At 34.5% G+C, this 40,905-nt stretch carries 34 protein-coding genes and 1 pseudogene; 17 read left to right on the forward strand and 18 right to left on the reverse strand.

What is annotated here, in order from left to right:
• Nucleotides 1-122 precede the first annotated feature (122 nt).
• The 3 genes from IRZ80_RS19345 to IRZ80_RS19355 all read left to right on the forward strand — a co-directional run bounded on the left by IRZ80_RS19345 (nt 123) and on the right by IRZ80_RS19355 (nt 3,480).
• Nucleotides 123-725 carry an outer membrane beta-barrel protein gene (locus IRZ80_RS19345; protein WP_194643754.1) on the forward strand — a complete coding sequence of 201 codons (603 nt, stop codon included), beginning with the start codon at nt 123-125 and terminating at the stop codon, nt 723-725.
• 269 nt (nt 726-994) lie between these two features.
• Nucleotides 995-1,891, forward strand: a complete 897-nt coding sequence (gene xerD / locus IRZ80_RS19350; RefSeq protein WP_194643756.1) for a site-specific tyrosine recombinase XerD — start codon at nt 995-997, stop codon at nt 1,889-1,891.
• Nucleotides 1,892-2,100: 209 nt separating this feature from the next.
• Nucleotides 2,101-3,480: a PAS domain-containing protein gene (locus IRZ80_RS19355; protein ID WP_194643758.1), complete on the forward strand. Its 1,380-nt coding sequence runs from the start codon at nt 2,101-2,103 to the stop codon at nt 3,478-3,480.
• Nucleotides 3,481-3,598: 118 nt separating this feature from the next.
• Here the strand turns inward: IRZ80_RS19355 and rny are convergent, their stop codons facing one another.
• The 4 genes from rny to IRZ80_RS19370 form a co-directional block, all read right to left on the reverse strand.
• Nucleotides 3,599-5,161 carry a ribonuclease Y gene (rny, locus tag IRZ80_RS19360; RefSeq protein WP_194643760.1) on the reverse strand — a complete coding sequence of 521 codons (1,563 nt, stop codon included), beginning with the start codon at nt 5,159-5,161 and terminating at the stop codon, nt 3,599-3,601.
• Nucleotides 5,070-5,297: an Rpn family recombination-promoting nuclease/putative transposase gene (locus IRZ80_RS21280; protein WP_410504286.1), complete on the reverse strand. Its 228-nt coding sequence runs from the start codon at nt 5,295-5,297 to the stop codon at nt 5,070-5,072. Before IRZ80_RS21280 ends, rny begins: the two co-directional genes overlap by 92 nt.
• Nucleotides 5,298-5,368: 71 nt before the next feature.
• Nucleotides 5,369-5,662: a cell division protein ZapA gene (locus tag IRZ80_RS19365; RefSeq protein WP_194643762.1), complete on the reverse strand. Its 294-nt coding sequence runs from the start codon at nt 5,660-5,662 to the stop codon at nt 5,369-5,371.
• Nucleotides 5,663-5,670: 8 nt separating this feature from the next.
• Nucleotides 5,671-5,961 carry a hypothetical protein gene (locus tag IRZ80_RS19370; protein WP_194643764.1) on the reverse strand — a complete coding sequence of 97 codons (291 nt, stop codon included), beginning with the start codon at nt 5,959-5,961 and terminating at the stop codon, nt 5,671-5,673.
• 483 nt (nt 5,962-6,444) lie between these two features.
• Between IRZ80_RS19370 and IRZ80_RS19375 the strand changes: the two genes are divergently transcribed.
• From IRZ80_RS19375 to IRZ80_RS19385, 3 genes are all read left to right on the forward strand, one after another.
• Nucleotides 6,445-8,139 (forward strand): M23 family metallopeptidase, encoded by a 1,695-nt coding sequence (locus IRZ80_RS19375; RefSeq protein ID WP_194643766.1) that lies wholly within the window; start codon nt 6,445-6,447, stop codon nt 8,137-8,139.
• A 54-nt stretch (nt 8,140-8,193) separates the two neighbouring features.
• Nucleotides 8,194-10,614, forward strand: coding sequence for a TonB-dependent receptor (locus tag IRZ80_RS19380; RefSeq protein ID WP_194643814.1), 2,421 nt, complete (start codon nt 8,194-8,196; stop codon nt 10,612-10,614).
• A 98-nt stretch (nt 10,615-10,712) separates the two neighbouring features.
• The gene (locus IRZ80_RS19385) at nt 10,713-11,438 is read left to right on the forward strand and encodes a hypothetical protein (protein WP_194643768.1); all 726 of its coding nucleotides are present in this window, start codon (nt 10,713-10,715) and stop codon (nt 11,436-11,438) included.
• A gap of 98 nt (nt 11,439-11,536) precedes the next feature.
• Here the strand turns inward: IRZ80_RS19385 and IRZ80_RS19390 are convergent, their stop codons facing one another.
• The 5 genes from IRZ80_RS19390 to IRZ80_RS19410 all read right to left on the reverse strand — a co-directional run bounded on the left by IRZ80_RS19390 (nt 11,537) and on the right by IRZ80_RS19410 (nt 17,567).
• Entirely contained in the window at nt 11,537-12,238 is a 702-nt protein-coding gene (locus IRZ80_RS19390) for a DUF2971 domain-containing protein (RefSeq protein ID WP_194643770.1), read from the reverse strand.
• A gap of 117 nt (nt 12,239-12,355) precedes the next feature.
• Entirely contained in the window at nt 12,356-14,182 is a 1,827-nt protein-coding gene (locus IRZ80_RS19395) for an ABC transporter ATP-binding protein (RefSeq protein ID WP_194643772.1), read from the reverse strand.
• A gap of 80 nt (nt 14,183-14,262) precedes the next feature.
• The gene (locus IRZ80_RS19400; RefSeq protein ID WP_194643774.1) at nt 14,263-15,990 is read right to left on the reverse strand and encodes a phospho-sugar mutase; all 1,728 of its coding nucleotides are present in this window, start codon (nt 15,988-15,990) and stop codon (nt 14,263-14,265) included.
• Nucleotides 15,991-16,063: 73 nt separating this feature from the next.
• Entirely contained in the window at nt 16,064-17,020 is a 957-nt protein-coding gene (locus tag IRZ80_RS19405) for a glycosyltransferase family 2 protein (RefSeq protein ID WP_194643776.1), read from the reverse strand.
• Nucleotides 17,021-17,024: 4 nt separating this feature from the next.
• Entirely contained in the window at nt 17,025-17,567 is a 543-nt protein-coding gene (locus IRZ80_RS19410; RefSeq protein ID WP_194643778.1) for a DUF4199 domain-containing protein, read from the reverse strand.
• Between the two features lie 241 nt (nt 17,568-17,808).
• On the opposite strand from IRZ80_RS19410, the gene IRZ80_RS19415 reads away from it, so the two are divergent.
• The 3 genes from IRZ80_RS19415 (at nt 17,809) to IRZ80_RS19425 (ending at nt 21,252) form a co-directional block, all read left to right on the forward strand.
• A complete protein-coding gene (locus IRZ80_RS19415; RefSeq protein WP_194643780.1) occupies nt 17,809-18,060 on the forward strand; it encodes a type B 50S ribosomal protein L31 in 252 nt (83 codons plus the stop codon).
• A gap of 169 nt (nt 18,061-18,229) precedes the next feature.
• Nucleotides 18,230-19,402: a GlmU family protein gene (locus tag IRZ80_RS19420; RefSeq protein ID WP_194643782.1), complete on the forward strand. Its 1,173-nt coding sequence runs from the start codon at nt 18,230-18,232 to the stop codon at nt 19,400-19,402.
• Between the two features lie 215 nt (nt 19,403-19,617).
• Nucleotides 19,618-21,252, forward strand: coding sequence for an ABC-F family ATP-binding cassette domain-containing protein (locus IRZ80_RS19425; RefSeq protein ID WP_194643784.1), 1,635 nt, complete (start codon nt 19,618-19,620; stop codon nt 21,250-21,252).
• A 51-nt stretch (nt 21,253-21,303) separates the two neighbouring features.
• On the opposite strand, the gene IRZ80_RS19430 is transcribed toward IRZ80_RS19425, so the two are convergent.
• Nucleotides 21,304-21,606, reverse strand: coding sequence for a GNAT family N-acetyltransferase (locus tag IRZ80_RS19430; protein WP_228520963.1), 303 nt, complete (start codon nt 21,604-21,606; stop codon nt 21,304-21,306).
• Nucleotides 21,607-21,878: 272 nt separating this feature from the next.
• Between IRZ80_RS19430 and IRZ80_RS19435 the strand changes: the two genes are divergently transcribed.
• Nucleotides 21,879-22,538 (forward strand): alpha/beta hydrolase, encoded by a 660-nt coding sequence (locus tag IRZ80_RS19435; RefSeq protein WP_194643786.1) that lies wholly within the window; start codon nt 21,879-21,881, stop codon nt 22,536-22,538.
• Between the two features lie 29 nt (nt 22,539-22,567).
• On the opposite strand, the gene IRZ80_RS19440 is transcribed toward IRZ80_RS19435, so the two are convergent.
• Together IRZ80_RS19440 and IRZ80_RS19445 are read right to left on the reverse strand one after the other, a co-directional pair.
• Nucleotides 22,568-23,263: a TlpA family protein disulfide reductase gene (locus tag IRZ80_RS19440; RefSeq protein ID WP_194643788.1), complete on the reverse strand. Its 696-nt coding sequence runs from the start codon at nt 23,261-23,263 to the stop codon at nt 22,568-22,570.
• Between the two features lie 161 nt (nt 23,264-23,424).
• Complete coding sequence (locus tag IRZ80_RS19445; RefSeq protein WP_194643790.1) at nt 23,425-23,940, reverse strand: DUF2892 domain-containing protein; 516 nt, start codon at nt 23,938-23,940, stop codon at nt 23,425-23,427.
• A 165-nt stretch (nt 23,941-24,105) separates the two neighbouring features.
• On the opposite strand from IRZ80_RS19445, the gene rpmH reads away from it, so the two are divergent.
• Together rpmH and carB are read left to right on the forward strand one after the other, a co-directional pair.
• Complete coding sequence (rpmH, locus tag IRZ80_RS19450) at nt 24,106-24,267, forward strand: 50S ribosomal protein L34 (protein WP_008464848.1); 162 nt, start codon at nt 24,106-24,108, stop codon at nt 24,265-24,267.
• A 151-nt stretch (nt 24,268-24,418) separates the two neighbouring features.
• Nucleotides 24,419-27,274 carry a carbamoyl-phosphate synthase large subunit gene (gene carB, locus IRZ80_RS19455; RefSeq protein WP_194643792.1) on the forward strand — a complete coding sequence of 952 codons (2,856 nt, stop codon included), beginning with the start codon at nt 24,419-24,421 and terminating at the stop codon, nt 27,272-27,274.
• Between the two features lie 48 nt (nt 27,275-27,322).
• On the opposite strand, the gene IRZ80_RS19460 is transcribed toward carB, so the two are convergent.
• From IRZ80_RS19460 to IRZ80_RS19480, 5 genes and pseudogenes are all read right to left on the reverse strand, one after another.
• A complete protein-coding gene (locus IRZ80_RS19460; protein WP_194643794.1) occupies nt 27,323-27,469 on the reverse strand; it encodes a hypothetical protein in 147 nt (48 codons plus the stop codon).
• Nucleotides 27,456-28,040, reverse strand: a pseudogene (locus tag IRZ80_RS19465) (zeta toxin family protein). Before IRZ80_RS19465 ends, IRZ80_RS19460 begins: the two are co-directional and overlap by 14 nt.
• Nucleotides 28,041-28,300: 260 nt before the next feature.
• Nucleotides 28,301-30,955, reverse strand: coding sequence for a beta-1,3-glucanase family protein (locus IRZ80_RS19470; protein ID WP_194643797.1), 2,655 nt, complete (start codon nt 30,953-30,955; stop codon nt 28,301-28,303).
• Between the two features lie 393 nt (nt 30,956-31,348).
• Nucleotides 31,349-32,242: a dienelactone hydrolase family protein gene (locus IRZ80_RS19475; protein ID WP_194643799.1), complete on the reverse strand. Its 894-nt coding sequence runs from the start codon at nt 32,240-32,242 to the stop codon at nt 31,349-31,351.
• A gap of 125 nt (nt 32,243-32,367) precedes the next feature.
• Nucleotides 32,368-33,852: a glycosyl hydrolase gene (locus tag IRZ80_RS19480; protein WP_194643801.1), complete on the reverse strand. Its 1,485-nt coding sequence runs from the start codon at nt 33,850-33,852 to the stop codon at nt 32,368-32,370.
• 231 nt (nt 33,853-34,083) lie between these two features.
• Between IRZ80_RS19480 and IRZ80_RS19485 the strand changes: the two genes are divergently transcribed.
• The 5 genes from IRZ80_RS19485 (at nt 34,084) to guaB (ending at nt 39,845) form a co-directional block, all read left to right on the forward strand.
• Entirely contained in the window at nt 34,084-35,103 is a 1,020-nt protein-coding gene (locus tag IRZ80_RS19485) for a quinone-dependent dihydroorotate dehydrogenase (RefSeq protein WP_194643803.1), read from the forward strand.
• A gap of 141 nt (nt 35,104-35,244) precedes the next feature.
• Nucleotides 35,245-36,108, forward strand: a complete 864-nt coding sequence (locus IRZ80_RS19490; protein ID WP_194643805.1) for a hydroxymethylglutaryl-CoA lyase — start codon at nt 35,245-35,247, stop codon at nt 36,106-36,108.
• Between the two features lie 110 nt (nt 36,109-36,218).
• Complete coding sequence (locus tag IRZ80_RS19495) at nt 36,219-36,770, forward strand: hypothetical protein (protein ID WP_194643807.1); 552 nt, start codon at nt 36,219-36,221, stop codon at nt 36,768-36,770.
• A complete protein-coding gene (locus IRZ80_RS19500; protein WP_194643809.1) occupies nt 36,767-38,170 on the forward strand; it encodes a DUF5723 family protein in 1,404 nt (467 codons plus the stop codon). The genes IRZ80_RS19495 and IRZ80_RS19500 overlap by 4 nt, the downstream gene beginning before the upstream one ends.
• 202 nt (nt 38,171-38,372) lie before the next feature.
• Nucleotides 38,373-39,845 carry an IMP dehydrogenase gene (gene guaB / locus IRZ80_RS19505; protein ID WP_194643811.1) on the forward strand — a complete coding sequence of 491 codons (1,473 nt, stop codon included), beginning with the start codon at nt 38,373-38,375 and terminating at the stop codon, nt 39,843-39,845.
• A gap of 414 nt (nt 39,846-40,259) precedes the next feature.
• Here guaB and IRZ80_RS19510 read toward each other — a convergent pair whose 3' ends face one another.
• On the reverse strand, nt 40,260-40,751 hold the full coding sequence (locus IRZ80_RS19510) for a RusA family crossover junction endodeoxyribonuclease (RefSeq protein ID WP_194643813.1): 492 nt from the start codon (nt 40,749-40,751) through the stop codon (nt 40,260-40,262).
• Nucleotides 40,752-40,905: the final 154 nt, after the last annotated feature.

Genomic DNA, 40,905 nt, shown 5'->3' on the forward strand with positions numbered 1-40,905 from the left:
TTTTTTGTAGTTTAAAATTAATTTTCAGTGACTAAGTGTTATTGTTAAAGTACATTTTAGTTAATATAATAACAGATGTTTTTTCGTACATTCGGATTTGTATTAACAAATAAAACAAAAAAATGAAAAAGAAATTTTTATTATTAGTAACGGTTTTTGCAATTAATTTTGCGAATGCACAAGAGACAACAATGCCAAAAGCAACTTTTTCTAAAGGAGATATGTGGATTGAAGGCGGAATTAGCGTGACTACTGGAGATTCCAGTAATGATTATTTTGCTGTGACTCCAAAAGTAGGTTTTTTTTTGGATCAAAAGTGGGCTGTAGGAGCAGACATCAATTATTCATCTGTTTCTTATCTGTCAAATGGAAACGGTTATGATAAATCAAATTCATTTGGAATTGGAGGATTTGCAAGATATTATTTCTTGAGTTTAGGAAATTTTAAAGCTTATGGTGAAGCTGGTTTGGGGTATAATCATTCAAAAATGGATTATGTTAGCGGTACCTCAAATGTAAGCAATGGTATCAAGGCGAATATTGATTTAGGGATTAACTATTTTTTTACTCCAAAATGGGCAGCAACTTTTACTTTGGCCGAAGTACTGAGTTATAATAATGTGAGCCCAGAGGATGGTGATAGCACTAGTGATTTAGTTATCAATGTGAACTTGTTTAATAATATTTTTGCACAGCCAAAATTCGGATTATTATACAAATGGTAATGTGAAGATTACAGCATATTTAGCCTCTTTAATCGGGAGCAGGGCATTCGCATTTAAAAAAAGATAAACACGAATTTCACCAATTAACATTAATTCTTATCAAAATTGAAATCAAATTTTACAACTTTTTACAGTTTCGAATGTTTTGTGTAATTAAACAGCAATCTTAATTCGTGCAAATTAGTGTAATTCGTGTCAGAAACTTTTAAAAGCGAATGCCGTGAATCGGGAGGTTTTTTTATGCGTTAAAATAGCTTTACTTTGTCATTATGAATTGGAAATCATATCTAAAAAGCTATCAGTCTTATTTAAAAATCGAAAGAGGTTTGTCAAAAAATACAATTGATAATTACTCATTTGATATTGAGCGTCTTTGCTTGTTTTTAAATCAAAATTCGATTTCAGTTTCACCAATTACAATCAAAGAGGAAACTTTACAGCAGTTTATTTATGCGGTTTCCAAAGAAGTAAATCCGAGATCTCAGGCGAGAATAATTTCGGGACTGAAAAGTTTTTTCTCTTATTTAATATTTGAAGATTATAGAGAAGATAATCCATTGGAATTAATAGAATCTCCAAAAACAGGACGGAAACTGCCTGATACTTTGGCCGTAGAGGAAATTGATGCGCTTATCTCGGCAATTGATTTGAGTTCTAATGAAGGGGAACGCAACAGAGCTTTATTAGAAACTTTATACGGCTGCGGACTTCGGGTTTCCGAATTAGTAGCCCTAAAAATATCCGATTTGTTTTTTGAAGAAGGATTTATTAAGATTACCGGAAAAGGGAATAAACAGCGTTTTGTTCCTATTGGGGATTTAACTCAAAAATATATCGAGATTTATAAAAGTGAAGTAAGGGTTCATCTTACTATTCAAAAAGGGTTTGATGACACTTTGTTCTTAAACCGAAGAGGAAAACAATTGACACGGGCAATGATTTTTACAATCATTAAAGATCTGGCTGTGAAAATCAATCTGCATAAAAAAATCAGCCCACATACTTTCCGACATTCATTTGCTACTCATTTGTTAGAAAACGGAGCCGATCTGCGGTCCATACAATTAATGCTTGGTCATGAATCTATTACCACTACTGAGATTTATGTGCATCTGGATAGAAAATATTTAACCGAAGTTATTAATACCTATCATCCAAGAAAGTAATTTTTATAATAAATATATTCTTTTTGTAATAATATCATTTAAGTTTCAATATTTTTGCAGTTATTTTAAGAAGTTTATAGAATATGATCTTTACAGCCAATAAAACCCCAGAAGATTTAAATAAATTATATGAAAGTTTAATAAAACAGCTTCCTAATATAATCTTTCAGATAAGGGTAAATTCTCTTAAACAAATAACAGTTGATTTTTTGAGCAAACCAATTGAGATTCTTGACGAATTTTCGATACAGGAATTTCTTGAAGACTCTTATAATTTGTCCAACTATAAAATTTATGAGCCAGATTTAAAGATGTTTTTGGATTCATACGAAAAAGCTATTTCAGGTAATGAAAAATGGGATGTCGATTTTAGACTGCTAATGCCTGAAAGTGGTTATAAATGGATTCGTATTGATGCAACACCAAAAAAGAATGATCATAACGAGGTAGTGTTTTATGGATTAATTTCGGATATAACGATTGTGAAGGAGCAGGAAATCAGATTAAAAGTTGCTGATGAAAGATATCATTTTGCGGTGCAGGCTTCTGATCGTGGAGTTTGGGACTGGGATTTAATTACTAATAAAGTATACTACTCTTCGGAATCGATGAAGATACTGGAATTAACAGAGTCAGATTTAGTTGCTTCACCAGAGGAATGGGATGAGAGAGTACATCCTGATGATCGTGAAGAATATTATGGAAATATCAATCTGCATTTTGAAAACAAAATTCCGTTCTACGAAACCTGTCACAGAGTTCTGTGTTCAGGAAAATACAAATGGATTCTGGACAGAGGAAAAGTTATTGAAAGAGACGATGAAGGGAAGCCTTTACGTATTGTAGGTACACACACTGATATTTCTGAACAAAAAGAAAAAGAAATTGAGCTTGCCAAAATGCTCGAAATTGTAAATACTCAAAATAATAAACTGCTAAATTTTGCACATATTGTTTCTCATAATTTAAGAACGCACAGCGGTAATATAAAATCATTACTGGATCTGCATAAAGAAGCACTCTTGTCGGAATCTGATACCTTAAGCAATATTCAGATTGTTTCAGATGAATTGTTTTCGACTATTGAAAACCTGAATGACTTAGTAAGTATTTATACAGAAAGAGAAGATAATATGCAGCTTTTGAAAATGAATAATTTTATTGATAAAGTATTGGATGTACTGTGTGAATCTATTAAGCTGAAAGGAATTCAGGTTTTGAATTATGTTCCAAGTTCGGTAAAAGTACTTTGTATTCCTGCTTATCTAGAGAGTATCATGTTAAACTTAGTTACGAATGCTGTTAAATATTCTGATCCAAATAAGGATGCAAAAATTATATTTACTACAGAGCCTAATAATGATTTTGTTGTTCTGAATGTAAAAGACAACGGATTAGGAATCGATTTAGAAAAACATAAAGACTCTATTTTTGGATTGTATAAAACATTTCATAGAAATAATGATGCAAGAGGAGTAGGTCTGTATTTGACAAAGAATCAAATTGAAAATATGGGCGGTAAAATTGAGGTAGAAAGTACTCTTAATTTTGGAACAACTTTTAAGATTTATTTTAAAAAGGAGGTTTAATCGTTCTAAAATAGTCTTTTAGTTTTATTTCAAAATAAAAAATCCAAATTCCGATTTATTATTGGAATTTGGATTTTTTTGTATTTCAATCTTTTCTAAATCTTAAAAAAGGCAACTGTTATTTTGCAATATTTACCGCTCTGGTTTCTCTGATTACAGTAACTTTTACCTGACCAGGATATGTCATTTCGGTTTGAATTTTTTGTGAAATTTCAAAAGATAAATTAGCGGCATTTTCATCAGAAACTTTTTCGCTTTCTACAATAACACGAAGCTCTCTTCCGGCTTGGATTGCATACGCGTTTTTCACTCCGCTGAATCCGTAAGCAACTTCTTCAAGATCTTTCAGACGCTGGATGTAAGAATCCAAAACTTGTCTTCTTGCACCTGGTCTTGCACCTGAAATTGCATCACAGACCTGAACGATAGGTGATAATAATGATTTCATTTCTATCTCATCGTGGTGGGCACCGATAGCGTTGCATACTTCTTCTTTTTCACCATACTTTTCAGCCCACTGCATACCTAATAAAGCGTGAGGTAAATCACTTTCTGCATCCGGCACTTTACCAATATCGTGAAGCAGTCCTGCTCTTTTAGCAAGTTTAACGTTTAATCCTAATTCAGCAGCCATGATACCGCAGAGTTTTGAAACCTCACGGGAGTGCTGTAGTAAATTTTGTCCGTAAGAAGAACGGTATTTCATTCTTCCTACTACTTTTATCAGTTCAGGGTGTAATCCGTGGATTCCTAAATCGATAACAGTACGTTTTCCTACTTCAATGATTTCGTCATCAATCTGTTTGGTTGTTTTGGCAACAACTTCTTCGATACGCGCAGGGTGGATACGTCCGTCTGTAACCAATTTATGTAAAGCCAAACGGGCAATTTCTCTTCGTACAGGATCAAAACAAGAAAGGATGATCGCTTCCGGTGTGTCATCAACGATAATCTCAACACCAGTTGCTGCTTCAAGTGCACGGATATTTCTTCCTTCACGTCCAATGATTCTACCTTTTACATCATCTGATTCAATGTTGAAAACAGAAACGCAGTTTTCTACTGCTTCTTCAGTACCAACTCTTTGAATAGTGTTAATGATGATTTTTTTGGCTTCCTGCTGTGCGGTTAGTTTAGCTTCTTCAATTGTATCTTGAATATGCGACATTGCTTTGCTTTTTGCTTCAGCTTTTAAACCTTCAACAAGCTGTTCCTTAGCTTCTTCTGCAGATAATCCAGAGATAACTTCAAGCTGCTGTAACTGGCTTTTGTGAAGACGGTCAACTTCCTGCTGTTTTTTCTCTAAATTGTCGATTTTAGAATTGTATTCGGCAGTTTTGTTTTCAAAATCATCATTTACTTTTTTAGCTTTTGATAATTCATTTGAAACCTGTGATTCTTTATCGCGCACTCTTTTTTCTACCTCGGCTACTTTTTTGTCTCTAGCCAGAATTACCTGTTCGTGCTCTGCTTTTAATTCAATAAATTTTTCTTTTGCCTGAAGGATTTTGTCTTTTTTGATATTTTCAGCCTCAAGATTGGCGTCTTTTAGTATCGAAGCAGCTTCTTTTTTAGCACTTTTAATCAAATTAGAGATGTTGCTTTTTTCGATGATTTTGGCGATGCCAAATCCTAGCGCAATACCTGTAATTCCTGAAATAATTATTGTTATGATGTCCATGTTTGTTAAAAATTAATATATAAAAAAAGCCTACATTAGAAGTTGTATAAACTCGAAAAGACAAGTTTTGAGCTAACTCACTGTTCAAGTTTCCTCGCCGAAGCGTGGCATGCTCTAGTAGTGATGATTCGCTCATTCTAAATTGTTAGTGTTGAGTTTACCAATATGAACTAATGTAGGCAGTATCTTAGTCTATGTAAAGAACGTTTAGTTTTCGAGATATTCGTCTAAAAGCAAATTGATTTTATTTAATCTTTCAATGGTTTCCTCTCCATTTATGGTGTTGTCAATCTGTTTTTGTTCAGCTTGAGAAGCAAACTGTAAGGCGCACATGGCCAATACATCCTGTTTGTCTCTCACGGCATAATTTTCTTCAAATTGCTTAATCATCGCATCAATTTTTTTGGAAGCGGTTCTAAGTCCTTCTTCCTGTGCAAAATCTACCGTCAATGGGTAAACTCTGTCTGCAATTGATATTTTAATTTTAAGCTTTTCGTCCATTTTTTTCACTAATCTGACAGCTGTGCTATACAGTAATCAATTTCACGAATTATTGAATTTATTTTAAGCTTTGTATCTCTTTTATTGTCGTCACTGCCTAATAATGTATTGGCTATTTTGAGTGTTTCTAATTGTGCTTTTAAAGCTTCAATCTCTTTGGATTGGTTTTGTATTAACACTGCAGCATTCTTCAACTCTTTATGTAATTCCTGATTGTTTTTTTCTAAACTTTTAATTTTTAAAAAAAGTTTTCCAATCTTATTTTCAAGAGTATCAATTATTTCTGCAATCACACTCATTATAATTCCTATTCATTACTTAATCTTACAAAGTTAGTATTCCTTTTTATTAATGCAATATTTTATTGGTTTTTTTATATTAAAATAATCAATGTACTGGTAATCAGTTGGTTGTGTTTTTGTTAAGTTTTGCCTTTCAATTGGATTTAGATGTAGATGCGGCTGTCTCCAAAAATGCCTGATATTTACTTTTTAGCCCTGATCGAAACGGCATCCTTTGCTTTTTTTCTTTAGAAAAGCAAAGATATAGTGCAGAGCAGGTTCCATACTTCCTAAAATGCCTTATTCTTTTGCTCCTGAAAATTAATAAAGGCAATCTGATTTGTGGGTTTTGCTTGCTTTTTTTATCTTAGCAAAAATGTATTACAGGGTATGAAGAGAAATATAAACGGATTGTAAAACCCTAATACAGTTTTGTGAAAACGGGATTTGGAAATTGGTTTTAATTTCGGATGACCGATTAAAAATGATTTATAACTGCATATGAAACTTTCCTTTTTTTTATTTCTATTTTCTGCTGTTCTTTTTGCTCAGGCTGAGTATCCTAAAGATTACTTTCGTCCGCCTCTTGATATTCCGCTGAAACTGTCGGGGAATTTCGGGGAATTGAGACCTAATCATTTTCATGCTGGTTTTGACATGAAAACCCTTCAAAAAGAGGGTTTAAACGTATATGCGGTGGCTGATGGATATGTTTCCAGAATTAAAATTTCTACTTTCGGTAATGGAAAGACAATTTACATCGATCATCCTAACGGATTTACTTCGGTGTACGGACATTTGCAGAGAGCAACAGATTCTATTGAAGGTTTTATAAAGTATACACATTATAAAGAGAAGTCTTTTGAGATTGAGATGTATTTTATGCCCAATCAGCTGCCTGTTAAAAAAGGACAGCTTATAGCTCTTTCTGGTAATACAGGAGCATCTGAAGGGCCGCATCTGCATTTTGAATTTAGAGATACAAAGTCGGAGAAAATAATCAATCCGATGTTTTTTGGGTTTGATGTTCTGATGCAGGATACTAAGAAACCGATAGTTTCCAATCTGTATGTTTATCCTTTGGATTCAAAAACAACGGTCAATCATGCCCAGCGGCGTATCCCGGTTAATTTATCACTGCAAAAAGACGGAACGTATCTGGCAGATAAAGTGTCGGCTAATGGAAAGATTGGTTTTGGAATTGCAACTTTTGATTATGATGATGTATCGTTTAATAAAAACGGTGTTTTTAATGTGGACTTGTCTAATAATGGAAAATCTATTTTCGGATATCAATTTAATACTTATGCCTTTGATGAAATGCGTTATGTAAATGCGCTTATTGATTATTCATTTTATAAAAAAACTGGTCAGAGGATTCAAAAGCTATTTATGAATCCGCCTTATAATCTGAGTATTATAAAAAGTGATGAGTCTAAAGGTGTTATCATGCCGTCTCCAAATTTATCTAATGTATGCAGTTTAGTTGTTTCTGATTATTATGGCAATAAAACAACAATTTCCATTCCAGTCGAATATGATTCTCTTTCTACAGTAATCGAAAAAGAACCAGCTGCAGCAAATTATGTTGTGAAAGCTTCAAAAGACTGTTTTTTTGAAAAAGACAAATGTTCTGTTTTTTTTCCTGCAGGAACATTCTATAATGATTTTGATTTAAATTTTGATGTAAAAAATAATGTACTGACAGCACATGACGATACTGTTCCAGCGCATACTAATTTTACAATTACGATGGAGAACAGCAGTTATGTAAATAATAAAGACAAAGTTTTTATAGGCAGAATATCTGGTAATGGGGTAAGTTATAATACGACCCGAGAAAAAAATAATGTTTATGAAACGAGAGTAAAGACTTTGGGACAGTACAAATTGGTTTTGGATACTGTTGCACCTGTGATTAGTATTTCAAAATCTATTGAGGGCAAAAGACTGGATGATCAAAAGGTTCTTCAGGTTCGTATTTCGGATGGTTTATCTGGAATACAATCCTATAACGGTTACCTGAATGGGAAATGGATTTTAATGGAATATGATAATAAGACCAATCTTTTGACACATTATTTCAGTGACGGAATTGCTGCTGAAGGCGATAATGAATTAAAAGTAGTTGTAGTTGATAATGTAGGTAATTCTGCTACCTTTGAGACGCATTTTCTACGAAATAAAAAACAGTAAAATTAAAACCAATTGAATATCTTTAAAACCCTGTGTTGTTTTGTTTTTTTGTGGATGGGAATGATTTCATTTGCTCAGACGGCTTTTGTAAAAGGAGTTATTCTGGATAAAAAAAATGTTCCTGTTGAAGGCGTAAATGTTATCTGCGGTGATAATGGCACTCAAACTAATGAAAAGGGATTTTATCAGATTGCTATTCCATCTAATCAAAATGTCACTGTCGAATTTACTCATGTTTCTTTAAAAAAAGCCAGCCTAAAAGTTTCGCTGCAGACCAATGAAGTATATGTCTTTAACATGTATATGAATGATCAGGAGGAACAAATGGGGGAAGTCATTATCAATAATAATAAGAAACTGGTTCAAGGGATTCTTACTTTCGAAGCTAAAGATATTCGGTTTATTCCTGGTGCAAATGCTGGTATTGAAAACGTTCTGAAAACATTACCAGGCGTAAATTCCAATAATGAACTGAGTACGCAGTACAGTGTTCGTGGCGGAAATTATGACGAGAATTTGGTATATGTCAATGAAATCGAAGTGTATCGGCCTTTTTTGATACGCTCAGGACAACAGGAAGGTTTAAGTTTTGTCAATACTGATCTGGTTCAGAATATTGATTTTTCGGCAGGAGGTTTTCAGGCAAAGTATGGTGATAAAATGTCTTCCGTTTTGGATATCACTTATAGAAATCCAGCAAAGTTTGGAGCGTTGCTGGAAATGAGTTTTTTAGGAGGAAGTCTGGCTTTTGATGCTGTTTCCAAAAATAAAAAATGGTCTGCAATTACTGGAATCAGATATAGGAATAACAGCCTTCTTGTAGATAGTCAGGAAACACAGACAAATTATAAGCCGGTTTTTGCAGATATACAAACGAATATAAATTTTCAGGCTTCTGCCAAATGGCAGTGGAGTTTTTTAGGGAATATTTCTCAAAATAAATATTTATATGAACCGCTTACGCGCCAGACTAATTTTGGTACTGTTGATGAGCCTATGGCGCTTTCGGTTTATTATCAGGGTAAGGAGAAAGATTTGTATAATACTTATTTTGGTGCTTTAAAAGCAGCATATCAGGTGAATGATTCCTTTTCGTTGAAATTTATTGGATCTGTTTTTCATACTATTGAACAGGAATATTTTGATATTTATGCTCAGTACAGATTAGGCGAAGTGGATACAAATATCGGTTCTGATACGTATGGTGATATTCAGTTTTCAAGAGGAATAGGCTCTCAGCTGAATCATGCCCGTAATGATCTGGATGCTTTAATCGCTAATTTAGAAGTAAAAGGCTTAAATAACTGGAAAGAAAATCAAATTGAATGGGGAGTTAAATATACCAGAGAATCCATCCGTGACCGGATTTCAGAATGGGAAGTGATTGATTCGGCAGGGTTTTCGATAAGACCGCCAATTGTTCTGCCTAAAAATGATGAACCGTATCAGCCTTATTCAGGACTGTTAATTCCATATCAGTCAGTAAAAGCAGTTAATTTTACTAACATTGACCGTTTTTCGGCTTATGCACAATGGGGTAGAAAGGATAATCTGGGGTCAAACGAGATTTGGTACAATTTAGGTGTGCGGTCGCAAAGCTGGGAAGTTTCGGGAGACAATCTAAACGGTAAGTTTCAGACAGTTTTTAGCCCAAGAACACAATTTGCCATAAAGCCGGATTGGAAAAAAGAAATGCTTTTCAGGCTAACTATAGGCGTTTATAACCAGCCTCCATTTTATAGAGAATTAAGAGATTATGATGGTGTAGTCCAGCCTGATACCAAAGCACAAAAATCACTTAATGTAGTTTTAGGAAATGAATATAGTTTCAAAATAAAGGAACGCCCTTTTAAATTGGTTACTGAAGCCTATTATAAAACGATGACCGATGTAAATCCTTATACGGTTGATAATGTCAGAATAAGATATGCCGCCAATAATAGCGCTGTGGCTTATGTGCAGGGTTTGGATTTAAGGCTCAATGGTGAGTTTGTTCCGGGAACCGATTCTTGGATTAGTTTTGGGTATCTGAAAACTGAAGAGAATATTGATAATAAAGGATATATTGCCAGACCAACTGACCAACGGCTGAAATTTGGACTTTTATTTCAGGATTATATGCCAAAGATTCCAAGCCTGAAACTGTATCTGAATTTGGTTTACAATACAGGACTGCCGGGAGGTTCGCCTTCTTATGCTGATCCGTATTTGTACCAAAACCGACTGAAGGATTACCGCCGTGCTGATATTGGTTTTTCCAAAGTATTTATAGATCAGAAAGGTGGTATGTCCAACAGAAAGTTTTTTAAGAATTTTAAAGAATTGGCACTGGGTTTTGAAATTTTTAATCTTTTCAATAATCAAAATGCGATTACGAATACTTGGGTTCGCGATGTATATACTAAAACAGAATATGCAATTCCGAATTATATGACCACACGGGTCTTTAACTTGAAGCTGAATGTAAGATTGTAATCAGTTTTACGGCGGTTCGTCCGAATAAATCTGCTGTATATTTTTTTCGCTTTTTTAAAAATGATTACATTTGAGTTTATTTTAAATAGTAAAATATTATGAGAGGATCACATTTCGCCTTTATTGGGATTTCACTTTTGCTTTTGGCAAGCTGTAAAAAAGAAGATGTTGAAAAACCGAAAGTGAGTTATGATGCGTCAAAAGTGGCAAAAGGACCTGTGAAGGTTGATTCTGCTCAAATAAAAATTGCCGATCTGCCAATACAAATGGAAGGAACCAATTATTTGATTCATCCCGTGGGAGATTTGAACGTGTATGAAAAAGGGCCAAAAACCAAATATGGTTCTTCGAGTGTGAATGATGTGAGTTTTACGATATCAAATGCTTCGGAGAATGAAATTACAGGTTATCTGCAGAATCTTAAATTTCAAAAAATAGGTTCCGATTCGATAAAAGCGCTGACGGACAAACCTGTTTTAATTCAGACCGCGACTTACCTAAAAGATGTTTCAGCTAAAATCAAGAGACAGATTATGGTATATTCGATGATGGATATGGATACCAATAAAGATGGGAAGTTAGATGTAAGTGATATTACGACTTTGTACCTGAGCGATAGCAGTGGAGAAAATTTCACCAAAGTTTCACCAGATTTTCAAGAACTTATTGACTGGGATTTGATTGAATCCCAAAAACGTCTGTATTTTAGAACTGTTGAGGATACTAATAAAAACGGAAAATTTGACAGTAAAGATGTGGTGCACTACAATTACATCGATTTGACAAATAAAGACTGGAAAGTGGAGAGTTATAATCCGATTTAAATTTTCACCGTTAATTTTTTTTACAATTAAGATATTAAGAAAATTAAGTCTCGTTTTTCTTAATATCTTAATTGTAAAAAAAATTAGTGTCGAAAAATCTAAATCAAAATATCGCTTTCCAAATCTGACTTTTCGATTTGAAAATCAAACCCCAGCTGTTTTACCAGTTGAATCACCAGGTTTTTATACCAATTCTCGGATTTTGGATGAATGTAGATTCGTTCAATCAATTGGCTGATGTCGACATTAATTTTCAAACCGTCATTTAATTTGATGTTACTGTCGGTTACATCAGTAATGATACGGACTTCACGTTCGTACTGAAAACTTTTTCGCTTGAACAGAAAAGGGAAAAACATATCGTCAAACGGAATATATTCTTTTTTGTAATCAATGTAATTGACTTCACCGATATACTGTTTGTAATTGTTTTCGGGATGAAGTGATTCCTGAAGCCTTTTTACTGTAGATTGTATGGCCAGTCCTTCGCTGTTTTGGGTAAAAATCTGCCACATGGCAAAGGATTCGTATTCATTGATATGCCAGCTGCTTACAGCTACTTTCTCCCGATGTGTTTTGTAGTAATTTAGAAAATCAGGATTGTCTATAGAGAGTTTCTTGATTTCCTCAAATGTAGGTTCGCTAAAAGTACCTTCGTACTGATCTTCAAATTTATCCGAACGCGACATAAATAATTTTCGCGAAAGCAATAAATCCAAAAACTTCGACAAGTCCAGATATTTCCATACGATGGTATCTGGATCTTGCGGAAGTTTTATGTTGGGATTGTTGAGGTACATAATTATAAATCTAATATTGTTGAGGTTTAAGAGGTTTAAACGTTTAAAGTTAATTTCCGTTTAAGCTTTAAACGATATTGAATTTTTAAGTCCTTAAACAATTCTAAAACTTCTAGATTATTCCAGCGACTGCATCGTCACTAATTTGTTATATGCGCCATCCATTGCAATGAGTTCTTCGTGAGTTCCCTGCTCTACAATCTTTCCTTTTTTCATTACCACTATTTTATCTGCTTTTTGAATGGTCGAAAGGCGGTGAGCGATCACGATCGAAGTTCTGTTCTGCATCATATTTTCGAGCGCCACCTGTACAAATTTTTCGCTTTCAGTGTCCAAAGCAGATGTAGCTTCATCCAGAATCATAATCGGAGGATTTTTTAGTACAGCACGGGCAATAGAAAGTCTTTGTTTTTGACCGCCGGAAAGTTTATTACCGCTGTCGCCAATATTGGTATAGATTCCAAGAGGTAAATCTTGGACAAATTCATAAGCATTGGCAATTTTCAAAGCTTCTATAATTTCGTCATCGGATGCGTCCAGTTTTCCTAAAGCGATATTTGCTTTGATAGTGTCATTAAATAAAATACTGTCTTGGGTTACCAGTCCCATCAAACCGCGTAGGGACTGCAGATTCAAGTCTTTTATTGCAATTCCGTCAATCGAAATCGTTCCTTCATGAACATCATAAAAACGGGTCAGTAAATTAGCAATAGTACTTTTTCCGCTTCCGGACTGTCCCACAAGAGCAACAGTTTGTCCTTTTTTTACTGTAAGTGAAAAATCTTTTAGAACGTTTTCATCTTCATATTTAAAATTGATATTCTGAATTGCAATTTCCGAATCGAAAGTGTTTTTCTCTATCGCATCATCTTTGCTGGTTATTGTATTTTCCTGATCTAAAATCTCTAAAACACGTTCTGCTGCAGCATTCCCTCTTTTTACTCCGTATGAAGCTTTGGAAATTGCTTTTGCAGGAGTTAGAATGTTGTAAGCTAGTCCCATGTAGACAATAAAGGTAGCGCCTTCTAAAGTTTTATCAATTAGAACTAATTGACCTCCGTACCAAAGTAATATGGCAATTACAGTAATTCCCATAAATTCACTGGCAGGTGATGCTAAGTTCTGGCGATTGCCAATGCCGTTTGATAAAGAAAAAAAGCGTTCTGTTGAATTTTGAAAAACGGTATTGAAATAGTTTTCAGAGTTATACCCTTTTACGACCTTCAATCCGCCGATAGTTTCTTCTATAGTTGACAAAAAAGTACCTTGTTCCTGCTGCGCTTTTGTTGATTGTTTTTTAAGCTGCTTTCCAATCAATGAAATGATATATCCTGAGATTGGAATAAAAATAAAAACGAATATGGTTAGCTGAGGGCTAAGAAACAGCATAGCAATTATAGTAAAAATTATGGTAAGAGGTTCTTTTACAATAAGTTCTAATATGGCTAAAAATGAATTTTGTACCTCATTTACATCGGCAGAAATTCTTGAAATAACATCTCCTTTTCTTTTTTCAGAATAAAAAGCTAATGGCAGTTCTAGTGTTTTTTTATACAAAGCATTTCTCATGTCTCTTAAAACACCATTTCGTAAAAAAGTGATAAAAAACATAGCTAAATAATCGGCTAAGTTTTTTAATAAAAAGATCGAAATAATAATAGCGACCATGATGGACAAAACATAACCAGAATCATGGGTTTCTTTGGTAGTCGTAATATAATAACTTAAATAATTTTCGCCATATTCTTTAATTTCCAGAATGCTGTTAAGTACAGGTTTTACTGTGTTTTTCTTTGTTTTGTCAAACAATACCTGAAGCATTGGGGCTAATGCCACAAAAGAAAGAGTGCTAAAAAGGGCATACAATACATTAAAAAAAATATTTAAGAAGACATATTTTTTATATGGATATATGAAAGGAACTATTTTTTTGAAACTGCTCATTATTTAAGTTGTTATTTAGGCATTAAAACCCGGCAGTTTAATAAAAATGCCGGGTTTGTTTTTATTTAAAGCAATAGTTTTTAGCTTAATTGCATTGCAGTAATTATATTTTTAATTTTTTCGTCCAGCACCTGCTCAACTTTTACAAAATTTTCAACCGAATCCAATTCTGTTTTAACACTGATGTAAAACTTGATTTTAGGCTCTGTTCCGCTTGGTCTTGCACAAATTTTAGAACCATCTTCAGTGTAATAAATCAGCACATCAGCTTTTGGCATATCGATAGTTTCTTCTTCGCCTGTAAACAGATTTTTAGCAACAGATGATTTGTAATCTTCAACCATTACAACTCTTTGTCCGTTGATTTCTTTCAAAGGATTTTCGCGTAAAGAAACCATCATTTTATTGATTTCTGCCAATCCTTCCATTCCTTTTTTAGTAAGCGAAATTAAATGTTCTTTGTAAAAACCGTGTTCTACATATAATTCTAGTAATTTTTTGTAAACGGTGCTTCCGTTACCTTTGGCCTGTGCAGCTAATTCGCAGATTAATAAAGTGGCAGCAACTGCATCTTTATCGCGAACAGCATCGCCTACCATATATCCAAAACTTTCTTCACCTCCGCCAATGAATTCCAATTCTGGGAAATCTTTGATCATTTTGGCAATCCATTTGAAACCTGTCAGACCAACTTTGAATCCAACTTCATAAGCCGAAGCCAATTCCATTATCATTGGTGTAGAAACAATGGTGGAACCAACGAATTGTTTTCCGTTGATTTTTCCAGCTTTTTTCCATTCTTCCAATAAAAATGCGGTCATCAAAATCATAGTTTGATTTCCGTTTAATAAAATCATTTTTCCTTCATTATTTCGAACAGCAACGCCTAGACGGTCACAGTCAGGATCAGTTCCGATAACAATATCCGAATTGGTTTTATCTGCTAATGCTAATGCCAGTGTTAAAGCTTCCGGTTCTTCAGGATTTGGAGATTTTACAGTCGGGAAATCACCATTTGGAACTCTTTGTTCTTCAACAATATTTACATTTTTATATCCCGCTTGTGCAAAAGTTTCAGGAACAGCAGTAATAGAAGTTCCGTGTAGGGAAGTAAATACAATATTCAAATTGTCTTTTGCTTCTTGTGATGTTCCAAAACTCGCATTCTCAATAGTAGATTTGATGAATGCCTGATCAACTTCTGCATCTATATATTGAATCAAATCTTCATTTGCATCAAATTTGATTTGGCTGTAGTTTAATTTTTCAATTGTATTGATAATATCTCCGTCCTGCGGAGGAACAATCTGTCCGCCGTCTTCCCAATAAACTTTGTAACCGTTATATTCTGGAGGATTGTGAGATGCTGTTAATACAATTCCGCATTGACAGCCTAAATATTTAAGAGCAAAAGATAATTCTGGAGTAGGTCTTAAGTCCGAAAATAAATAAACCTGTATACCATTTGCAGAGAAAACATCGGCAACAATTTTTGCCAATGATTTACTGTTATGGCGGCAGTCAAAAGCAATAACCGTTTTTAATGGCTGGTTTGGGAAAACTTTATGGAGATAATCGGAAAGACCCTGAGTGCTTTTTCCAAGCGTATATTTATTGATTCGGTTGTTTCCAACACCCATTACACCGCGCATTCCGCCTGTTCCAAATTCCAGATTTTTATAAAAACTCTCTTCTAAATCTTTTGGGGAAGTCGTCATTAATTCTTTTATGGCAACTTGAGTTTCATTGTCAAACGTTGGGGTTAACCATTCGTTTACTGCGTCTAAAATGTTTTGTGCTATGTGCATTATATATTTAGTTTAAATTATTAATCTGTTTTACTCCTCTTCTTCGAGGGAGAGGGGGCTGGGGGTGAGGTTTTTAAAAATTCACCTCAGTCGATACTTTATAACGCTCTTCATTGTTTTTGGTTCTCAAAATAATCTCTCCAAGAAAACCTGCCAAAAACAATTGAGTTCCCAAAATCATTGTTGTCAATGCGATGTAAAACCAAGGATTATTAGTTACCAGGCTGTAGCGCATTCCCATATACATATGATACAGTTTTGAAACTCCAATATATCCAGCTGAGAAAAAACCAAATATAAACATGAATGATCCTATCGCGCCAAATAAATGCATCGGTCTTTTTCCAAATCTGGAAAGAAACCAAATCGTTATTAAGTCCAAGAAACCATTAATGAAACGCTCCATTCCAAATTTGGTTTCACCATATTTTCTTGCCTGATGCTGTACCACTTTTTCACCGATTTTACCAAAACCTGCATTTTTGGCCAAAACAGGAATATATCGGTGCATTTCGCCTGATACTTCAATGTTTTTTACCACTACATTTTTATAGGCTTTCAGTCCGCAGTTAAAATCATTCAGTTCAACTCCAGATGTTTTTCGTGCAGCCCAGTTAAATAATTTCGAAGGGATATTTTTGGCGACAACTGAATCGTAGCGTTTCTTTTTCCAGCCCGAAACCAGGTCGTATTTTTCTTTGGTAATCATTTCATATAACTCAGGAATCTCGTCTGGGCTGTCCTGCAGATCAGCATCCATAGTGATGATCACATCGCCTTTTGCTTTAGCAAAACCGGCGTGCAGAGCTTGTGATTTTCCAAAATTTTTCATGAATTGAATCCCTTTTACATTAGGATTCTCAGCAGCAAATCCCGAAATAATATTCCAGGATTCATCTGTACTTCCGTCATCCAGAAAAATGATTTCATAACTGTAATTGTTAGATTTCATTACCGAAATAATCCAAGTGTACAATTCTTGTAAGGATTCCTCTTCGTTTAGAAGGGGTATGAGTATGGATAAATTCATTAATTTAGAAGCTTTGTGGTTTTTCGTTTTTTATTACTACACCAACAATTAGAGAATAAAGCAAACCAAAGAAAGAATACATGACTAATGTTACTGGTAAAACAATTAGGGGATTCATGAATTTTTTAACCATTGAAAGTCCCATTTCAAGCTGTTCACTTGACATGTTTGGGTCTTTTGCAAGCATACCTTCTTTTGTGATAGATATCATTTCATCAATAAATTCAGGGAAAATGTAATTAAAAATAATATTAAAAACGGCGTACACAAGTGCAGCAATAAAAGTTATAGATACTCCTGTTTTAAGACTTTCACTAAGTGTTATAAAACCGTTGTTGATGTTTTTTTTATAATTTGTACAGCCTAGGTATACGAACAAAAGAGGCAGTAAAATGTAATTAGATATATTTACAATTGTTCCAACACTAGTGTTAACTAATGATTTCATCCCAACTAAGTACATAATTACGAATTCTAAAACCATTATGACGCCGAATAAAACACCATACAAAACACCAGATTTGGCTGGCGATACATTATTTTCCATAGAGACTGTTTTAATTAATCCACAAATATAACAATTCCCAATATAATGGGCATGTATAAAATGATTTTTACGGTCATATAAAAAAAGTTAGACAAAGGTTTGTATATTAAAAAATAAATGTAAATTTGCAAACTCAAAATAATATTTATAAAACAAAAAGTTATGATGTGTTTATACCTTTTCTGTTAGAAGAAAAGCTTCAAGACAAATTATAGCCAAACAAATAAAAAAAAGATTCAAGATGAAAAAAGGTGTACACCCAGAAAATTACAGATTAGTTGCTTTTAAAGACATGTCAAACGACGATGTTTTTATTACTAAATCTACTGCTGAGACAAGAGAAACTATTATTCATGAAGGTGTTGAATATCCAGTTGTAAAAATGGAGATTTCTAGAACTTCTCACCCTTTTTACACAGGTAAATCTAAACTTATCGATACTGCAGGACGTATTGATAAATTCAAAACTAAATACGCTAAACACGCTAAATAATTTCAGCTGTTTTCAAATAAATCAGAAGCCTCGCAATTTGCGGGGCTTTTTTTATAAAAATCACTCTCCTTTCTTTTACCGCGGGATAGCAGGACTAAGTAAAAATTAAAAATAATTGTAACTTTGTACTGATAACCAAATCACATTTTAACAATTTACAATCTAATTTATGAACTATATACTTTTTGACGGCCCTGCTCGAAATGCTTTGTTGCCCTTTACTTTTACACGCCCTGTCGCCGATATTTTGGTTGGTATTATGACAATCCGTCAAAAATGGGAAGCATATTTAAGAACTACAACTACAACGGTTACAGAGGAATATTTGTCAGAGAAGTTTCCAATGGTTGAAATGGAGGAAAATGTAATGATTAATGCTTCTTTTCTGCCCAATACTATTTTAGCAGAAATGGTTAGTAATCTTGGGCCTAATCAGGCCATTTTCAAAGGGGATGATGTTATTGCTTTTTATGCAGACGACCAGCAGGAAGTAGATTTTGATACTTATGAGATTCTGGAATATAATGAAGACTGCATAACTATTGAGAATACTTGGGAGATTTTTTCTAAAAATGATTTGGCTATCCGTGAAGATTTTGAGTTTTTGACAGAAGACAGGAAATCTCAGCCCATTCCTTCAAGCGTAAACGCTATTGCACCTGAAAATATTTTCATAGAAGAGGGAGCTAAATTGGAATTTGTAACCTTGAATGCTTCGACTGGTCCTATATATATAGGTAAGAATACAGAAATTATGGAAGGTACTATCATTCGCGGGCCATTCGCTTTATGTGAAAACGCTCAGGTAAAAATGGGAGCCAAAGTATACGGAGCTACTACAGTCGGCCCTTATTCCCGAATTGGAGGCGAGGTAAAAAATGCTGTTCTTTTTGCTTATTCTAATAAAGGGCATGATGGTTTTCTTGGGGATTCTGTGCTGGGAGAATGGTGTAATATCGGGGCAGACAGCAATAATTCTAATTTGAAAAACAATTATGAAGAAGTGAAGTTGTGGAGCTATGAAACCGAAAGTTTTGCTAAAACAGGTCTTCAGTTCTGCGGATTGATGATGGGGGATCACAGTAAGTGCGGTATCAATACCATGTTCAACACAGGAACGGTAGTCGGAGTAAGTGCAAATATTTTTGGAAGCGGTTTTCCTAGAAATTTTGTTCCAAGTTTTTCTTGGGGCGGTGCAGCGGGATTTACTACTTATGTTACCAAAAAAGCTTTTGAAACCGCAAGATTGGTAATGAGCCGAAGAAATGTGGATTTTGATGAAAAGGAAGCGGCTATCTTGGAGCATATTTTTGAAGAGTCAAAAAAATGGAGAAAAGAATAATGTGTCAATGAGATAGTCAGTTAATTAGATAATTGAAATATTGCTCTGCAAAGTTAAGCTTTGCGGAGTTTTTTTGTTTAAAAAGCTTTTTGTTCTTAGGGAGAATTATCTAATTATCTAATTGCCAAATTCTCTAATTAAATCTATCTTTGCACCTTCAAAAAAATGGGTAATCAAATAAACGATTAACCGATTAAACGAATTCACAGAAAATAATGATTACAATTAACGATATTTCGGTTCAATTTGGAGGAACGACACTTTTTAGTGATGTTTCTTTTGCAATAAATGAAAATGACAAGATTGCTCTTATGGGTAAGAATGGTGCTGGTAAATCAACACTTTTGAAAATTATTGCTGGGGAAGGAAAACCATCTACGGGAAGCGTTTCTGTTCCGAAAGAAGCTGTTGTTGCTTATCTGCCTCAGCATTTATTGACTAAAGATGGTGCTACAGTGATGGAGGAAGCGTCAAAAGCGTTTGGCGAAATCTTTAAAATGAAAGCTGAAATCGATGAAATCAATGAACAATTGACTGTTCGTACTGATTATGAAAGTGATGCGTACATGAAATTAATCGAAAGAGTTTCGGACTTAAGCGAGAAATTTTATGCAATTGAAGAAGTAAATTATGAAGCTGAAGTAGAGAAAATTTTAATAGGGCTTGGTTTTGAAAGAGAAGATTTTACACGTCAGACTTCTGAGTTTTCAGGAGGCTGGAGAATGAGAATCGAATTGGCTAAAATTCTTTTGAAAAAACCAGATTTAATTTTACTGGATGAGCCTACAAACCACATGGATATCGAGAGTATTCAATGGCTGGAGGATTTCCTGATTAATTCTGCGAAAGCGGTTGTGGTAATTTCACACGACAGGGCTTTTGTCGATAATATTACCAATCGTACTATTGAAGTGACAATGGGACGTATTTATGATTATAAAGCAAAATATACTCATTATTTAGAGTTAAGAAAAGACCGTCGTATTCACCAGCAGAAAGCGTATGATGAGCAGCAGAAAATGATTGCTGATAACAGAGCTTTTATTGACAGATTTAAGGGTACATTTTCTAAAACAGATGCCGTTCAATCACGTGTAAAAATGCTGGAAAAATTAGTTATTGTTCAGGTTGATGAGGTTGATACTTCAGCTTTACGGTTGAAATTCCCGCCCGCAGCACGTTCTGGGCAGTATCCTGTTATTGTAAAAGAAATGTCGAAATCGTATGGCGATCATGTGGTTTTCAAAGATGCTAATATTGTCATTGAAAGAGGTCAAAAGGTTGCATTTGTTGGTAAAAATGGAGAAGGAAAATCAACTATGATCAAAGCTATCATGAAGGAATTTGCTCCTGACAGCGGTTCGGTAGAAATTGGCCATAACTCTCAAATAGGCTATTTTGCACAAAATCAAGCGGCTTTATTGGATGAAAATGCTACTATTTTTGAGACTATAGATGATATTGCTGTTGGTGATGTTAGAACACAGATAAAAAATATTCTTGGAGCTTTTATGTTTCATGGAGATGATATTACCAAGAAAGTTAAGGTGCTTTCCGGAGGAGAGAAAACACGTTTAGCAATGATTAAATTATTGCTTGAGCCAGTGAATCTGCTGATTCTCGATGAGCCTTCGAATCACCTGGATATGAAAACTAAAGATATTATTAAGGATGCCTTGCGTGATTTTGACGGAACTTTGATTTTAGTTTCTCATGATCGTGATTTCCTTGATGGACTGGCTACCAAAGTTTTTGAATTTGGAAACAAACGTGTTGTAGAACATTTCGAAGATATTACTGGTTTCTTGGCGCACAAGAAAATGGACAGCATGAAAGAAATTGAAAAATAAATTTTAGGTTAAAAAATGAAAGAGGCTGTTTTTTGTAAACAGCCTCTTTTTTTATATGCGTATTCCAGGAGGAAGCAGCTCTTTGTAAATTGGATTTTTTTTAAAGAAAGCGACAATTTTTGGATGAATTGGAACAACTTTTAGCTTTTTCTCAATGGCAGATTCCATTATGTTTTTTAGAAAATGAGAAATAAATTCTTCATCATTATGGTTTTCCGGAGTATTAATTTTGGTTAAAAATATTTTTTTCTCCTGAAAAGAATATTCTACGGCTATTATGCCGGTTTTTGTTTTTGTTTCAAATTGTCGGGCAAAAGTATTGTCTTTAATTTCTATTTTTGTAAGAGCTTCCATGTTTTTTTAATTGATGCAAAAGCAGTTCGTATTTTTTGAGATATTTTTTTGTATTTGGTACATCTTTTGAGTTAAATAGTGTCTTCTAAATGATGTTTGCTGCGATGCTGTGCTGATTTATACAGTTGCGAACAAAATTGGTGCAAAGGTAATGATTTGATATACAGTAAAAAAAGGTTTTTGGTGACAACTTGCTAGTGTGCTGTTGGATGTGCTTTGCTTTGTGGGAAAAACAGGAGAAATTTAAAAGTTATTGAATTATTTTTTTAAGTATGAGTAAAGTTCCAGTTTATTTTATGCCGGGTTTAGCAGCCAGTACTGCTATTTTTGAAAGGATAAAGCTTCCTGAGTTAGAATTTGAGATGTTTTTTCTGGAATGGGAAATTCCATTAGAGCGGGAAACTTTGCAGGATTATGCCAAGAGAATGACAGAGAAGATAAAACATGAAAATCCAGTTTTGATAGGAGTTTCTTTTGGAGGTATTTTGGTTCAGGAAATGGCTCGTTTTATTCCGGTGCGGAAAGTTGTAATTATTTCGAGTGTAAAAAGCAATCTTGAATTTCCTAAAAGAATGGTTTTGGCCAAAAGTACAAAGGCTTATAAACTGATTCCTATTAGTTTTGTTCAAAATATAGAAAGTCTTGCTAAGTTTTCTTTTGGAAAAAAAATGAATGAAAGGCTCAAATTATATGAAAAGTTTCTGTCAGTAAGGGATAAGCGGTATCTGGACTGGGCAATCGAGCAGGTGATTTTATGGGAGAGAACAGAATTTAATCCTGATGTGGTTCATATTCATGGAGATGCCGATACTGTTTTTCCGATTAAAAATATTAAAGGCTGTACAGTGGTAAAAGGCGGGACGCATGCTATGATTATTGCTAAATACAGATGGCTTAATGCAAATCTGCCCCGGATTATTTTAGGGCGGTGAGATTTAATATAGGTTTTAAATACAGATTATTAATTTGTCGTAAAGCTTTTGTTTTTAGGTGCTGACTTAACAAGGTTTTCGTTAATGTCTTTGCTGAAGTAATTATAGCTGGTAATAATCGCTTCTTTTATAGGTGTTTTTAATTTAATTTTATTTTCAAAATGTTTAATGTTGACTACGTTTTTATTCTCATCAATAAATATTGAGGTGGGAAAACCTAAAGTATGTTTAACTGTAGAGATTATATGTGAATCTCTGGCGTAATATTCATTTGCATAACATACTTTTATATAGTCATTAAATTTATTGGCAATATTTTTTATGTCATTTTTTTTGTCCCAAAAAACGACAATGAACTGCAGGTCTCTGCGGTGTTCTTTTGCTAGGATGTTTAGGGCTGGAATTTCACCTTTTGGGATTACACACCATGACGCGTATGTAATTATGAATATAGGTTTACTGATTCTATTGATTTTTACGTTTTTTTCTTTGTAAACTTTAAGATTAAAATCATCAAATTTTGTTCCGATTAGTTTTGTTTTTACTAATGAATCAAAAAGTTTTTTGCCTTCCGCTATATCGTTGCTTTCGTATGCTTTGTTTGAAGCCTTTTTATAAGGATTGATGTTCTCTTTTATAGCGTCAGTGAAATACACAATTGTATCTTGACTGTATGAGAAATGCAGGCTGAAAAAAAACAGCAAAGTAAGTAAAATCTTGTACATAAAATATTAGTATATAGGGCTTTGGTAAAAATAAAAATGTTCATAACATTTTGATAACTTAGTCGACTAACGGTAAATAAATCCGTTTATATAGCTTAAAGGTATAAAAAAAAGCGTTCTAATAGATTTTAGAACGCTTTTTTGTAAATAAAATTGCAGAGTTATATTTTTTTCATCTGCTCTTTCATCATTGCAATCTGCTCTTTAAGCATATTTTGTTTGTCCAGCTTTTTTGCTTCATTTAATAGAGCGGTAGCTTCAAGTTTTCTTCTGCGGGACATTGCAACGCCGGCAAGGTTTAATTTAGCAACTGCTAAATCCATATCCATAGATAAACCAAGTTCGATTGCTTTTTTGAAATGTTTTTCAGCTTGATTGATGTTAGTCTGAGAAAGCATAATTCCATGTAAATAGTTGAAATATCCCTGCTGTTTTCTGACTAAGGCAGTTTCTGGATTTTTGATGCAGGCTAACCATTTTTTTGCTCCTTCAAAGTCTTGTTTTCTTAGTTTTAAGAACGCAAGCAGTATAAATTCGTTTTTAAAGTAAAGAAAAATTGGAATTGCAGTCAATAATATAAGGAAGATTCCGTTTCCTACAGAGTCATCGATAATTTCGTAAACACCAGCGGCTACAAGAAGTCCGGCTAGTATAAGTTTTATAATTTTATTAAACATAATTGATGTATATTTGTGTCTGCAAATATAGTAAAAGGATTTAAAAATATTTTTTAAAAACTACTTGCCAGAAAAAAAAGTCTTTGTATATTTGCACTCGGTTTTGAAATAAGCGAAACTGAAAAATAAACTGATACTATAATTAAGATTTAAATATACAAAGCAATGAGCAAAAGAACGTTTCAACCATCGAAAAGAAAAAGAAGAAATAAACACGGATTTATGGATAGAATGGCTTCAGCTAATGGAAGAAAAGTTCTAGCGCGCAGAAGAGCTAAAGGAAGACATAAATTGACTGTTTCTAGCGAACCTAGACACAAAAAATAATGTTTGAATAAACATCTATAAGGCGTTACTTTTTTTAGTATCGCCTTTTTTTATACCCAAGCGGTACTGCTGTATAAAAGTTTGATATTTGATTTTTCCTAACAAATTTCAAGCTGTAAGTGATAAAAATATAACTCCAATAATAAGAAAAATGCCAAAAGACACATCCATTAAGTCCGTTTTAATAATAGGTTCAGGTCCGATTGTAATTGGTCAAGCATGCGAATTCGATTATGCTGGATCCCAATCTGCCCGTTCGATCCGTGAAGAAGGAATTGAAGTAATTTTAATTAACTCCAATCCAGCTACAATTATGACAGATCCTTCAATGGCGGATCATGTTTATTTGAAACCCTTAACAACAAAGTCAATTATTGAAATTCTAAAGGAGCATCCGCAGATTGATGCAGTTTTGCCAACAATGGGTGGGCAGACTGCTTTGAATTTATGCTTGGAGGCTGATGAAAAAGGTATTTGGCAGGATTTTGGAGTGAGAATGATAGGTGTTGATGTTAATGCTATCAATATTACCGAAGATAGAGAGCAGTTCAAACAATTGCTTCAAAAAATAAATGTTCCAACTGCACCTGCAAAAACTGCTACTTCTTTCTTGGAAGGAAAAGAAATAGCGCAGGAATTCGGATTCCCATTAGTAATTCGTCCATCTTTTACTCTTGGAGGAACTGGAGCGGCATTTGTACATACTAAAGAAGAGTTTGACGAAAAACTGACTTACGGATTAGAAATGTCACCTATTCACGAAGTTTTGATTGATAAAGCTTTAATAGGGTGGAAAGAATATGAACTAGAGCTGTTGAGAGATAAAAATGACAACGTTGTAATCATTTGTTCGATCGAAAATATGGACCCGATGGGAATCCATACTGGAGATTCAATCACTGTAGCACCAGCGATGACATTGTCTGATACAACTTTCCAAAAATTACGTGACTACGCCATCTTAATGATGAGAAGTATCGGAAACTTTGCAGGAGGCTGTAACGTACAGTTCGCAGTTTCGCCAGACGAAAAAGAAGATATTGTTGCCATTGAAATCAATCCACGTGTGTCCCGTTCATCAGCTTTGGCTTCAAAAGCAACAGGTTATCCAATTGCAAAAATTGCTTCTAAACTGGCTTTAGGATATAATCTTGATGAATTACAAAACCAGATTACAAAATCAACATCCGCTTTATTCGAGCCGACTTTGGATTATGTAATCGTAAAAATACCACGCTGGAACTTTGATAAATTTGAAGGAGCTGACAGAACCTTGGGACTTCAGATGAAATCTGTAGGTGAGGTGATGGGAATTGGACGTTCGTTCCAAGAAGCTTTGCACAAAGCTACACAATCATTGGAAATCAAAAGAAATGGTCTTGGTGCTGATGGAAAAGGATACACAAACTACGAGCAGATTATCGAGAAACTAACTTTTGCAAGCTGGGATCGTGTTTTTGTAATTTATGATGCCATCGCAATGGGAATTCCATTGAGCCGCATTCACGAAATCACAAAAATTGATATGTGGTTCTTGAAACAATATGAAGAGCTTTATACTTTGGAAAAAGAGATTTCAAACTATAAGGTTTCTAATTTGCCTAAAGAACTTTTGCTTGAAGCAAAACAAAAAGGTTTTGCTGACAGACAGATCGCTCACATGATGAATTGTCTGGAAAGCGAAGTTCATGCTTTGCGTATGTCAATGGATATTAACCGTGTATTTAAATTGGTTGATACCTGTGCGGCAGAGTTTCAGGCAAAAACACCTTATTATTACTCTACTTTTGAGGCTGAAATTGAAAAAGCTAACGGAGAACGTTATGTAGACAATGAAAGTATTGTTACCGATAAAAAGAAAATAATAGTTCTTGGTTCTGGACCAAACAGAATCGGACAGGGAATCGAGTTTGATTACTCTTGCGTACACGGAGTTCTTGCTGCAAAAGAATGCGGCTATGAAACCATCATGATTAACTGTAATCCTGAAACGGTTTCGACAGATTTTGATACAGCTGATAAATTATACTTCGAACCAGTTTTCTGGGAACATATTTATGATATCATACAACACGAAAAACCAGAAGGTGTTATCGTTCAGTTAGGAGGGCAGACAGCTTTGAAACTGGCTGAAAAATTGTCGAAATACGGAGTAAAAATTATAGGAACAAGTTTTGATGCTTTGGATTTAGCCGAAGACAGAGGCCGTTTCTCAGATTTATTAACAGAATTGCATATTCCTTTCCCGAAATTCGGAATTGCTGAAACGGCTGACGAAGCTTCTGCTTTAGCAGATACTTTAGATTTTCCATTATTGATTCGTCCTTCTTATGTACTAGGAGGTCAGGGAATGAAAATCGTAATCAACAAAAAAGAATTAGAAGAGCACGTTATCAACTTACTGAAGCAGATTCCAGGTAACAAATTGCTTTTAGACCATTATTTGGCTGGAGCAATCGAAGCCGAAGCAGATGCAATTTGTGATGCTGACGGTAATGTGTATATCATCGGAATTATGGAGCATATCGAACCTTGTGGTGTGCATTCAGGAGATAGTAATGCTACATTGCCTCCTTTTAACTTAGGTGAATTCGTAATGCAGCAAATAAAAGACCACACCTTTAAAATAGCTAAAGCTTTAAAAACGGTTGGTTTAATCAATATTCAGTTTGCGATAAAAGACGATACAGTTTATATCATCGAAGCAAATCCTAGAGCATCCCGTACGGTTCCGTTTATTGCAAAAGCATACGGAGAGCCTTATGTGAACTATGCTACCAAAGTAATGTTAGGTGAGAAAAAAGTAACCGATTTTGATTTCAATCCTAAATTGAATGGATATGCGATCAAACAGCCGGTTTTCTCTTTCAGTAAGTTCCAAAATGTAAACAAAGCATTAGGACCTGAGATGAAATCAACAGGAGAAAGTATCTTGTTTATCGAAGACCTGAAAGACGACCAATTCTATGAATTGTACTCTAGAAGAAAAATGTACTTGAGTAAATAAGACTCAAATCCTGACAATAAAAAAGCCTCGAAAACGAGGCTTTTTTTGTTAAGGTTTTATTCTGACTATTTTATCGTCTTTAACAATAACTAATTCGCTATTTGCTTTTCTCTTGAATTCTATTAACTTTTCGTAAACCAGATTCATTCCATCGACAATTTTTTGTTGATTTTGAGACCTTTTATATTCTTTCATTCCAATATTTTTTTAAATTAAAAAATTTATTTTCGCTTAAGATTTTTATTTCGGTTTCTAACGATTTTTCAGCAATTAATTCTGGAGCGCCAAATGAATTATCAAAAATAAGGACTTCATCTGCAATTTCAAGATAAATTTCAAAAAGGTTTTTAATTCCGTTTACATATCTGCGTTTGATGACTTCGGTTTCTATGTTATGACCGCCTTCTGAAACTTTTGATTTGACACGTTCCTTTGCTAAATCAATATTTTGAAGCCAAAAGAATAATAATGTTACTCGATATCCTTTTTCTTTCGCTTCCGTAATTTTGTTTTTATAACTTTTTGTTATAAATGTTGTTTCAAATGCAAAATTTTTGTTTTCAGAAAGTAAGTCTTTTATTCTGTTTAACATTATTCGACCTGATTCAAACGAAACTTTTTCGGGTTGAAAAGGAGATAAACCTTTTGCTATTTCATCGGCATTTACAAATTCTTTACAATTTAAAATTTCTGATAAAATAGTAAATCAAGCAGTTGTTTTACCTGCTCCATTACAACCGTCAATGATGTAAAGGTTTTTACTCATTTTTACAAAGGTAAATAATTTTAAGTTTGAAAATTATTGCTTTTTTCAATCATTTAATTTAGAGAATGAAATCTGCAGGAGAATTCTACTTAACTATTATGGTTTTGCTTTTTAATACAATTATGACCATCCATTACAAACATGATTTGTAAAACAATTAATTGCCTAATAAATAAATCATTTTTTGCTTAGGATCAATGCTATTTAATCTGATCCTTATTTGTAATGAGTGTAAGGGATGGATGGTCATGAATTCTATTTTATTCTTTTAGGAATTTTATTATTTGTTTGGTTCCGTCATTCTTTTGGATAGTGATAAAATACAACCCAGCAGTAAAGTTAGAAACATCAATACTGTTGTTTACAAGTTTTTGATTCACCATAACATTTCCTGAAGACGAAATCACAGTTAAATTAGTGTCAGTCAAATCTGTCTTAAAGTAAAGTATATCTTTTGTCGGATTTGGGTAAACTGAAATTGCTATTTCTTTTTGATTTTCTTTTTCTTGAGTTGTTTTAGTAGTCACCAGCTTAGTAATTTTAAACCAGTTGAGGTTTACTCCTGAATTTTGGATGTAAATTCCAAAGTTGTAAGTTCCTGCGTTTACAGTTACTGTTTGCGAAACAGTTTGCCATTTTTGCCAACCTCCTGTGTTTGGAATGGATACACTTCCTAATACGATAGAACCAGCATTTAAATCTGAAGATATTTTTGCTCCGTTTACGGCACTTGCTACTCGGTACTCAATTAAATAAGATCCTGTTGTTGGGAAATTTATATTATTGTAAGCCATCCAATCTCCAGTATCTGTATAGCCTACATTGAGACCTCCATCGGTATCTGTAGTAGGTTCTGTTTGTATACCAAACATATTAGTGAACGATTCTGCTTGTACCAATACTGAAGGTGTAGCAACGTATGGAATCAATTTCCATTGACCGCTTGTTTGATTTATACTTTCCCATTGTTGGATATTACCACCATTCATAGTACTAAAAGCAGCGACTTCTACCAGTTTACCGCTGTGACCTGCAACAATTTTGTAATAACCATCTCCAGTAGGAACTAGGATAAATTTTTGATTGGTTGTTCCGCCATAGGCATATTGTTCAACATTTGCTCCATTAGCTTTGTCAAAGGCCTTTACATCCATTGATAAACCACTATGTTTAGCAACGATTTTGTATATTCCATTTCCTAAATGAGTAAAGACGAATTTTTGATGGTCTCCATTGTTGAGAGTAGCTTGGGCAATATTTGCATTATTTGCAGTACTAGCAGCTGTTACTTCCATATACAAACCGCTAAATCTGTTTTGTAAATAATAAGTTGTATTTCCTAGAGTATCTGTTCCGTTGGAAATAATTCGTATCGATTTTACTTTGTCATTCCATGTTGTATTCAGACACGCGTTGTTTGCGTTTATCAATGTCGAACTACCTGCAAAATTATCTTCTTGAAAAAGAATTGCTTGAAAGCCTTCAGTTACTCGTATTGAGGATATTACATTTTCATCAATTCCTAGCTTTTTTAATGCGGCCAAATTGTATTCACCTAGTGATAATCCGCCAGAAAAACCAGCGTAATTACAATCCTTATACACCGTTATAACATCAGTTGTTGAGGGAATAGTTGGAGTCGAATTGGCATACCCTCCAAAACTTGCTATAACTTTTGTTGGTTTTGGAGAATGTAGTGATGGGGATTGATCAGCTACATCGTCATATGCAAAACCATAAGATAAATTGTCTACACTAATACCGGGTAAATGCCAAAATTTAGCATAATGATTTGTTGGATTGCTTTGATAGAATTTAGAAGCATCATACCAATTTTGTTGACCAGGGTTTGGAGTTGTGACATTTACCATATGTCGATTTATGGCTGCTGTCAATTGAGCTTGTACAACAAGGTCTAAATCACCATCATTTATTCTTCTGTCCAAAACACCTTTTCCTTCCAAAGCTTCTTGTGTAGAAGGTCTGTATTGTACTCTACCAGTTCTGCCTACAAAACCTCCTGATTGTCCAATCACTTCGAGCTGTTCACCAATGATTCGTCCTTTGAACACTCCTGCATCACCAGCATAGAATATCAAATCCTCATTTTTGTATTTGTTCCAAATGGCGTCTATATACGATTTTAAATAATTAGCTTGTGGACCAACTGTAGTTCCTCCGGTTCCGTCAGCAAAAGCAGGTGTTTTGGATGGTGCAGTAATCTCTCCTGTACTGTTATTTAAACAGCCTTGAAATTCGGTGGGAACGTTGTTTTTAAATGAAGTGATTATGTCCTCGTGTTTTAATAGTTCACCAACACGTTTTTGATAACCATCAGCACCAAATAATTCTAATCCCATTGGATATTTATACGAATCGACTCTTGATGGATTTCCAAAGAAACCATATTGGTTATTCGTTAATTCAATTATCTCATACAATATTCCTTGATTAGGATCGGTCGGGTTCAATGGATTTGGTGAGGTATATCCTTTAATTGCTCCTGATGCTCCAAAAAAATAAAAATACAATTGAGATCCTTTTGAAATAAAAACACGACATCCAGCAATTTGTGGTAAAGTAAAAGTCTTGTTTGGAATTTCACTCAACTTCACAAAACAATTGGCGTATTTTGAGTTCAATCCAGGGCCTGTATTTCCTCCAATAGTTGGCCCTACCACTGTGTTATAGGAAGGATTCATTGGGAGTACTTGACTGGTTTTTGCATTTACCCAAACATGATTACCTGTAGTGTAATCAATTCCAACAATCGCTACATATAACTCATTGTCATTAAATGTAGACGTGTTTTGGATAGTAAATGGGATAGGGCCTTGTGCATAAAGTAAGCCAGAGAAAAAAACTAATAACATAGATATGACGGGATATAGATTCCGTTCGGTACTTTTTTTCATAAACATTTTTTAATAGGTTAGTTTAAATTACATTTTGGGGGCAATTAATCTAAAGTTAAATATAGGTTTTTTATTGTTAATTATGTTATTTGTAGTGTTTTTTTTAAGTAATCAAACGTTAAGTACATAAAAAAAAGCAGAATAGATTGTTTTTCAATGAGTTGAGTCCTGTTAAAAGAAATTTTGACAAGTAACTTAATCCGTATTTGAATCGATTAATTTCTCGATGCTCTGCATCGGGGGGTTAGAGGAAAGTTTGAAAACCTAAGGTTTTAATAAAATAAAAAATTAATTTTCTTCCTATTGATACCCGAAGCTCTGCCTCGGGGTAATTCATTACGCTTTTTGTCATGTATTAAGTTAAATTTTTATAAAAAATCTGGAGCTACTATTTTACTTCTTTTTCAGCTTTTCCTTAAAAAAGTCAATAGTTCTTGTCCACGATAAAGAGGCAGCGGTTTCATCATATCTTGGAGTAGTATTATTATGAAAACCGTGATTGACTCCAGCATAGAAATAAGCGGTATTTTCGACTTTGTTCTTTTTGAGAATGACTTCATAAGCAGGCCATCCCTCATTGACACGTGTGTCCAATCCTGCATAATGCAATAAAATTGGAGTTGTAATTTTTTCAGCTTCTTCAGCAGTGGGCTGACCTCCATAATAAGGTACTGCCGTTGATAAGTCAGGGATTTTAACCGCCATCATATTGGCAATCCAGCCTCCAAAACAAAACCCGACAACGCCTACATATCCATTGCAGTCTTTGTGAGATTTCAGGTATTCGTAGGCAGCAATAAAATCTTCAAGCATTTCTTCACGGGTACGTTTTTTTTGGAGTTCTCTTCCTGCGTCGTCATTTCCGGGGTAACCGCCCAAAGGAGACAGTGCGTCTGGTGCTAAGGAGATAAAACCCTCGACCGCCGTTCTTCTTCCAACATCTTCGATATAAGGATTGAGTCCGCGGTTTTCGTGTACTACAATGATTCCGGGTAATTTCTTTTTGGTTGCTGCAGGCTGTGATAAAAGTCCTTTTATTGCTCCCCCGCCTTTTGGAGACGGATAGGTTATATAATCTGATTTTATTCTAGGATCATCAGGTTTGATTGTTATAGTATCCACATAATTCGGAGTCATAAAACTAAGGAGAGAGGGAACAGTTAAGCTTCCTATCGCAAAGAGTGACAGTTTTTCAATAAACTGTCTTCTCTCTATTTTGTTGTGAGCGTAGTCGTCGTACAAGTCAAAAATTTCCTGACTGATATCTTCTTTGGTCAGTTTTTGCATAGCTTTTTTGTTTAAACCAACTAATTTAGAAAAAAAAGCTATTGCTTCTGAATTTGGTATGAATGTTTTGTGTCAGCAGATTTTATTATATAACAGACTTTATTTTCAAAAATGAATAAAGAATATTAATTCTTAATCACCTTAAATGTTTTTTTTGCAGTTCCATAGGTGACAACTGCAGTGTAAATTCCAGCGGTTAAATGATTGTCAATAGTAATGTTTTGGTTGGTGTAGAAATCACTGCTTGAAAAACAGACAGCGCCTTTTGCGTCGATTATTTTAAGCTGTATGGGTTCAGTAACTGTTGATTTTATTTGAATTTTTGTTTCGGATGTAAAAGGATTTGGATAAAAAAATAAGGTGTTATTTTCTGAAGTTTTATCAGTAATTCCGAGAGTGCTTTCGTCAGTGGCATCAATATAATTGAAATTGAAATTTGATTTATAATGAATTCTGATATAATTTTCTCCTTGAGGCAGGTTTATACCGGAAACAATTTTGTCTGTGTAAGTCTGCATGCCTCCAGTGGGATCAAAAGTTTCATTGCTTTTTATAATCACACCATTCAGACTGATGGCAAACACGCCTTTGTTTAGTGAAGCTACACGAAAAGTCATTTGGTAAGAACCATTTTTGGCGACATTAACCAGGTATTCGCCCCAGTCTCCATTGTCTGTAAAACATACATTTTGAGCTGTGCCTCCATCAGTAGTATTCTGCAGTCCGGTTCCTTTGCGGCGGTAATGTCTGTTAGCAGTAATCCGGCCGGGAACATTCATTTTTTTTGTGGTATAGGGAATATTAATATATTCAGTTCCTATTGGTCTGATGGTTCCGCTGGACGCTCCGAGTAATTGTCCTTCCAGCATATCTGTCCAGTTTGCAGGAACTCTGCCGGTAAACCAGGAATAGCGATAGATATCGGGATCGTTTTCAAAAGCGGTAACAATCTGCTTCATGAAATTAGTTTTGTCTGCTGCTGATTGTACTACTCTGTTGGCAAATTCGGTTACCCAAATCGGAATATTGTATTTTTTTAATCCTTCGGTAACACCAATTACAGATCCGGATGTGTCATCATAAGTGTGGAAAGCAATATAATCTACTTTACAGGCTGGGCAAAGGCGGAAAAACTCATCGTGCCAGGCAATAGGACTCGAATATCCTCCATAGTTGGAAGGGCCATTATAAGCAGGAGAAGCACTTACAATTTCTAAACCTTTTGCAGCTGCTATTTTTTCAATATTTGGCCAGGCATTTACGGCTTCCTGCGGTGTTAATTTTGCACCGTCATTAAAATTTGGTTCATTGAAGGCTAATAAATATTTGGCTCCGGGTTTTATAGTAGCAATAAATGCATCTGGATTATCTATTTTACCCCAAGCCATCGGTACAAATTCTACCCCGAGGCTTTCATAACCTGCATTAATTGTAGCTTCAGGTACAGCAGACCAATTATACCACCAGGAGATGCCGGGTTTCAAAATATTTAAATCTCCATCACTGTGTTTGCCGTAAGCAACGCCTCTTTTTGGGCTTACTTGTGCGTGGCAGTTGTTATAAAATAAAGAGCTAATCAGCAAAATGATATAAAGTATTATTTTAAGCATAAAAGAATCTCGTATTTGGTTTTAAATAGATAATGCCAAATGTACTGTAACGATAAATTATTTTGTATTTGAAAAATCCCATCAAAAACACATCAAATTTGCTTTATTTTATTTTAAAGTAATGAATTTGTTTTTTACTTAATAATTTAACAAAAGGATGGCTTTATGCCTCTTTCCATGCCTAAAAACTAAAAACATTTCTTTACTTTTGTGCCAACCAATATTTGAGTTATGTACAAGATTTTTATACGTCCTATCCTTTTTTGTTTTGACCCGGAAAAAGTGCATTATTTTACTTTTTCATTAATTAGAATAGTTTCAAAAATTCCCGGAATTCCATCTTTATTCCGATTTTTATATCAAGTAAATGATCAAAGGTTAGAGACCGAAGTTTTTGGGTTAAAGTTTAAAAATCCAGTAGGTTTAGCAGCTGGTTTTGATAAAGATGCCAGTTTGTATAATGAGCTTTCTAATTTTGGTTTTGGATCTATCGAAATAGGAACTTTGACTCCAAAAGCACAGCCGGGAAATGAGAAAAAACGTTTATTTCGTTTAAAAGAAGATGCGGCAATTATTAACAGAATGGGTTTTAATAACGGTGGCGTTATTGAGGCAGTGGAGCGTTTAAAGAAAAATAAAGGCGTCTTGATAGGCGGAAATATTGGGAAAAATAAAGTGACTCCAAATGAAGAAGCGACTTCTGATTATGAAATCTGCTTTGATGCATTGTTTGATCACGTAGATTATTTTGTGGTCAATGTAAGCTCGCCGAATACTCCTAATCTTAGAGAACTTCAGGAGAAAGAACCTCTTACTCAATTATTGCAGACTTTACAGAATAAAAATCTGGCTAAGCCAAAACAAAAGCCAATACTGCTTAAAATTGCTCCAGATCTTACAGATGAGCAATTACTGGATATTATCGATATTGTAAAAGAAACAAAAATTGCTGGTGTAATTGCTACGAATACGACCATTTCACGCAAAGGATTAAATTCTTGCAGCCAAACTGAAACCGGAGGACTTTCCGGTAAACCTTTGACGTCAAGATCTACCGAAGTGATTCGTTTCTTGTCTGAAAAAAGTAATAGAGCATTCCCGATTGTCGGAGTGGGGGGAATACATTCTGCCGAAGATGCTTTAGAAAAATTAGAAGCAGGTGCCAGCCTTCTTCAATTATATACTGGTTTTATTTATGAGGGTCCAGCATTGATAAAGGAAATAAATAAAGCTATTCTGTTAAAAAAATAGTTCCAGCATCGATTTTCTTTCTTTGTAACTCAAAAACCTTTTTATATATTTGAAACCCACATAAAAAAGGTTTTTGTTCCGATGAGATGAAAAAGTGGGTTCCTGTTAACCAAAATTTAAATACTTTTTCGGAAGAAAGTTATGGAGGCAATAAAAATTATCGAATGTCCGCGGGATGCTATGCAAGGCATAAGGGATTTTATTCCTACCGAAAGAAAGGTCTCATACATACAATCTTTGCTTAGAGTTGGATTTGACAGCATTGATTTTGGCAGCTTTGTTTCGGCGAAAGCCATACCGCAGATGCAGGATACTGCCGAAGTTTTAGAACTGCTGGATTTGTCTAAAACTAAAAGTAAATTATTGGCTATTATTGCCAATGTTCAAGGAGCTTCTTTAGCATCACAATATTCCGAAATTCAGTATTTGGGATTCCCTTTTTCGATTTCGGAAAATTTTCAGATGCGTAATACCCATAAAACCATAGCTGAATCTTTGACAGCGCTGGATGAGATCTTAAATATAGCAGATAAAACCAATAAAGAAGCTATTGCTTATCTTTCTATGGGTTTTGGAAATCCGTATGGAGATCCTTGGAATGTTGAAATAGTGGCGCAGTGGACCGAAAAATTAGCGGGAATGGGAGTGAAAATTTTATCACTTTCTGATACAGTTGGAAGCTCAACTCCAGATGTGATTGAATATTTATTTTCTAATTTAATTCCGCAGTATCCTCAAATTGAATTTGGAGCACATTTACACACAACACCGGATAAATGGCTGGAAAAATTAGATGCGGCTTATAAAGGTGGATGCCGTCGTTATGATGGAGCTATTCAGGGATTTGGCGGCTGTCCAATGGCTTCGGATAACCTGACCGGAAATATGCCGACCGAGAAATTACTTTCTTATTTTACAGTTCAAAAGGAAGAAACCAACTGCAGTCCCATGAGTTTTGAAAGTGCCTACAATGAAGCTTCAAAATTATTCGGTAAATTTCATTGATAAAAAAATATTTATGATATTAAGTGTTTGATTATTACGGGTTTTAATTTTTTTTGGCTTAATTTAGTAGTGTTTTACTATTATAAGAAACAGCTATTAAAATCTGTAATATGAATTTTACTTTTTTCAAAAGAATTATTTTGATGACCTTTTTGGGATGCTGTTTTTTTTCATGCAGCAGTGATTTGGATTTTGATCAGATCAATGATTTTAATGCACAGCCAGTCCTTATTGGTAATCTTGCCTACTTCAATATAAATGCTCCTGAATTTATTTCGAACGGATCTGAAACTCCTATTTTTTCATATACTTCGGATGTCGATTTTTTAAACAAGTCTTTCATCAACGAAAATTTGGTTAAAACTGAATTGTATTTTAGAATTAAAAATACAATTAATAGGAGTTATGCTTTTACTGTTACTTTTCTCAATAAAAATGGAATACCAATTTATGGTATAAGGATGGATGTTCCTGCATATAACGGAACTGAAATTCTTGTAGAAAAAACAGAAACATTTTCTGCAGCTAATGTAGATATATTAAAAAATACAACCAAGATGGTTTTCTCTGTCAGGATGTTTTCGGGACCGCCAATAACAGCCTCTACATCGGGGAGAGTTGAGTTAAGTTCAAGTCTAACCGCTTATTTTGATATAAGATGAGAAAAACAATTATCCTTTTATGCTGCTTTTTCTCTTTTTATGGTTTTTCTCAAAACAAAGAGATTTTATATAACTTCACGCCTCAGCCTCAAAGTTTATTGACGAATCCTGGAGCAGATGTAAAATATAAATGGTTTTTTGGAGTGCCGTTATTGTCTGGTATTTCGGCTAATGTGGGGTCTACGGGATTTGATGCTTATAGTTTATTTGCTGATAACGGAGTGGATTTTACAACCAAAGTAAAGAATGCAGTTGCAGCAACCAATAGTCACGATTATGTAACGGCTAATCAGCAGCTGGAAGTATTTACTGCCGGATTCAGAGTAGGAGGAGAGGAGAGTAAATCTTACGTCTCTTTCGGAATGTATCAAGAATTGGATTCTTTTATTTATGTACCCACAGATCCAGCGATATTGGCATTGTACGGAAATAAAGATTATATAGGCAAGTCCTTTGATTTGGGTGATTTGAGTGTGAAAGCCGAGCTGTTATCTGTTTTTCATGCTGGTTTTAATAAGCAGATTAATGAGAAACTTATCCTTGGAGTCCGAGGGAAAATTTATTCCAGTATTTATAACGCAAAATCAACGCATAACTCAGGTTATTTTGTTACTGTCCAAGACGATAAATTGATTTATAATCAGTCTATATACTCTAATTTAGAGCTTAATACTTCAGGTTTGTCTAAATATTTGGATGAAAATTATGAGGGTGATGCAGGCAGTGATATACGGGATGATATCAGCAAACGTGCTTTTTTTGGAGGTAATTTAGGATTGGGACTGGATTTAGGAGTGACGTATTATCCAAAACGAAATATACAGCTTACAGCCAGTTTAGTAGATATTGGCTACATCAGCCATTCGAAAGATGTAGAAACTTATACCTTAAAAGGGCAGTACAATTATAAAGGAGTAATCACTGATTTCAATTCGGCTGGTACTGTTGGGGATGCTTATCAGGATTTTAAAGAAGCGATTCCTTTAGATACTATATATAGCAAATACAAAACAACGCGTCCTTTGAAATTTTATTCTTCCTTTCAATATTCATTTGAAGAAGACAGGCAGGAAGGATGCAGTTGTACAGTTGATGAAGATGCCTGGTATCGAAGTGCAGTCGGAGCACAGCTTTTTCTGATGTCTACTCCGAAAGAACCTATGGCAGCTTTGACGGCATATTACAGAAGAAGAATTCTCAAAGGCCTGCAGATGAAAGCAACATATACAGTCGATTCATATTCTGCTAAAAATGCAGGATTAGGACTGACAGCCAAAATAGGTGTTGTTAATTTTTATGCTCTGGCAGATAATCTTTTGGAATATAAAGATATTTCTAAGGCCAATGCTTTAACATTTCAAATAGGATTTAATATAATTTCGGGAGGCAGCAGTAAATAGCTGATAAGACTTTTTCCTTCGGTTTTCAGTGTTTAGTACTTCTATGCAATGATGTTTTAAAGTTAAGTTTTGAAATAAGTCTGTCTTTTGAAAATAAAAGAAGAATTACGTATTTGGTCCAAATAAAATAAAAAAAGGGAGTTAGGTAGTTTTTAGCTCAAAATTGCTTATATTTGCACGCAATTCAACTAGAAATTGCAACATGATAGCACATAACTCAAAGATTATCGGTGAAGGTTTAACTTACGATGATGTATTATTAGTTCCTAATTACTCAAATGTTCTTCCTCGCGAAGTGAGTATCCAATCAAAATTTTCCAGAAATATTACGCTTAATGTTCCTATTGTATCTGCGGCTATGGATACTGTAACTGAAAGTGCAATGGCAATCGCTATGGCACAAGAAGGAGGAATTGGTGTTTTACATAAAAACATGACAATCGAACAGCAGGCAGCCAAAGTACGTAAAGTTAAACGTGCTGAGTCTGGAATGATTATCGATCCCGTTACTTTATTACTGACTTCCACTGTTTCTGATGCTAAAGCGGCGATGAGAGAATATGGTATCGGCGGTATTCCAATTGTGGATGAAAATAAAATTTTAAAAGGAATTGTTACCAATAGAGATTTACGTTTTGAAAAAAATGGTTCAAGACCTATTATTGAGGTAATGACCAGTGAAAATTTAGTAACTGTTGCCGAAGGAACTTCATTGGAAGAAGCTGAGGTTGTGCTTCAAGGTCACAAAATTGAAAAATTACCTGTTATAAATGATAAAAATGAGCTGGTTGGTTTAATCACTTTTAGGGATATTACCAAATTGACTCAAAAACCAAATGCCAATAAAGATAAATTTGGCCGATTGAGAGTAGCTGCCGCTCTAGGAGTTACCGCCGATGCTGTTGATAGAGCAACTGCTCTTGTTAATGCAGGTGTTGATGCTGTAATTATTGATACGGCTCACGGACACACTCAAGGTGTTGTTGATGTATTGAAAGCTGTAAAAGCAAAATTCCCAAAACTTGATGTGATTGTTGGTAACATTGCTACTCCTGAAGCTGCAAAATATTTGGTAGAAAATGGAGCAGATGGTGTAAAAGTTGGAATTGGACCTGGTTCTATCTGTACAACAAGAGTTGTTGCAGGAGTTGGATTTCCTCAATTCTCTGCAGTTCTTGAAGTTGCAGCTGCGATAAAAGGAACTGGTGTACCAGTAATTGCTGATGGTGGAATCCGTTACACGGGAGATATTCCTAAAGCAATTGCTGCAGGAGCGGACAGTGTAATGTTAGGTTCATTATTAGCAGGAACAATGGAATCTCCAGGAGAGACTATCATTTTTGAAGGAAGAAAATTCAAATCTTACAGGGGAATGGGTTCTGTTGAAGCGATGCAGGAAGGGTCGAAAGACCGTTATTTCCAAGATGTAGAAGATGATGTTAAGAAACTGGTTCCGGAAGGAATCGTTGGGCGTGTACCATATAAAGGTGAACTGAATGAAAGCATGCAGCAATTCGTTGGCGGACTTCGTGCCGGTATGGGTTACTGCGGTTCCAAAGATATTGCAACATTACAGAATACAGGACGTTTTGTTCGTATTACAGCCAGCGGAATCAACGAAAGCCACCCGCATGATGTGACAATAACAAAAGAAGCTCCGAATTATTCGAGATAATAATAAGTTTTAAAGGCGAAAGTCTAAAAGTTAAAAGGTGTAAGATTAGTTCTTGCACCTTTTTTGTTTGGATGTGATTTTTTTAAGGTAATTAGCTGATGACGAGTATATATCAACTCAACGATCGCTTGAATTTGCAATTATAAGGGTTTTGGATACTTACTCTTGCTTTGGTGCTCGTTTGCAATGAGTACCTACTTAATTATATTTACTAATTAAAGCGTTTGCAACGTGACTAATTTTTTAAATATACAATTTTAGCCGCGTTGCAAACGCTAGTTTTTGTGCTTTAATTTATGTAGGTACTCATTGCAAACAAGCACCAGTGGGAAGTGGTATTTTTGATTCTCTTTGCGGGCACAGAAAACATTTCTGTGCCATCGTTGTCTATATGTTCGAGCGGTCGGGGTTTTATTACCAACTAAATTGCATTCCTTTTCTTTCATCAGTAATTTTGGTAATTGCTATAAGAATACTATTTACTTCCATAATATGTTTGTCAACTATCAAAGATGAAACTTGACAATCATCATCAAAAGCGATTGTTTTCAAACTGTCAAGTACTGTTTTAGCTAAATTATCAACATCAACTTGATGATATCTATCTTTTAATACTGAAATGGATAAATGAACTTGGACGTCGTTCGGCATTTTTATTATATTTTCATCATTGAATTCTTTCTTTGCAATTGAATGTAAATAATCTTTAAAAACCTTTACAGATTGCGAATCTGGTCGCTTAACATAAAAATTTCTCAGTATTGTTTGCAAACCATTTTCATCAATTTCTATTACATCAGTTGGTTGATAAGTTTCTTGCTTTGTTGGAACTTGCATATCGCCAAAATATCCAAATAAATGATCTATTTTTGGATTCTTACGAAAGATTTTATCTGTATTTTCCATATTTAATATTTTGCAGATTCGTGTTAAACTTGCTTATAACGTCTTGGCGCTACACAAGGTTTGGGATTAAAGAGGCGAGATTTTTCCATTATGCACAAATTTTCCAAGTACAAAACCATCTTTAAATTCAGCCAAATGCCCAAATCTCTTGTAG

Origin of the sequence: Flavobacterium sp. HJJ, assembly GCF_015351475.1 — a bacterium.
In the GTDB taxonomy this organism is placed as follows: Bacteria; Bacteroidota; Bacteroidia; order Flavobacteriales; family Flavobacteriaceae; genus Flavobacterium; species Flavobacterium marginilacus.

What these genes read in the sequence shown, in the direction of transcription:
- IRZ80_RS19345 (WP_194643754.1), top strand. Translation starts at nt 123, where the DNA reads ATGAAAAAGAAATTTTTATTATTAGTAACGGTTTTTGCAATTAATTTT.
- xerD (WP_194643756.1), top strand. Translation starts at nt 995, where the DNA reads ATGAATTGGAAATCATATCTAAAAAGCTATCAGTCTTATTTAAAAATC.
- rny (WP_194643760.1), bottom strand. Translation starts at nt 5,161, where the DNA reads ATGGACATCATAACAATAATTATTTCAGGAATTACAGGTATTGCGCTA.
- IRZ80_RS21280 (WP_410504286.1), bottom strand. Translation starts at nt 5,297, where the DNA reads ATGAGCGAATCATCACTACTAGAGCATGCCACGCTTCGGCGAGGAAAC.
- IRZ80_RS19365 (WP_194643762.1), bottom strand. Translation starts at nt 5,662, where the DNA reads ATGGACGAAAAGCTTAAAATTAAAATATCAATTGCAGACAGAGTTTAC.
- IRZ80_RS19370 (WP_194643764.1), bottom strand. Translation starts at nt 5,961, where the DNA reads ATGAGTGTGATTGCAGAAATAATTGATACTCTTGAAAATAAGATTGGA.
- IRZ80_RS19375 (WP_194643766.1), top strand. Translation starts at nt 6,445, where the DNA reads ATGAAACTTTCCTTTTTTTTATTTCTATTTTCTGCTGTTCTTTTTGCT.
- IRZ80_RS19380 (WP_194643814.1), top strand. Translation starts at nt 8,194, where the DNA reads ATGGGAATGATTTCATTTGCTCAGACGGCTTTTGTAAAAGGAGTTATT.
- IRZ80_RS19385 (WP_194643768.1), top strand. Translation starts at nt 10,713, where the DNA reads ATGAGAGGATCACATTTCGCCTTTATTGGGATTTCACTTTTGCTTTTG.
- IRZ80_RS19390 (WP_194643770.1), bottom strand. Translation starts at nt 12,238, where the DNA reads ATGTACCTCAACAATCCCAACATAAAACTTCCGCAAGATCCAGATACC.
- IRZ80_RS19395 (WP_194643772.1), bottom strand. Translation starts at nt 14,182, where the DNA reads ATGAGCAGTTTCAAAAAAATAGTTCCTTTCATATATCCATATAAAAAA.
- IRZ80_RS19400 (WP_194643774.1), bottom strand. Translation starts at nt 15,990, where the DNA reads ATGCACATAGCACAAAACATTTTAGACGCAGTAAACGAATGGTTAACC.
- IRZ80_RS19405 (WP_194643776.1), bottom strand. Translation starts at nt 17,020, where the DNA reads ATGAATTTATCCATACTCATACCCCTTCTAAACGAAGAGGAATCCTTA.
- IRZ80_RS19410 (WP_194643778.1), bottom strand. Translation starts at nt 17,567, where the DNA reads ATGGAAAATAATGTATCGCCAGCCAAATCTGGTGTTTTGTATGGTGTT.
- IRZ80_RS19415 (WP_194643780.1), top strand. Translation starts at nt 17,809, where the DNA reads ATGAAAAAAGGTGTACACCCAGAAAATTACAGATTAGTTGCTTTTAAA.
- IRZ80_RS19420 (WP_194643782.1), top strand. Translation starts at nt 18,230, where the DNA reads ATGAACTATATACTTTTTGACGGCCCTGCTCGAAATGCTTTGTTGCCC.
- IRZ80_RS19425 (WP_194643784.1), top strand. Translation starts at nt 19,618, where the DNA reads ATGATTACAATTAACGATATTTCGGTTCAATTTGGAGGAACGACACTT.
- IRZ80_RS19430 (WP_228520963.1), bottom strand. Translation starts at nt 21,606, where the DNA reads ATGGAAGCTCTTACAAAAATAGAAATTAAAGACAATACTTTTGCCCGA.
- IRZ80_RS19435 (WP_194643786.1), top strand. Translation starts at nt 21,879, where the DNA reads ATGAGTAAAGTTCCAGTTTATTTTATGCCGGGTTTAGCAGCCAGTACT.
- IRZ80_RS19440 (WP_194643788.1), bottom strand. Translation starts at nt 23,263, where the DNA reads ATGTACAAGATTTTACTTACTTTGCTGTTTTTTTTCAGCCTGCATTTC.
- IRZ80_RS19445 (WP_194643790.1), bottom strand. Translation starts at nt 23,940, where the DNA reads ATGTTTAATAAAATTATAAAACTTATACTAGCCGGACTTCTTGTAGCC.
- rpmH (WP_008464848.1), top strand. Translation starts at nt 24,106, where the DNA reads ATGAGCAAAAGAACGTTTCAACCATCGAAAAGAAAAAGAAGAAATAAA.
- carB (WP_194643792.1), top strand. Translation starts at nt 24,419, where the DNA reads ATGCCAAAAGACACATCCATTAAGTCCGTTTTAATAATAGGTTCAGGT.
- IRZ80_RS19460 (WP_194643794.1), bottom strand. Translation starts at nt 27,469, where the DNA reads ATGAAAGAATATAAAAGGTCTCAAAATCAACAAAAAATTGTCGATGGA.
- IRZ80_RS19470 (WP_194643797.1), bottom strand. Translation starts at nt 30,955, where the DNA reads ATGAAAAAAAGTACCGAACGGAATCTATATCCCGTCATATCTATGTTA.
- IRZ80_RS19475 (WP_194643799.1), bottom strand. Translation starts at nt 32,242, where the DNA reads ATGCAAAAACTGACCAAAGAAGATATCAGTCAGGAAATTTTTGACTTG.
- IRZ80_RS19480 (WP_194643801.1), bottom strand. Translation starts at nt 33,852, where the DNA reads ATGCTTAAAATAATACTTTATATCATTTTGCTGATTAGCTCTTTATTT.
- IRZ80_RS19485 (WP_194643803.1), top strand. Translation starts at nt 34,084, where the DNA reads ATGTACAAGATTTTTATACGTCCTATCCTTTTTTGTTTTGACCCGGAA.
- IRZ80_RS19490 (WP_194643805.1), top strand. Translation starts at nt 35,245, where the DNA reads ATGGAGGCAATAAAAATTATCGAATGTCCGCGGGATGCTATGCAAGGC.
- IRZ80_RS19495 (WP_194643807.1), top strand. Translation starts at nt 36,219, where the DNA reads ATGAATTTTACTTTTTTCAAAAGAATTATTTTGATGACCTTTTTGGGA.
- IRZ80_RS19500 (WP_194643809.1), top strand. Translation starts at nt 36,767, where the DNA reads ATGAGAAAAACAATTATCCTTTTATGCTGCTTTTTCTCTTTTTATGGT.
- guaB (WP_194643811.1), top strand. Translation starts at nt 38,373, where the DNA reads ATGATAGCACATAACTCAAAGATTATCGGTGAAGGTTTAACTTACGAT.
- IRZ80_RS19510 (WP_194643813.1), bottom strand. Translation starts at nt 40,751, where the DNA reads ATGGAAAATACAGATAAAATCTTTCGTAAGAATCCAAAAATAGATCAT.